At 43.5% G+C, this 57,671-nt stretch carries 43 protein-coding genes, 1 tRNA gene and 1 riboswitch (1 of these 45 running past the window's edge); of the genes, 10 read left to right on the top strand and 34 right to left on the bottom strand.

Features of this window, described 5'->3' with window-relative positions; genetic code table 11:
- The 5 genes from KCX82_RS09095 to KCX82_RS09075 form a co-directional block, all read right to left on the bottom strand.
- Positions 1–825: the 5' portion of a TRAP transporter substrate-binding protein gene (locus tag KCX82_RS09095; protein ID WP_227018150.1), read on the bottom strand. The gene continues 204 nt to the left of window position 1, outside the view; 825 of the gene's 1,029 nt are visible here — the first part of the coding sequence; it begins with the start codon at positions 823–825; its stop codon lies off the left edge, out of view.
- A gap of 65 nt (positions 826–890) precedes the next feature.
- Complete coding sequence (locus tag KCX82_RS09090; protein ID WP_227018149.1) at positions 891–1,370, bottom strand: GNAT family N-acetyltransferase; 480 nt, start codon at positions 1,368–1,370, stop codon at positions 891–893.
- A gap of 11 nt (positions 1,371–1,381) precedes the next feature.
- The gene (locus KCX82_RS09085) at positions 1,382–2,563 is read right to left on the bottom strand and encodes a thiolase family protein (RefSeq protein ID WP_227018148.1); all 1,182 of its coding nucleotides are present in this window, start codon (positions 2,561–2,563) and stop codon (positions 1,382–1,384) included.
- A 68-nt stretch (positions 2,564–2,631) separates the two neighbouring features.
- Positions 2,632–3,288 carry a 3-oxoacid CoA-transferase subunit B gene (locus KCX82_RS09080; protein ID WP_264373238.1) on the bottom strand — a complete coding sequence of 219 codons (657 nt, stop codon included), beginning with the start codon at positions 3,286–3,288 and terminating at the stop codon, positions 2,632–2,634.
- A gap of 1 nt (position 3,289) precedes the next feature.
- Positions 3,290–3,952, bottom strand: coding sequence for a CoA transferase subunit A (locus KCX82_RS09075; protein ID WP_227018146.1), 663 nt, complete (start codon positions 3,950–3,952; stop codon positions 3,290–3,292).
- Positions 3,953–4,310: 358 nt separating this feature from the next.
- Here KCX82_RS09075 and KCX82_RS09070 point away from each other — a divergent pair, with 358 nt between their 5' ends.
- Complete coding sequence (locus KCX82_RS09070; RefSeq protein WP_227018145.1) at positions 4,311–5,921, top strand: amidohydrolase; 1,611 nt, start codon at positions 4,311–4,313, stop codon at positions 5,919–5,921.
- Positions 5,922–6,138: 217 nt separating this feature from the next.
- Here the strand turns inward: KCX82_RS09070 and KCX82_RS09065 are convergent, their stop codons facing one another.
- The 6 genes from KCX82_RS09065 to KCX82_RS09040 form a co-directional block, all read right to left on the bottom strand.
- A complete protein-coding gene (locus KCX82_RS09065) occupies positions 6,139–7,350 on the bottom strand; it encodes an FprA family A-type flavoprotein (protein ID WP_227018144.1) in 1,212 nt (403 codons plus the stop codon).
- 21 nt (positions 7,351–7,371) lie between these two features.
- Positions 7,372–9,282: an acyl-CoA dehydrogenase family protein gene (locus KCX82_RS09060; protein WP_227018143.1), complete on the bottom strand. Its 1,911-nt coding sequence runs from the start codon at positions 9,280–9,282 to the stop codon at positions 7,372–7,374.
- A gap of 72 nt (positions 9,283–9,354) precedes the next feature.
- Complete coding sequence (locus tag KCX82_RS09055) at positions 9,355–9,765, bottom strand: RrF2 family transcriptional regulator (protein WP_227018142.1); 411 nt, start codon at positions 9,763–9,765, stop codon at positions 9,355–9,357.
- Between the two features lie 136 nt (positions 9,766–9,901).
- A tRNA-Thr gene (locus KCX82_RS09050) sits at positions 9,902–9,977 on the bottom strand.
- 178 nt (positions 9,978–10,155) lie between these two features.
- A complete protein-coding gene (locus KCX82_RS09045) occupies positions 10,156–11,400 on the bottom strand; it encodes an S-layer homology domain-containing protein (protein ID WP_227018141.1) in 1,245 nt (414 codons plus the stop codon).
- Positions 11,401–11,485: 85 nt separating this feature from the next.
- On the bottom strand, positions 11,486–14,941 hold the full coding sequence (locus tag KCX82_RS09040; RefSeq protein WP_227018140.1) for a PD-(D/E)XK nuclease family protein: 3,456 nt from the start codon (positions 14,939–14,941) through the stop codon (positions 11,486–11,488).
- 325 nt (positions 14,942–15,266) lie between these two features.
- On the opposite strand from KCX82_RS09040, the gene KCX82_RS09035 reads away from it, so the two are divergent.
- Together KCX82_RS09035 and KCX82_RS09030 are read left to right on the top strand one after the other, a co-directional pair.
- Positions 15,267–15,818 (top strand): RNA polymerase sigma factor, encoded by a 552-nt coding sequence (locus KCX82_RS09035; protein ID WP_227018139.1) that lies wholly within the window; start codon positions 15,267–15,269, stop codon positions 15,816–15,818.
- A complete protein-coding gene (locus KCX82_RS09030) occupies positions 15,815–16,954 on the top strand; it encodes a DUF4179 domain-containing protein (protein ID WP_227018138.1) in 1,140 nt (379 codons plus the stop codon). Before KCX82_RS09035 ends, KCX82_RS09030 begins: the two co-directional genes overlap by 4 nt.
- Positions 16,955–17,150: 196 nt before the next feature.
- Here KCX82_RS09030 and KCX82_RS09025 read toward each other — a convergent pair whose 3' ends face one another.
- Entirely contained in the window at positions 17,151–18,416 is a 1,266-nt protein-coding gene (locus tag KCX82_RS09025; protein ID WP_227018137.1) for a saccharopine dehydrogenase family protein, read from the bottom strand.
- A 192-nt stretch (positions 18,417–18,608) separates the two neighbouring features.
- Entirely contained in the window at positions 18,609–19,880 is a 1,272-nt protein-coding gene (locus tag KCX82_RS09020; RefSeq protein WP_227018136.1) for a saccharopine dehydrogenase family protein, read from the bottom strand.
- Between the two features lie 334 nt (positions 19,881–20,214).
- Between KCX82_RS09020 and KCX82_RS09015 the strand changes: the two genes are divergently transcribed.
- Complete coding sequence (locus KCX82_RS09015; RefSeq protein ID WP_227018135.1) at positions 20,215–20,949, top strand: acyl-ACP thioesterase domain-containing protein; 735 nt, start codon at positions 20,215–20,217, stop codon at positions 20,947–20,949.
- Between the two features lie 3 nt (positions 20,950–20,952).
- Here KCX82_RS09015 and KCX82_RS09010 read toward each other — a convergent pair whose 3' ends face one another.
- From KCX82_RS09010 to secA, 12 genes are all read right to left on the bottom strand, one after another.
- Positions 20,953–21,603 carry an HAD-IA family hydrolase gene (locus KCX82_RS09010; protein ID WP_227018134.1) on the bottom strand — a complete coding sequence of 217 codons (651 nt, stop codon included), beginning with the start codon at positions 21,601–21,603 and terminating at the stop codon, positions 20,953–20,955.
- A gap of 37 nt (positions 21,604–21,640) precedes the next feature.
- Complete coding sequence (locus tag KCX82_RS09005) at positions 21,641–23,227, bottom strand: diguanylate cyclase domain-containing protein (RefSeq protein ID WP_227018133.1); 1,587 nt, start codon at positions 23,225–23,227, stop codon at positions 21,641–21,643.
- Positions 23,228–23,469: 242 nt separating this feature from the next.
- Complete coding sequence (gene ald / locus KCX82_RS09000; protein WP_227018132.1) at positions 23,470–24,588, bottom strand: alanine dehydrogenase; 1,119 nt, start codon at positions 24,586–24,588, stop codon at positions 23,470–23,472.
- A 368-nt stretch (positions 24,589–24,956) separates the two neighbouring features.
- Positions 24,957–26,132 (bottom strand): sodium ion-translocating decarboxylase subunit beta, encoded by a 1,176-nt coding sequence (locus tag KCX82_RS08995; protein ID WP_227018131.1) that lies wholly within the window; start codon positions 26,130–26,132, stop codon positions 24,957–24,959.
- A gap of 108 nt (positions 26,133–26,240) precedes the next feature.
- On the bottom strand, positions 26,241–27,134 hold the full coding sequence (locus KCX82_RS08990; RefSeq protein ID WP_227018130.1) for a glycine betaine ABC transporter substrate-binding protein: 894 nt from the start codon (positions 27,132–27,134) through the stop codon (positions 26,241–26,243).
- A 41-nt stretch (positions 27,135–27,175) separates the two neighbouring features.
- On the bottom strand, positions 27,176–27,781 hold the full coding sequence (locus KCX82_RS08985) for an ABC transporter permease (protein WP_227018129.1): 606 nt from the start codon (positions 27,779–27,781) through the stop codon (positions 27,176–27,178).
- Positions 27,778–28,422: an ABC transporter permease gene (locus KCX82_RS08980; RefSeq protein WP_227018128.1), complete on the bottom strand. Its 645-nt coding sequence runs from the start codon at positions 28,420–28,422 to the stop codon at positions 27,778–27,780. The genes KCX82_RS08985 and KCX82_RS08980 overlap by 4 nt, the downstream gene beginning before the upstream one ends.
- On the bottom strand, positions 28,419–29,603 hold the full coding sequence (locus tag KCX82_RS08975) for an ABC transporter ATP-binding protein (protein ID WP_319633340.1): 1,185 nt from the start codon (positions 29,601–29,603) through the stop codon (positions 28,419–28,421). Before KCX82_RS08975 ends, KCX82_RS08980 begins: the two co-directional genes overlap by 4 nt.
- A gap of 148 nt (positions 29,604–29,751) precedes the next feature.
- Positions 29,752–30,384 (bottom strand): GntR family transcriptional regulator, encoded by a 633-nt coding sequence (locus KCX82_RS08970; RefSeq protein WP_227018127.1) that lies wholly within the window; start codon positions 30,382–30,384, stop codon positions 29,752–29,754.
- Between the two features lie 85 nt (positions 30,385–30,469).
- The gene (locus tag KCX82_RS08965; protein ID WP_227018126.1) at positions 30,470–32,728 is read right to left on the bottom strand and encodes a Tex family protein; all 2,259 of its coding nucleotides are present in this window, start codon (positions 32,726–32,728) and stop codon (positions 30,470–30,472) included.
- A 36-nt stretch (positions 32,729–32,764) separates the two neighbouring features.
- A protein-coding gene (gene prfB / locus KCX82_RS08960) for a peptide chain release factor 2 (protein WP_227018125.1) occupies positions 32,765–33,866 on the bottom strand; the annotation gives its coding sequence in 2 pieces (ribosomal slippage) (positions 32,765–33,790 and positions 33,792–33,866; 1,101 coding nt in all).
- A 122-nt stretch (positions 33,867–33,988) separates the two neighbouring features.
- Complete coding sequence (secA, locus tag KCX82_RS08955) at positions 33,989–36,754, bottom strand: preprotein translocase subunit SecA (protein WP_227018124.1); 2,766 nt, start codon at positions 36,752–36,754, stop codon at positions 33,989–33,991.
- 235 nt (positions 36,755–36,989) lie between these two features.
- Here secA and KCX82_RS08950 point away from each other — a divergent pair, with 235 nt between their 5' ends.
- From KCX82_RS08950 to KCX82_RS08940, 3 genes are read left to right on the top strand one after another with little or no spacing between them, the layout of a single operon-like run.
- Entirely contained in the window at positions 36,990–37,763 is a 774-nt protein-coding gene (locus tag KCX82_RS08950) for an ABC transporter ATP-binding protein (RefSeq protein WP_465250643.1), read from the top strand.
- The gene (locus tag KCX82_RS08945; RefSeq protein WP_227018123.1) at positions 37,756–38,562 is read left to right on the top strand and encodes an ABC transporter permease; all 807 of its coding nucleotides are present in this window, start codon (positions 37,756–37,758) and stop codon (positions 38,560–38,562) included. Before KCX82_RS08950 ends, KCX82_RS08945 begins: the two co-directional genes overlap by 8 nt.
- 52 nt (positions 38,563–38,614) lie before the next feature.
- Entirely contained in the window at positions 38,615–39,613 is a 999-nt protein-coding gene (locus tag KCX82_RS08940) for an ABC transporter substrate-binding protein (RefSeq protein WP_227018122.1), read from the top strand.
- Between the two features lie 95 nt (positions 39,614–39,708).
- Here KCX82_RS08940 and KCX82_RS08935 read toward each other — a convergent pair whose 3' ends face one another.
- Positions 39,709–41,025 (bottom strand): aspartate kinase, encoded by a 1,317-nt coding sequence (locus KCX82_RS08935; protein WP_227018121.1) that lies wholly within the window; start codon positions 41,023–41,025, stop codon positions 39,709–39,711.
- A gap of 143 nt (positions 41,026–41,168) precedes the next feature.
- Positions 41,169–42,359, bottom strand: coding sequence for a methionine adenosyltransferase (gene metK, locus KCX82_RS08930; protein WP_227018120.1), 1,191 nt, complete (start codon positions 42,357–42,359; stop codon positions 41,169–41,171).
- A 160-nt stretch (positions 42,360–42,519) separates the two neighbouring features.
- A riboswitch (SAM riboswitch) is annotated at positions 42,520–42,637 on the bottom strand.
- A 105-nt stretch (positions 42,638–42,742) separates the two neighbouring features.
- Here metK and KCX82_RS08925 point away from each other — a divergent pair.
- Positions 42,743–43,930, top strand: coding sequence for a hypothetical protein (locus tag KCX82_RS08925; RefSeq protein WP_227018119.1), 1,188 nt, complete (start codon positions 42,743–42,745; stop codon positions 43,928–43,930).
- A gap of 77 nt (positions 43,931–44,007) precedes the next feature.
- Here KCX82_RS08925 and KCX82_RS08920 read toward each other — a convergent pair whose 3' ends face one another.
- Positions 44,008–45,096, bottom strand: coding sequence for a serine hydrolase domain-containing protein (locus tag KCX82_RS08920; RefSeq protein ID WP_227018118.1), 1,089 nt, complete (start codon positions 45,094–45,096; stop codon positions 44,008–44,010).
- Entirely contained in the window at positions 45,089–45,553 is a 465-nt protein-coding gene (locus KCX82_RS08915; RefSeq protein ID WP_227018117.1) for a pyridoxamine 5'-phosphate oxidase family protein, read from the bottom strand. Before KCX82_RS08915 ends, KCX82_RS08920 begins: the two co-directional genes overlap by 8 nt.
- A 172-nt stretch (positions 45,554–45,725) precedes the next feature.
- Between KCX82_RS08915 and KCX82_RS08910 the strand changes: the two genes are divergently transcribed.
- Complete coding sequence (locus KCX82_RS08910; protein WP_227018116.1) at positions 45,726–46,859, top strand: aldo/keto reductase; 1,134 nt, start codon at positions 45,726–45,728, stop codon at positions 46,857–46,859.
- Positions 46,860–46,978: 119 nt separating this feature from the next.
- Here KCX82_RS08910 and KCX82_RS08905 read toward each other — a convergent pair whose 3' ends face one another.
- The 3 genes from KCX82_RS08905 to KCX82_RS08895 all read right to left on the bottom strand — a co-directional run bounded on the left by KCX82_RS08905 (position 46,979) and on the right by KCX82_RS08895 (position 53,883).
- Positions 46,979–48,232: a type I glyceraldehyde-3-phosphate dehydrogenase gene (locus tag KCX82_RS08905; protein WP_227018115.1), complete on the bottom strand. Its 1,254-nt coding sequence runs from the start codon at positions 48,230–48,232 to the stop codon at positions 46,979–46,981.
- A gap of 78 nt (positions 48,233–48,310) precedes the next feature.
- Complete coding sequence (locus KCX82_RS08900; protein ID WP_227018114.1) at positions 48,311–52,390, bottom strand: PEP/pyruvate-binding domain-containing protein; 4,080 nt, start codon at positions 52,388–52,390, stop codon at positions 48,311–48,313.
- 203 nt (positions 52,391–52,593) lie between these two features.
- Positions 52,594–53,883: a saccharopine dehydrogenase family protein gene (locus KCX82_RS08895; protein WP_227018113.1), complete on the bottom strand. Its 1,290-nt coding sequence runs from the start codon at positions 53,881–53,883 to the stop codon at positions 52,594–52,596.
- Positions 53,884–54,230: 347 nt separating this feature from the next.
- Here KCX82_RS08895 and KCX82_RS08890 point away from each other — a divergent pair, with 347 nt between their 5' ends.
- A complete protein-coding gene (locus tag KCX82_RS08890) occupies positions 54,231–54,698 on the top strand; it encodes a pyridoxamine 5'-phosphate oxidase family protein (protein ID WP_227018112.1) in 468 nt (155 codons plus the stop codon).
- Between the two features lie 174 nt (positions 54,699–54,872).
- Here KCX82_RS08890 and KCX82_RS08885 read toward each other — a convergent pair whose 3' ends face one another.
- Both KCX82_RS08885 and KCX82_RS08880 read right to left on the bottom strand, forming a co-directional pair.
- Positions 54,873–56,411 carry an AraC family transcriptional regulator gene (locus KCX82_RS08885; protein ID WP_227018111.1) on the bottom strand — a complete coding sequence of 513 codons (1,539 nt, stop codon included), beginning with the start codon at positions 56,409–56,411 and terminating at the stop codon, positions 54,873–54,875.
- A gap of 314 nt (positions 56,412–56,725) precedes the next feature.
- Entirely contained in the window at positions 56,726–57,499 is a 774-nt protein-coding gene (locus KCX82_RS08880) for an N-acetylmuramoyl-L-alanine amidase (RefSeq protein WP_227018110.1), read from the bottom strand.
- Between the last annotated feature and the right edge of the window lie 172 nt (positions 57,500–57,671).

Below are 57,671 nucleotides of genomic sequence, written 5' to 3'. Positions count from 1 at the left end.
TTCCTTGCACTCATCAAAAAGAGCCTTGTCCTCATCAGACAAACCGTTATAGAAGTCAAGATTGAACGTAAGTGCAGACGGGAATGTATAGAAATTAATCAATGACACATATTTCAAAACTTCATAATGTCTTTCAAGATTGATTGAGATAAGATTGATTTCCTCTCCATCTATGATATTCTGCTGAAGTCCGGTATAAATTTCACTATAGCTCATAGGTGTTACTGTCATGCCTACCAATTCCGCTGCCCTTGCAACTAAAGTACTTGGAACGATTCTCATTTTGATTCCTTTTAGATCGGACAGTTTCTCAATCGGTTTGGTATTATTTGCAAAATTTCTCATGCCGATCTCAGTAACTGCTAGAATTTTAAGATTCAACTCTTCCAGATCTTTGTATAAGGCTTGCGCTTCGCTGCTTTCAAGAGCTTTTTTTTCTGTTTCATAATCCTTAAACAGGAACGGAAGCTGCAATACGTCCAATTCTTCCGAGTAATCGCTGAACGTTGAAGTTGAAATCAGTGCAGCATTGATGGAACCATTCATAACCTGCTGAAGCAATTCATCATCTCCCCCAAGCTGACCATTTCCATACCAACTTACAGTAATTCTTCCATTACTTTTTTCTTCAATCAATTCCTTGAATTTTAGGCCCATAATTGCATCCGGAAGGTCGTCTCCGCCCTCAATTCCCATTGTGATACTGATTTTGTCATCAGAAGCATTTCCGGAATCAGTTTTCCCGCTGCCGGAGCCACCACATGCAACTAGCGATAAGGTCAAGCAAATAATAACAAATACAGCTAATATTCTCTTCAGTTTCATGATCTTTCCTCCTAATAAATACATAAATATGAATAACTAACTTTTATTTCAAAACTCAGCATTGATTAGATATCCTTTGCGAAAGTTCTGATATAACATTTATATCCGAGTCTTTCATAAAATTTTTCTGCCTTTTCATTGAAAATTGCAAGTTCAAGCTGCATTCTGTGTACTCCTTTACTTAGCGCAAGTTTTTCAGCCTCTTCAATGAGTTTTTCTCCAATTCCGGCTCCTCGCATACCGTCCTTTACAATAATTCTGTCAATTTCCATATACTGGTCATAATCAAAATTTGCTAATTCGCCATAGCTCTCAATATAAAAGCCCAAGACTCCAAGGACCTCATTATTCTCTTCAGCAATTAGGATTCCAGCCTGATCACCATTGTTTAAAAATGTATCCAGTTTCTTGGCGGTTCGTTCTTCACTGTAAGGCCTTAACTTCATGACTCCTTTAAATCCTTCAAGATGAAATAAAGTAAGGTTCTTAAAAAAGTCAAATACCAGTTTCAAATCGTCTCTTACTGCCAGTCTCATTTTTACCATTGAAACACCTCCTATTTAACATTAATATTTTCAAACAATACGGCTGCCCCTTGTCCGCCGCCGCAGCAAAATGCTGCAATACCATATCTTTTATTTTCTCTTCTCAACTGATTGATTAATTTAAGAGCTAGAACTCCTCCTGTGGCTCCCAACGGGTGTCCCAGCGCTATTGCTCCTCCATCAATGTTAAGTTTATTTTTATCAAGTCCTAATTCTATTACACATGCTAGGGTCTGTGACGCAAAAGCTTCATTGATTTCAAAGAGATCGATATCGTCCAGAGTTAAATCTACCTGTTTCAGGAGTTTCCTTATGGCAAAAGCGGGTCCGATTCCCATGTAATTCGGGTCAACACCTACCGCTGCCCAATCTACATACTTTGCCAATGGCGTGAGTCCCAGTTCAGTTGCTTTTTCCATGGACATAATGACTGCCGCCGAAGCCCCGTCACTCATGGGACAGCTGTTGCCTGCAGTCACCTTTCCATCCTCCTTCTTGAAAAGTGCAGGGAGCTTGGAAAGGCTCTCAACCGTTGTTTCCGGCCTGACTGTTTCATCTTTGTCAAAAATATAAAAGCCTTTTTTGGTACTCACTTTAACAGGTACCACATTTTTTGCGAGATAGCCCTTCTGCCAAGCTTTTTCAGCCTTTTGATGACTCTCCGCCGAATATTCGTCCATCTCCTGTCTCGTGATACCGTACTGTTCCGCTAAGTTTTCTGCCGTTACTCCCATGAATGGATCTCCAATTGCTTTGGTGGATGCCTTGTACTGCGTCAAAAAAACCGGGGGTTTTACGGAATATTCAACCTCATTCTTAAACATGACATATGGTCTTCTGGAGTCGCTTTCCGCGCCTCCGCCGATGACAATATCCCCATGTCCGGTTTGAACAAACATTGCAGCAAGTGCAATAGAGTCCAAAGCGCTTGAGCATTGACGGTCTATTCTCAGCGATGGAATTGTAACCGGTAATCCTGCCTCTAATAACGCCACTCTTCCCATTCCCGCGATATCATGCGCCCAGAGATTTCCCATAATTACTTCATCTATTTGAGTTGTGTCAAGATCAATGTCTTCACAAACTCTTTTTAATACAACTGCTCCTAATTGTTCCGGCGGAACCGGAGCAAGCTTTCCACGGCATTTCCCCACTGGGGTTCTTGCCATAGATACAATTACTGCCTCTCTCATATGATTACCTCCTTGGCACTCTGTTTTATTAAAACCCACATATGCACAGAATTAATGTTGACAGGGTACTAGTCTAACATAACTTTAATATTGGATGGAAATATTAATTCTGCTTCGGTTTTTGACTGAAGTTCCTCTTTTGTTATGCCGTCTGCCATAGCCTTCACAACAAATTTTTTATCAATAATTTCAATCATTGCTAGGTCAGTTATGATATGAGTTACCGCATTCACCGCTGTTAACGGCCAGATGCACTTTTTTAACAATTTCGGCTTTCCATCCTTAGAATTATGCAGCATGGCTATAATTACCTTTTTTGCACCTGCCACAAGGTCCATTGCGCCGCCCATCCCATTGACCGCTTTCCCTGGTATAATCCAGCTAGCTAAATTTCCTTCCTGATCCACCTGCAGCGCACCCAGCACAGTATAGTCAACATGACCGCCTCTGACAATTCCGAAGGATGTTGCACTATCCGTACAGGACCCTTGAGGAATCAATGTGATTGGCACATTTGCGGCATCCACCAAATCCATGGTAGCTACTTCCTTTGCTGCAACAGGACCGCAGCCGATCGCACCATTTTCCGCATGGATAATTACATTCACACCTTCCGGCAGATGCCCTACTGCTAAAGTCGGAATTCCTACACCCAGGTTCACCACATCACCGTCTTTAAAGAGAGAAGCAACATTTTTTGCTATAAAGTTCTTTATATCCTTCATGCTATTCATCCCCCCTGTTATCAACGATATAATCAACAAAGATTCCGGAAAGCATAATGGTATTCTGATCAAGTTCACCGATTTCCACGATCTTGTCCACTTCTGCTATGACCAAATCAGCCGCCATAGCCATCAGTGGATTATAATTTCTTGCTACCATATGAAACATCAGATTCCCAAACTTATCTGCAACTGCACCCTTTATGATTGCAACATCTGCACGAAGGGGTTCTTCCAGAAGGTACTTTCTCCCTTGAACCTCCAGAATCTTTTTCCCTTCCTCCACCGGAGTACCCACACCGGTGGGTGTCAGAAATCCTCCCAGTCCGTGTCCTCCGCAGCGAGCCCTTTCTACAAAAGTACCCTGCGGTACAAATTCTATCTCCAGCTTTCCTTCGGTATATTGTCTGCTTACATCAGGATTCAATCCACAATATGTAATAATGAGTTTATCTACCTTACCGCTTGTATAAAATAAGCCTTTTGGATCACCCTGGCATCCTCCATCATTGCCCATGATTGTCAAGTGGGACAGATCGCTCTGATGTAGTGCTTTAATCATTTCAAAAGGATATCCCGCATCTCCGAAACCGCCCACCATAATTGACTGCCCGTTTTGAATGAGTCCGGCTGCTTCTTTGTGACTTATTAATTTATTTACCATGCTGCCGCCTTTCCACTCTATTCATTAAAAAATATTACTAAGAGTTTATAATTGTAATGATTCAGTTCAGACGTTAAATTGTCTGAAAGTTCTCCAAGCATTGAATTAATTGTATTATATGATGGACCATTTTTAGAGTCAAAATATTAATTAGATATATCACAGATATACCAGTATAATATGTACTGTTTTACTATCTTTGTATTCCTTGAATGCGTTGAAATCACGAGATTACAGAGAACGCATGTGTAAAAACCACCTGGTTTAGAGAGCACTTTACAAACAATATTTTTAATGTTATAAAAAAATACATAACGAAAACGAAAGATTGGTTTCTTTCTTGTCAGGAGGAGAAAATATGAAATGTAATGCAGATATTATCTTTATCAACGGTCCGGTTTTAACTGTTGACAAAGACAATTCCATTAAAGAAGCACTAGCGGTAAAAGGGAACTCCATTCTCTTTGTCGGCACAAAGGAAGATGTAATGACATATTTGGGAAAGCAGACTAAATTGATTGATTTAAAAGGCAGAAGTCTCATACCAGGTTTTATCGATTCTCACTTGCATTCAGCGGTTTTAGGCGCTAATGCTTTGGCCATAGACTGTCGCTCGCCTGGTGTCAATTCTATTGAAGACATTAAAAAACTTGTAGCCGAGGCAGCGAGGATAATTCCCAAAGGCCAATGGATTCGCGGTTGGGGATATGACCATTCTAAGCTAAAAGAAGGTCGCCATCCAAACAGATGGGATCTGGATGAAGTTGCTCCTGATCATCCCGTTATTCTTACTAGGGTATGCGCTCATACATCTGTTCACAATTCAAAAAGCCTTCAACTATGCGGAATAACGAATGATTCTGAACCAATATCTGGTGGGGTTCTTGTGAAAGAAAACGGGAAAGTAACAGGAGTTTTAAAGGAAAACTCACATATGGCCGCCATGAAAGTTTCTCAGCTTTCCATAGAGGAACTAATTAGCGCTATGGAAGCAGCAAATGACATCCTAATTAAGGAAGGCATTACCTCGGTACATGATTCCGGTGGTTATGGTCATGCTCAAATGAGTGCTATTCAGGAAGCAGTCAAGCAAGGAAAGCTGAAAATCAGGTTATACTCCATGATATTTTCGTTTGTGGAAAACCTGCAGTTTGTGGAGGATTATATTCACATTGGTCTGCACACCGGATTTGGTAATGATCATTTTAAAATTGGTCCTGTAAAGTTGATGATAGACGGAAGCAGCAGCGGACCAACTGCTGCAACCTTGGAGCCATATACCAGCAATCCCAATGATTTCGGCGTGCTTAGCATGGAGCAGGAAAAGGTAAACGAAATTATCCTGAAAGCACATTTGGCTGGATATCAGGTCACTACCCATGCAGTCGGCGATAAAGCAGTAACCGTTATCGTGAATGCCATTGAAAACGCTCTTAAAATTGCTCCTAGAGAAGACCATAGACATCGAATTGAACATTGTGCAATGATTAATAATGAATTGCTTGATCGAATCCAAAACCTGGGAATTATACCTGTTGCCCAACCAATTTTTCTCTATGAATTCGGGGATGGATATCTGGTGAATTATGGGAAGGAAAGGGCTTATCGCATGTTCACCTGTAAAAGCTTTCTTACCCGTGGTATTCCGGTAGCAGGAAGCAGTGATTGCCCAATTACATTTTCAAGTCCAATATTGAACATGCATCTTGCAGTAAACCGCGCTACCGAATCAGGGCAGATTATTAATCTAGATGAAAGAATCAGTGTCTCCGAAGCTTTGCGGATGTTTACATATAACGGTGCATACGCAAGCTTTGAGGAGGATATTAAAGGAAGCTTGGAGCCTGGTAAATTAGCCGATTTGACCATCCTATCAGGATCTCTTCTTGATACTCCAGAAAAGGAAATAAAATCTTTAAAAGTTGATATGACATTTATTGATGGTGAATTGGTTTATTCAGCAATTTAAAGTAATCTTGGATTTAGAAGATTATTTATAAGGCTGCCGATATACCGCCCTTCATGATGTTGCATGAATGAGAAGACGGAAAGCACTAACTTTCTTTTTACTAATATAGTGTCGGGATTGCTTATGTAATGTCAAAATCCCATAGACTCACAGCGGTTCTATGGGATTTACTTCTTTGGAGCTGAAGAGGGGACTTATACAGTCTATATCAGAAGGTTTATTGCATGGAATCCAAAATGGCGTCGGCCAGTGACTCCAGTTCCGATTCCTTATCCGCGTGGAGAGAGGAAGCGATGCTGATCCGCTCGTTAAGCACAGTCATGTTCTTCATCTCTTCGCTTAGGAACTTCTGGATCAGATCGCCTGACTTGATCGCCCAGGAACCGTTCTCCACAAGTGCGATTGTCCGATTCTGGACATTCAGTGCTTTCATGTCAATCAGGAAGTTATGCATAGCCGGATAGATGCCCAGATTATATGTCACTGAAGCCAGCACCATATGGCTGTATTTAAACACCTCGGAAATAAGCTGGGAAACATCCGTTGAGGAAACGTCGTACATGGCTATGTTTGTCATGCCCTTGTCACACAATTTGGACGCCAGCGCCTGCATCGCAGACTCGGTGTTACCATACATGGAGGCGTATACCATCAAAATACCTTTTTGTTCCGGCTCGTAGCGACCCCAGAGATCGTATTTCTGAATGAAATATAACAAATCCTTACGCCAAACCGGCCCGTGCAGGGGGCAGATGAACTTGATCTGATCCAGAATACCGCCGGCTTTCTTTAGAATCAGCCGGATATGCGGACCATATTTTCCCACGATGTTGGTTAGATAGCGACGGGCATCATCCAGCCAGTCGCGGTCAAAGTTTACCTCATCGGCAAAAAGCTTGCCGTCCAGTGCGCCAAAGGAACCAAAGGCGTCAGCAGAAAACAGCACACCGTTTGTGGTGTCAAAGGTCACCATCACCTCCGGCCAATGCACCATAGGGGCGAACACAAAGGTAACCACATGCTTTCCGAAGCTGAAGGTATCACCCTCTTTCACCTCAACGATCTGATGACTATCAACATCGAAGCCAAACTGGCGCATCAGCATAAAAGCCTTCTCATTGCTGATGATGGTCACTTTGGGCCATCGGAGCAGAATTTCCTCGATTGATCCCGCATGGTCAGGCTCCAAATGATTGATAACAAGATAGTCCAGTGGCCTTCCGTCAAGCACATGTGCCATATTTTCCAGCAGCTGCCGGCAGCCTGACCAGTCCACCGTATCAAACAACACCGTCTTTTCATCCGTCAGAAGATAGGAATTATAGGAAACCCCTCTTGGAATCGGATATGCGTTTTCAAACAATGCCAGACGATGGTCGTTGGCGCCCACCCAGTACAGGTCTTCGGTTACATTTCTTACGCAATACATAATGTACTCCCCCTTCCGGCTTTACGCCTCAATAAATTGGTCTTTGGCCTCGGCACATTCCGGGCAGACCCAGTCTTCCGACAAATCCTTGAACAGGGTACCTGGTGCCACTTCGTTCTCCTCGTCACCCAGTTCCGGTACATACTCATATCCGCAGCCGCTGCAAATGTAGCTAGGGCCAATGGGCTCCGGCTTGGGCATTTGCGGACGCTTCATCTTCACCATAGGCGGTGCTGGCTGCTTTTCGCCGGTATCCAAAGCAGCCGTCAGCAGAGGCAGAATCTCGGAAACATCACCTACAATACCATAGTCACAGTTTTTGAAAATCGGCGCGTTGCCGTTTTTGTTAATCGCTACAATAATAGAGGCATCTTTAATGCCCTTTAAGTGCTGGGTTGCACCCGAAATGCCGCAGGCGATGTACAGATTGCCGGTAAACTTCTGACCGGACATTCCCACATAACGGTTCAGCGGCAGATATTTCAGCGTCTCCGCTACAGGACGCGAGGAACCGATGGCGGCACCTGCGGCTTTGGCCAGATTTTCGATCAGTTTCATGTCCTTCTTCTCCCCGATTCCCTTGCCGGCTGAAACGACACGTTCCGCCTGTACAATGGGAGTATCCATGGGAATGCCGACCGTAAAGTCGAAGCCATCCTTCTTGAGTGCCTCTACCAGAGCAGACACCTGTGTTTTTGCATCGCCGTCCCTGAAAACAATTTTTCTCCGGATACCGGTGATGGGAGCAGGCTTCTTGGGACGACTTGCCGAAGAACCGGTTTCCTTGGGCGGTTTGCCCAGAATATGAGAGGCGATAACAATACGCTGTATTTCGTTAGTCCCTTCGTAGATGGTGGTTATCTTGGCATCACGGTACATCCGTTCCACCTCCATACCCTTCAAATATCCGGTGCCCCCAAAAATCTGCAGAGCATCGTTTGTCACTTCCAGCGCGATGTCCGCGGCATACTGTTTGGCCATCGCAGACTCCATACCAAAAGGCATGTGATTTTCCTTCAGCTCAGCAGCGGAGTAAACCAGAAAACGTGCAGTGCGCAGCTTGGTGGCCATATCGGCAATTTTGAAGGAAATGGCCTGCTGGAACCCAATGGGCTTACCGAACTGTACACGCTCCTTGGCATAGGTCACCGCTTGTTCAAATGCCCCCTGAGCAATGCCCAGAGCCTGAGCGGCAATTCCGATTCGGCCGCCGTCAAGTGTGGCCATTGCAATTTTAAAGCCCTGGCCCTCTTTCCCAAGCAGGTTTTCTTTCGGAACCTTCACATCATTGAAAATCAACTCTGCGGTGGAAGAAGAGCGGATGCCCATTTTATCATAGTGATCACCGAACTCAAAACCCTTCCAGCCCTTTTCCACAATGAATGCGGAGATGCCACGTACGCCGATGTCGGGTGTGGTAACCGCAAAGACCACATACGTATCCGCTTTCGGCGCGTTGGTGATGAAAATTTTGCCGCCATTGAGAAGATAGTGGTCACCCTTATCCACGGCAGTGGTCTCCGTTCCGCCGGCATCTGAACCCGCATTAGGTTCTGTCAAACCAAAGGCGCCGATTTTTTCACCCTTGCATAGGGGAATCAGGTATTTTTTCTTCTGGGCCTCATTGCCAAACGCAAAGATTGGCCAGGTGCCCAGTGACGTATGAGCAGACAGAATGACACCTGTGCCGCCGTCAACCCTCGCCAGTTCTTCAACGGCAATGGCATAGCTGATCATATCCAGCCCCATGCCGCCGCTGTCCGCAGGGAAAGGAATTCCCATCAGCCCCATCTTCCCTAGTTTGGCAACTGCATCATCGGGGAACTGGTTTTCTTTGTCCATCAGGAAGGTCAAAGGTTTGATCTCCTCTTCCGCAAACGCTCGGACTCTGGTGCGGAGTTCCTCATGTTGCTGTGTGGTCGAAAATAACATGTCTTTTCCTCCTTTTTATAACGCCTTTATTCTGGACAAGATTAGTCCAGTTTAAAGGTAAAAAAATTATTATCATTTACCGAATAAAATTTTCGAAAGGCTATATGACTTTAGTTCCTCATCCAGCTTTTTCTGAATAGCCATCAGATGGACATTGGCCTGGCAGACAGTATCGCCGTGTGCCTTACACCACGCGCACTGATATCCCGGTTTCATACAGGAGCTAACCGAAGAATCCTCCTCCATGATCTGCATCAACTGAAAAAGAGAAAACTGTTCCAATTGGGCTGCCAAAGTACAGCCCCCATCCGCTCCGCGTGAAATGCGGATTAGTCCGCCTTTTTGGAGCTTTTTCAGAATTTTATAAGCAAACTGCAGAGGAATCTGTTCGCCCCGCGCAAGCTGCGGCGCAGCAATACGTTCTTCGCCTGCCAATGCACGAAGAATTCTTAACGCATAATCGGTTTCCTTTGTTATCAGCAATCAGACTCCCTCCTTTTTCCTTATTCATTCTATGATTCTGGATAAAAGATGTCAAGTATATTTTGATAATTTTGTAAAACTTATGTAATATTTTACTGTGACCAAAAAAGCATCCCCAATTGGGGATGCTTTTTGTTGGAGCTACCGGCCGGAATCGAACCGGCGACCTGCGCGTTACGAATGCGCTGCTCTGCCGACTGAGCCACGGTAGCATACCTGACACCATAAAATATTAACACTTATCAAAACCCTTGTCAATGGAGATGTAAAAGAGAAGTAATGATATCAGAGATATCTGAGATAAAAGAGGCGGTGATATCTTTTTCAATATCACTGCCTCTCGTTATTACTTTATATCCCTTTTATGAATTTCAAACGATTCTTTTTTAATTAGTCGTTAAAATAAGTTTTTTTCAGGCTGACACTTACGTTTCCGGCTTCGTCATAGGCCTTTACTTTAAAGGTGTATTCAGTATCTAACTTTAAGTTGGAGACAACCGCATCGTTTTCATCTGCATCTACCGTTTTAATCAGCGTACCATCCTGATAAATCTTGTAGCCTTTTACCGCTACGTTATCATCTGCATCAGGCCAGATCAGCATAACAACAGTGTCTGAAGACGGACTTACTGTTAGTGCGGCACTGGTGGGCCACGTTGGAGCGACAGTGTCCTCATCTGCTTCCAGAGTGGTAACTTTTACGGACGGACCGTCATCACTCCAGTTGCCTGCGGCATCCTTTGCTTCTACTCTGAAGGAATATTCTACATCGGCTTCCAAACCTGTAATTTTAGCAGTTCTTGTTGTGGAAACGAGTTTTTCTTTCGTAACGCCATCAAGCTTGTAGATAACCTTGTATCCGGTCACAGCGACATCATCTGTGGCGGCAGACCATTTTAAAGTAACACTGGTTGCCGAGATGGCAGTTGCCGTTACCGTGCTGCTGGAAGCCCAGGAAGGAGCTGTATCATCGTCAGAATCCACATCCTCTTCTCCTAAAAGCTTTTCAATGATACTTGCGATCTGTGCTCTGCTTAGAAAAGCATTCGGATTGAAATTACCATCGGGGAAACCTTTAATATATCCGGCTTCATACAAAGCAAGCAAATATCCGTAATCTTCTTCAGCAATCAGGCCCTTATCTTTAAACGGATTGGATGTGTAGTCTTTCACAGGTTCAAGATCCAATGCCTTAGCGATTGCAACCGCCGCTGTCAAACGATCGCACTGCTTTTCTGAGTGGAATCGTTTTAGATTGAGATAGTTATTTTTGACTCCTGACATTACGGCTTTCTTTGCCCAGCCAGGTATTCCCTCCAACTCATCCTCATCAATGTCGCTGTCATCATCGTCATCATCAACGTCTGACTTCAGCTGAACCAGTCTGTCAATGATTACGGCAAGCTCTGCTTGCGTCAGCGTATTATCTGGTTTGAAAGTACCGTCTTCATAACCATTTAATAGGCCGTAAGTTTGCAGCTTTTCAATAGATTTTGCACCCCAGTGCTCTTTTTCCGTTTTCCATTCTTTGGACTTGTCTTTTCCGGATCCATTCCCTTGACTTGCAAAGGCAGTGCTGCAAAAGAGCGCCATAACCAGGATCACACTTAATAAAATTGTTGCTGTTCTTTTCATCTGAAAACCTCCCTACAATACTCCCGATTGGGTTATACCAATAGTTTCTTTCAGTCGGATCATATTTTTAGGGTAGATTTTTGTTTTATTTTATAGTTTCATAGGAGCAGCCTTCAAAACTCAAGTCAAAGCAGCAGATGCTTTTATACCGGCAAAATTTGCAAGCGGTCTCATCCTTCACCTTTTTCGGCCTGATATCAATGGAGCCATTTAGTAATTCGCCGCATAAATTTTCAATGGTAGAATCTACTGATTGACACAGTTCCAGAAACTCTTCTTCCTTGAGAATTTTTTTATCTGTAGTACCGGAATAGGTTCCGTCTTTGGTCTTTCTTACCGGAAGAATCTCCGAATAACCGGAAAATTCGCCGGTAATGCTTTCAATAATATCCGGATGATCCAAAACGATACCATCCAGCCGATAGCTCTTCTTCCTTTCATCCATTACCTTTTCAGAATAGTCCTCAGGATTCATATTAGACGCATCGATCTGGGGCTCGGCGATTTCAAAATAGAATACGCCGGCCGGTTTCGGAAGGCTATCCTCTTGTACTGCATCCGCAGCATTCCGGCAGAACATCTCTCCCAGCACTGCCCGCAGATACAGCATGAGCTGCAGTCTCCAGCCCTTTCTCGCTTCCTCGGTGTCAAAGCGTTCTTTACCGGATTTGTAATCAATAATTTTAATATAATTCCCCGGCAAGATGTCCACTCTGTCAATTTTTCCTTCTATTAAAACCTGATTATTCGGCGCCTCAATTGTAATCGGAGGAAATTTCTTTCCATAACCTTTTCCGAATTCACTTTCAAAGTATACTTCCCGAATCCTTCCTTTTTGAACATGTTCAACCAACGCCCAGGCGGCTTCCGCACAAACGGTTTTCATTCTGCTGCTGCGGTATTTTTCCTCTTTTCCTTGAATCAAGACCCCTTCTTTATATTCCAAAGAGGCTTCCTCAATAAGAGAATGAATCCGGCTTTTGCATTCTTCCCTGGTAAGCTGCATCCAGGGAGAAGCAGGATCGGAAATGGGTACTCCGGGAAGGGTAAGCCCCTGGGATAATTTCATAAAACAATAATGATAAATATCGCCGATTTCGCGCCCTGCAATTTCGAATACCCTGAGTTCCTCCGGTTTTATCCCGTAACCGATAAGATGTGAAAAAGGACATCTTGAAAATTTCTCCAACCGGGACGGGCTAATAACAATATCCGAAAGGCCCTCTTTTCGATAAAGTTTGCCTATGAGCTCTTTTTCAATCTTTTTTTGTTTATTGGTAAAAAAGATACCCTCTTCAATACGGGCCAGAAGATTTTCTTCGGCATTTCGAAACCAACCGTAAGCCGCTCTCCACTCATCAGCCAGAGCTTCTCCTTCCAAGGAATTCCGAAGTGCCTCTGTCAAATGGCGCAGGGTGCTCCTTGGCGCTGTAATTCTTGCCATGGGTTCTTCTTGATTGATAATATCTTTTATAATTTCCGGATTATTATATATTTTTCTAATTTTATCAAAAATAATGGACTGTTTGCTTTCTTTCCCTTCTGAATCAGAGGCGGAATAGCTCATCCAGAGATATTTTAACGGTTTTGAAAGAGTCTTATAAATAGCCAGTGTCTCTTCCTTCAGCCGCAGGTCGTCTACTTTGCATATTTCTATGCCTTTTTGAAATAGTACCGCCTTTTCGTCCTCACTGAGGAGCCCTTCCGTATTTGAGGATGCAGGCAACAGTCCGTCGTTGGCTCCAATGACCAGAAGTGCCTTCAGCTTTCCGGTTCTTGTACGCTGCATGGTACCTACGATAATCTGATCCATCGTAGGGGGCAGCAGTCCGATTTCTACCGCTTCAAAGCCGGCTTTCAGGATATTACCGTAATCTGAGGAAGACAGCGATTCCTCACCGATGAGTTCTATGATCTGATCAAAAATTCCCAGAATTACACCCCAGATCTGAGCCGTTTCTTCCGCATATTCAAATTGATTGTCATCCTGCAGGGTCTGAATCATGGTTTCCGTCAGATCCGGGATCCCCGCATCATCACGAAGAAAATAGTAAAGAGCTGCCGTTTTTTCCTTTACCGTTTTCCCTTGATGAAAAGTTTTTTCGAATACGGAAATGTATTCATAGATCCGCCTGCGTATCTGGTTCAGCCTTGCTAAAGCCTCTTCCCCTTCTTCTCTGCTTCCGTATTGAAACTCTTTTTGAAAACGATTCCCTTTTATCTTATATTTTAAAACATAGTTCTCAAGATCCTCATACTCTTCGGAAGTAACCGGCATCAAATCCGTTTTCAGCAGACGAAAGAGATCTTCGTAAAGATACCCGTTGGCAGCCACATCAATGAGGGACGTAATAAAAGTAACAACGGGATTATGGAGGATATCCCTCTTCTTATCCAGAAACACCGATATTCCGTAATCGGCAAATACTCTTTTGATGACAGAGGCCCTTTCTTCCATATCGTTGCATATCACTGCAATGTCTCGGTAACGAAACCCTTCTTCCCGTACCAGACGGCAAATCATAGCAGCGGCAGTTTCCGCTTCTGCATAAAAGTTGGCTGCCCGGCAAAGAGTGACGGAAGGAGATGCTTCCATTTTTTTGAACGGATAAGCGTAAAGTTCATGTTCCAGATGTGCCAGTGCCTCCGATTTTTCATCTGCCGCTTGTCCTACAGGGATCCTGTACTCAGCTCCGACAGGGCTCTCCGATACGGAGATGCCTTGTCTCATGGCAATAATCTTCAGTTTATCCATCAGCGTCTTTGTCAGCTGAAACAGTTCCGAATCCCCGCTCTCAGGATTCTTGGAATCTCTCGTTGGAAAGGAGACGGTATCAGAGGTCAGCAGTATATTTACTTCCTTTGCCGTAACCATAAGCTGTTCGATGATGTCCAATGTCTTAGGCGTAAAATAATCAAATCCGTTGATCCAGATGACAGAATTCCTTACCATCTCCGACTCCCGGATCTTCATTACAAAAAGATTCAAATAATCTTCCGTATCAATATATTTTCCTTCGATCAGATTCTCGTAGCTTTCGTATATTCTGTGAATATCCTCCAGCTTTCTGTAAAGAAGGGAGGTCTCCTCCGCAGCCTTCATGACCTCCAGCATGTCCTTCGGACTTGTATTGAACTGCTTCATTTCTGAAATCAGATTATTTGCCATTTCTATAAAGGAATTCCGAAGATGCATCCCGCGAAATGCTGTAAAAGAGTCCTTGTTATCAGATAAAATCTTGGCCAGCAGCATATGTCTGCCATATTTGTCAATGTGAACACGATTCCCGCCCCCGGTCTCCTCCAGGACTTTAAACCCTAGCCTTGACTGGCTGAGAACCTCCAAATCCATGAGTCCAGGGACACCAAGACAGGCAAAAGCATTCCGCTCTGCCTGAAGAGTAAATTGATCCGGAACCAGAAGCAGAATCTTTCTGTGATTGCCGCTATCCGCCCCATCCTGATTCAATTCGGCTGCAATCCTTTCAAATAGGAACTTGTCCTTATCCAGGTCTTCTCTTCCATAAAAAATATGTAACATAAATTCCCTTCTCATCTGCATGGTTTTTTGTTCATTAAATCCTGCCTTTTTTCAGTTGACATAATGATTCAATGAACGCTTCCTCTCAGCAACGCTGGCTCTCAATAGTGTGTGTTCATTATACCATACCTGCCCTTTATTATCATCTTTGTTTTGGCAGACATCGATATCTATGCTACTCTGTAAGAAAGAAAAAACAGAAAATAATTGAGTGATTTCCGTATCCACATACGAAAGTATATATGTAGACGTCTTACAAAAAAGCAGCAGAAATCCGTCGTCAATTTACATCGTAAATTGATCGGACTAAGAAAGGGAGTATAGAATGGATGATCAGCAATTAATAGATCTGTTGAAGAGCTCTCCGTCCAAGGGGTTGGCAGAGGCCATCGAGAAGTACGGAGGTGCTGTGAAGTGGATCACGATAAAAATTATCGGAAACAGGCCGGAAGAAATCGAGGAATGTATTTCGGACATCTTCTGCAAGCTATGGAAGAACATTGAGCAGTTTGATCCCAATCGCGGGATTCCGCTGAAAAGTTACCTGTATGGTATTGCCAGGCATACTGCTTTAGACTACCGGAGAAAAATGCAGAAGTCGGAGGATCTTTTGCCGATAGAAGAAATCGAGCTGGATATTGAAGTAAACTACGAGGAAGAAACGGCAAAAACAATCAATAAAGAAATCATTCGGCAAACCATCGATGAAATGCCTTCCCCGGATAAGGAAATATTTATTTATCGTTATTATTTTTTCAAAAAAATTTCGGAAATCGCTTTCAAGCTTTCCTTGGATAATAAAACGGTGGAAAATAAGCTTTATCGAGGGAGACAGAGGCTTAAGGATCATCTAATCGAAAGGGGTATCATTATATGAAAAGAATCGATGACATGCTTCGAATTTACGATATTCATGAGGCTGTGGAAATAGAAAGCCTTCCTTTGTCGGAAGACGAGAAAGCCCGCATCCTCGAAAAAACACTGGTAAAAGCGGGGATCAGGGAAAAGATGACGGAATACGCCGAATCGGAGTCCGATGGGATCAGGGAAAAGATGGCGCAATACGCCGGATCGGAGCCAGAAAGGTCAAGAGCCCTTCTGCCAAGGCGCAGATTCCGTTCCCTGCTCCTGGCAGGCATCCTGGTAATGGCTATGTTCACCATATCTTTTGCCGCTTACTACTACCAGCTGGATGAAAAATTCCTCAGCTATCTGGGCACGAGAGGAGACGAACAGACAAAGGTTTTAAATTCTTCCGGCGTACCGATCCATAAACAAGTGACAAATAACGGCCTTACCATTGATGTGAAAGAGATCATCGGTGACCAATATTCCTTTTATGTTCTTTTTGATGTCATCGCTCCTGAGGGGATGATTCTAAATAGAGAACAATACCGCTTTGATTTGGAACGGCTGTTTGTTGAGGGGGCAAATTCCATGGGATGGAGCTTTGATCAGCTTCCCGACGGCAATACGAAAGACAATAAAATCAGCCTGGTGCTGTCAGCCAATGTAAACGAGGACCTTATCGGAAAGCCGGCAAGCCTGACCTTTGAGAATTTCACCACTTATCATTGGGATGAAGAGACGCAGGACGGGACATGGCTGCCTCTGGTGGATGGACAATGGAAGGTTGACTTTACTCTGGACTATAAGGATTTATCACAAACCATTACGGTGGGAAAGGATGTGGATATTTTTAAGGGGAAATCCACTTTCGAAAGCATCAGCATCTCACCCTTGTCAGCCACGGTTTCGGTAAAAGGGAAAAGCGTCCGCGAGTTTGATCGGACTCCGCCTCCCCTATCCAGCGAGGGCGATCTTTCGGATGATCTGAGCCAGGATGACCTGACCATTGGAATGAAAGACGGAAGGACGATAAGCAAGACAAGAAGTACGGGATGCTCCGTTGAAAATGATGCCATGACGAAAACCTACAACTTCCAGGAAATACTGGATATCTCCCAGATTGACTGGATTGAATTCAGGGGTGTCAAGGTTCAATTTGAATGAGCGTGGGTCAGCCATGGAATATAAGGCTGCCAACAGTACAGATAGACCTGAACAAGTACAAAGAAGGGGTTTTTTATAAATAGATCTATTTAAAAATGGGGCTGCCGCACTAAATGCTGGTGCGACAGCCCCATTCAAACTTTTTATCATATATTTTGAAAACTACCGTTCTCTTATTTGTTAAAAATTTACTCCATCAAACATTCAGCAGCGCTTTCTTGTCCAGCATTTTCTTGTATTCCGATTCCATCTCCATCATTCCCATGTAGAAATTATATTCATCGGCAAGCCTGATAAACGGATCCGGATCGAAGCATTCAGGTCCCAAAACACCGCATCCCTGCCAAACTCCTGTTGCAAGCAGTTCCATGGCTATCACAGGATTATAGGCCGTCTGGCCCACAACGCAGCCACAGCCGATGCGTTTCATGATTTCTTCGTTGTCCGTAGTCTGATAGATAAAAATCTTTCTCTCAAGTCCGTCTTTTTTACCGGTTACCTGAGTACCTACACAGCATTTTCCTTTTAGACTGGCGGCAACCTCCACAGGACTCGGAGCTACCATTCCTACCACGTCTCTCGGTGAGAGCCGGGTACCTTTTATTTTTGAATGTTTATCGTCTAAGCGCAGGGCTTTGATATTTTTCAGCATGGTTATAAAATCAGCGCCCAGGCCATACTTAAAGCTCATTTTCTTTGCCGCATCTCCCATGAATCTTGGCAGCATGACCATTTCTTCATGCTCAACATTCACAAGTTCCTGCTCGCCGATACCATCCGGAAAGGTAAACAGTTCGGGCTCGGAAAAAGGTTCTACCGTATAAATCCCTTTTTCTTTTTCCCACTTAAAGGGTGGATTCAAACATTCGTCGATGGTGGTCCAAATGGAAAACCCAAAGGTGATATCATATCCCTCTGCAGTAAGATTTCCGCCGTCTTTAATGCTGATTTCGTCAATTTCATCAAAATAATGCTTCTGCGCATACCGCGCAAAGACATTCACCGCTCCCGGGTCCATCCCTATCCCAACAAGAGCAAGCTTTCCGCTGTTTACCCAGTCTTCATGCTTTGCAAACTGGTAATCTCCCATCTTAATGTTCGTCTTATGATAGGGGTCCGTCGGGTGTGGAACCGACAGAGTCAGCGCCATATCCATATAATGAATGCCGTATTCATAAGCCGTATCAAAGAGAGTTTCGTTAAAGCTTGGGTCGCAGGCGTTAAACAAAAGATCAATCTGATATTTCTCAATTAAGGATTTTACCTCATCCGGATTTCTCGCATCAACCTTTTCTGCCGGAAATCTGACGTCGCCGATTTTTTCGGATACTTCCCCTGCTCGATCCGGATTGTAATCGGAAAGCACCATCTTCTCAAGCCAGCGACCCTCCAGATCTCTCTGACTTGCAATCACCGCCGCTGCTTCTCCTACGCCGCCTGTTCCTACCAATAAAATTTTCAAAATTTCGCCTCCAAACGATTTTAAATTTTCGAGCATAGCTCTGACAATTTACCAGGAGACGTTTCTTTGCTAAGCGAGATGAAGTTCAGCAAAGCACCCCCGGTACTCTGCTGCTTTCAATGTAGCTTACTTGATACGGCATTGCAAGTACTCACTTGCTCTTCCTGTCTCATTAATAAGCGAATTTATCGATTACGCCATAGAGGAAAGCAAAGCTTTCTTGTCCAGCATTTTCTTGTATTCCGATTCCATCTCCATTACGCCCATGTAATAGTCGTACTCATCGGACAGTTTGATGTAAGGGTCGGGATCAAAGCATTCAGGCCCCAAAACCCCTTTTCCGCTCCAGACTCCCTTGGCCAGTAATTCAAGAGCCATTATGGGGTTAAAGGCCGTTTGGCCCACAACACAGCCAGAACCGATTCTAGCCATAATTTCTTCATTATCCGTGGTCTGGTAGATAAATACTTTTCGTTCCAGTCCGTCTTTTTTCCCGGTTACCTGGGTACCCACACAGCATTTGCCTTTGATTTTATCAGCAACATCTACCGGGTTTGGAGCTACCATACTGACCACGTCCCTTGGAGAAAGATTTGTGCCCTTAACCGTTCCATGCTTATCGTCAAGGCCTAAGGCACGAAGATTTTTCAGCATGGTAATAAAATCAGATCCCAGTCCGTATTTAAAGCTCATCTTCTTAGCCGCATCTCCCATATATCTGGGCAGCATTACCATTTCTTCATGCTCTACGTTTACCAGCTCCTGCTCCCCGATACCGTCAGGGAAGGTAAACAGCTCCGGTTCTGAAAAAGGTTCCACCGTATAGATTCCTTTGTCTTTTTCCCACTTATAAGGCGGGTTCAGGCATTCATCAATGGTAGTCCAAATGGAAAATCCAAAAGTAATATCATAACCTTCCGCCGTTAAATTGCCGCCGTCTTTTATACTGATTTCATCAATTTCATCAAAGAAATGCTTTTGCGCATACCTGGCAAAGACATTCACCGCTCCCGGATCGATTCCGATGCCTACAAGGGCCAGCAAGCCTTTCTTTTCCCAGTCTTCATGCTTTGCAAACTGGTAGTCACCCATCTTGATGTTCGTTTTGTTGTACGGATCCGTCGGATGGGGCACCGCCAGACTCAGCGCCATGTCCATATAGTGAATATTGCATTCGTATGCAACATCAAAAAGACTCTCATTCAGGCTTGGATCACAGGCATTAAACAAAAGGTCTACCTGATATTTATCAATCAGCGCCTTTACTTCCTCCCGGTTTCTGCCATCAACCTGTTCCGCCGGGAATCTTGGGTCTCCGATCCTGGCAGACACCTTCTGCGCTCTTTCCAAAGTTCTGTTGGCAAGTACCATCAGTTCAAGCCAGGACCCCTTAGGATCCCTCTTGCTTGCGATCACTGCCGCCGCCTCTCCGACGCCGCCTGTTCCAATCATTAAAATTTTCAATGTTATCCCTCCAAACAAAGTTAATTGAATCTTTAGAACCAGTATATGTATCCTTTGATTCCTGCATCCATAGATCGACTTATATTCTACCCATTCCGGGTCTTTTTAAAAGCATATCCTGTTCGCTTTTCATTCAGCTTAAAAGCATACCCTGCATCGCTTTTTATTCAGTTTAAAAGCATATCTTTCACCGGCTTCTCATTTAGCTTAAAAGCATATCTTTCACCGACTTTTCATTTCAGTCAAATAGTGGTAATATGGTACTGAACGGTACGATTTGTCAAATCGGTTACCATGAAGCAGAATCCCAATTTAGCAGAAACAGAGGACAAAAATGAAAGCGGAAAAAGATTGTACTTATGAATTGGAGGCTACGGTCTCTTTGTTTAACCAATATCTCCAGTTAAAGCCCTATGCCTACCAGACTCTATTCGAGCAAATGATAGAGCGCCACCTGACGGATTTCAGTGCAAATGTGGAAACCACCATGAAATACGGCATGGCCTGGGCTTTGATTTCTATGTCGGTGGAAATAGAAGCTCCCATTACCAGCGGCATGATGCTTTATGGCAGCACCTGGTATTCCCAGCATCGCGGCCCCTATTTCCGGCGTGAGCTGGTATTTAAAAACCGGGAAGGCAAAGTGATATTCAAGGGTTCCAGCCATTCCGTACTATTGGATATAGAAAAGCGCACCGTGTACCGGAAGAAAGAAGCGCCTTTCAGGATGCCCGAACCCCATGAATTCTTTATGACAGAGGCCAGTCCCAGCTTGAAGGACGAACGTGACTATACCCCTACGGAAAAGCGAAGAGTCCATCCCAGCCATATTGACTGCCTGGGTCACGTAAACAATTGCCGTTATGTGGAATTTGCCTACGATTCCTTTACTTCCAAGGAACAGGAAGATTTAATAAATTTAAAAAGAATGGACATCTACTTCTCATCCGAGCTTCGGGACGGTGATGCGTTTACCGTAGAAAAAGCCTATGACGGAAACAGAATATTCTTCCGTGGTTGTAATAATACAAAAGACGATGTGTCCTTCCACATCGTCATGGATTTCTAACGTCTATTGCTCCAGGAAGTTCAGAAGTTCTTCCGCTGTTTCTATGATCAGATCCGGTGCGTCAGCCCCTGCCTTATCCTCTTCGCTTACTGCGAGAGCCCATCCCACAAGAGCAGCCTTTACCCCGGCACTTCTGGCACAGAGAATATCAAACATGCTGTCTCCCAGCATGACGGTCTCTTCCGGCTTTGAACCCAATCTCTCCAGGGCGATGAGCACGGGTTCCGGGTCCGGCTTATGTTTTTCACAATCTTCACAGGTGACAATGGTATCAAAATATTGTTCCATATCATATTTCTTCAAACCGATTTCGGTCGTCTGCTTCAGTCTTGAAGTAACCAGGCCAACTTTGAAATTTCTCGTTTTCAGTTCCTGCAGTAACTCCAGCATACCGGGAAAAATACTGATCAATTCACTGAAATGATCATAGTGGTAACCTCTATAGATGGATACCCCTTCTTCTACCGGAATCTGAGGAAGTACTCTTTCCATGGTGATAAAGAGGGGCTCCCCAAAGGTTTTTACAATCTCTTCCTGTGTTCGCTCCTTTCCCTCCACCGTTTGGAAGGTATGCTGCCAGGATTGGATGATTACATTGTTTGTGTCCATTACAGTACCATCAAAGTCAAAAAGTACTGTGTTCAATTTCGCCATATCTACAATTCTCCTTCTTATGCTTTCTTCTATTCTATCACCGAATGGATCTGAAAGCAAATTTCCGGTCCGGACTTTCCGCCGTCATGTTCTTCTTCTGTTTTTTCGCAATATACATCTGGTGATCCGCTTTTTTCACCAGAAGGTCCGCATTTTCTCCATCCTCAGGATAGATACTGATTCCGATGCTGGCACTGACTGAAACGGTATTTCCATAAATGGTGATAGGCTGATTGATTCTTTCAAGGAGCTTGTCTGCTGCCAGGGTTGCCTCTTCTTTGTTCTGTATATCTGCCAGCAAAAGAGTAAATTCATCACCGCCAATTCTGGCTGCCAAATCTTTTTCCGTAATGGACGCCTTCATTCGGTTGCCCACTTTGCGGAGCAGGATATCTCCTGCTTCATGGCCGTAGGTATCGTTGATTTCTTTTAGGTTGTCCAAGTCTAAAAAGAGGACGGCAAATTGAGTCTTTGTTTCGGCCCCCTTCTCCAAAAACCGGCGTAAAGCCTGATAATAGTGCTTCCTGTTCGGCAGCCCTGTCAAGCTGTCATGATCTGCCATGAATAATATGTATTCTTCAGCCATCTTATGTTCCTTTATTTCCTGCTCAAGTTTTTTCAGCAGAGAAATATCCTGCCCAAGAATGATAATGCCAAGAGTATCCTTTATCACAGGATCGATGAGAAAAGAGCAGGATAAATTCACTGGCACCTGCCCCTCCGTCTTCTTCCTGCAGCTTTTTTCATAGAAGCGATGAATTCCGGATTTTTGATGGTACTTTAGAATCTCTTCCGTTGTTTCCGTATCCAGGAGGCAGGAAAGGGGCTGATCTTTCAGCTCGCTTTTCGAGTAGCCAAGTAATCTCTCGGCACTGTCATTCACCTGTACAATTCTTCCTTCGGGCGAAACCAGAATAACCAGATCCATCATTTCCTGCAGGAGCTCTTCTACAAGAACCTTCGGATTGATGGCAAACAGCCGATATTTTATCATGGCGTAATAGACGGCAAAAATTAAAATCAGCGTGTAGATTTGTCCCATGCGCGGGAAAAAATTGATGCCGATGGCAGGCAATAAAGTTTGTGTGATCAGGTTTAAGGTGAACGGAGTCAGACTTGCTGCCACTATGATTTTAGCCTGCTTCCTCTTTCTGATCTGGTTGGATCTAAGCCCCCATATCAGCATCAACACAATGCTCGTCAGGAGAAAGGCAGAATGGTAAACAAAGTCGCCGACATAAAAAAATTTCTCAACGGCCCTGGACGGCATGGTTCCCCCTTGATAAAGAACCACGCTGATATAGAAAAAAACAGCACTGGGAACGTAGAGTGCGATCTGCGGCAATAAGTTTTTCGACAGCTTATTTTCCGTAAATACCAGGACCAGATGCAAAACAAAGGAGCTGAAGGTACACCAACCCAGAGCCGAGATCTTCATCCATATGTACTTCTGTTCATCGTCAAGATAAACAAAGGCATAGGCGAAGGACCATACGGCCATACCCAGGCAAAACAACAAAAACAAAATATGTATTCTATTTCTCTTTTCCAGCTGAAAGCCATAAAAACCTATATATAAGTAAACAACACTCGCAATAATTGAAATCGCCGAAAATAAATTCATAGAGGACCTCTTTCTAACAGAGTTATGAAATCAGTTTATAATAGGATGAAAAAGGTGTCAATGAATATATTGGCAGGAATTGGGGCTTTACAGGACCGAATCAAACCGGTTGGAACAGGATCCGCGAAGCACCCGCAAAAGAATCGCTCTGTCAAGCGGATCGGAAGGTGGACAAAAAAACAAAGCACTTCTTCTCCAGGGGAAAATGCGGAGAAAAAATGCTTTGTGATTGTTACAAGCTATTATTTAATTAAAGTATATGGATCAACATAAGGTAACTCTAAGCTGTCTGCCACACCTTTATAAGTTACGAAGCCTTCATAAACATTCAAGCCCTTCATCAGTGCCGGATTATCCAGAACTGCCTGCTCCAATCCCTTGTCAGCTAGCTGCAAACCGTAAGGAAGTGTGGAGCCTTCCAGTGCAATGGTTGAGGTTCTTGGAACCGCTCCGGGCATGTTGGCCACAGAATAATGAACCACTCCATGGCTCTCATAGGAAGGATTATCGTGAGTTGTCACTCTGTCGATGGTAGCGATGGATCCCCCCTGGTCAATGGCTACGTCTACGATAACGGAACCCTTCTTCATTTGCTTTACCATATCCTCGCTGACAACCTTCGGAGCTGCACTTCCCGGTACCAACACACAGCCTACCAGTAAATCAGCCTTCTTTGCGGAATCTTCAAGATTGTATTCGTTTGATACCAGTGTTGTGACTCTTCCGTTGAAAATATCATCCAGGTAAGCCAGTCTGCTAAGGCTCATATCCAGAATCGTGACTCTTGCACCCATGCCGACTGCCATCTTTGCAGCATTGGTTCCTACTTTTCCTCCGCCAATAATCACAACTTCCGCAGGTGCAACACCCGGTACGCCTCCTAGCAATACGCCGAGACCGCCATTGTATTTCTGAAGCAGAGTTGCTCCAACCTGAATGGACATTCTTCCGGCCACTTCACTCATCGGTGTCAGCAGCGGAAGCTCTCCGCTTGGAAGCTGAACGGTTTCAAAAGCAACGCCCTTTACCTTAGCTTTTAAAAGGGCTTCTGTCAATTCGGGAGCCGGTGCAAGATGAAGATAGGTGTATAGGATTTGACCTTCTTTAAAAAGCCCATATTCAGATGCCAATGGTTCTTTTACTTTCACGATCATTTCCGCATCTGCAAAGAGTTTTGTTACATCGGTATAAATCTCACAGCCGACGCTTTTATATTCTTCATCTGTAAATCCGCTGCCTTCGCCGGCGTGTGTCTCGACTAAAACCTTATGCCCTTTTCTGATATAGGCCTTTGCTCCGCCGGGTGTCATTCCTACTCTGTTTTCATTATTTTTGATTTCTTTTGGTACTCCGATAATCATTTCAATCCTCCTTAAAAATAAGCTCACAATATGGTTAGTATTGGTTGCTGTCCCCATCTTATGCCGATATGCCGAAATTATTAAACTTCAAGGCATTGCAGACGAGATTGCAATGTAATTTTTCCGGACTATTTTAAATATAGTAATAAAAATTCCGCAATAGATATGTATAGTCCTTAATTATTAGTCCGTTTTCTCTTCTCAATTCCATATTTTACGCTTTGGATTTTCTCTTGTCAATATATGATTTATACTGCAAGAAAATTTGCATACAGCAAAAAGGAAGCAGGCTTCCTTGCCAGCACAACAAAGAAACCTGCTTCCTTCATAAAAATGATTTTAGAGACCTAAATAATTAAAGTAATCATTTAGTATCCACTAAACATGGATAACATAACACCTGCTGCTACTGCAGAGCCAATGACCCCTGCAACATTGGGGCCCATGGCATGCATAAGCAAAAAGTTCGTAGAATTATATTGTTGCCCTACCTTTTGAGAAACTCTTGCCGCCATAGGAACGGCAGATACCCCGGCAGAGCCGATAAGAGGATTGATTTTTCCGCCGGTTAACACATTCATAAGTTTGGCAAGAAGTACGCCACCTGCAGTGCCGACGCAAAATGCCAGAATACCAAGTACGATAATCTGTATCGTTGCGGGGACCAGGAAGGTTGGGCCCTGTGCGGATGCTCCTACCGATATTCCAAGTAAAATCGTGACGATATTAATTAATGCATTGGAAGCAGTGTCCGACAATCTGGCCGTCACTCCGCTTTCCTTGAACAAATTACCCAGCATCAGCATTCCCACCAACGGTGCTGCAGCAGGCAGAATCAAAACCACTACCACAGTAACCAGAATCGGGAATAGAATTTTTTCTCTCTGGCTTACGGTTCTGAGTTGCTCCATTTTAATAACACGTTCTTTTTTTGTAGTCAGTGCCTTCATAATAGGAGGCTGAATCACCGGAACCAGGGCCATGTAGGAATAGGCAGCAACCGCGATGGCTCCCAATAGGTGCGGCGCTAATTTGGTGGTAAGAAATATGGCCGTGGGGCCGTCGGCTCCTCCTATAATACCAATCGCTGCTGCTTCCTGGGCATTAAAGTTGAAAAACAGGATAGAGCCCAGAAACGTGAAAAAGATTCCAAATTGTGCCGCCGCACCAAGGAGCAGGGATTTCGGATTGGCAATAAGAGGTGCAAAATCCGTCATTGCGCCGATTCCCAGAAAAATAAGAGGAGGAAATATCCCAAGCTTATTAAAGGAATAAAACAGATAGAACAGGCCGCCTGTGGTTTCCGGATGGCTTGGATCAATATAAGCGTCGAAGGCTGTCACCGTATGTTCAAAAATTCCCGTCATGGGAAGATTGGACAGCAGCATCCCAAAGGCAATGGGAACCAGCAATAATGGTTCGAAGCCTTTCTTTATGGCCAGAAATAGGAATATAAGGGCTACCACAATCATGATGGCATTTTTATATTCCATATTCATAATGCCCGTGGTACCGATGAAATCAGTAATGGTTTCTAATAGCATTGATCGTTTCTCTCCTTCTCTTACGTCTTTATGCAGGATATTTTACTTTAATTTTAAATAAGTCTTATAAATTTATTAGGGCTTCATGCTGGGTATTTTATCCTGTCTTTAGATAAGTCCCTTGGCATTTAAGAATTCTTTTGCGACAGCTTCAATGGATTTACCTTCAACATCAATTTTATAGTTTAAATCCGTCATGGTTGAATCATCGATCAACCCGGCCAGCTGATTCAAGACATCCTCCAGTTCAGGATGTTTTTCCAGGGTTTCATTTCTTACAATCGGTGCTGCATAATAAGGCGGGAAAAAGTTTTTGTCATCTTCCAGAACCTTGAGGTTGTACTGCTTGATTGGCCCGTCCGTAGAAAATGCGTCCGTAACATCCATATCCCCTTTTCCGATAGCCTGATATTTCAGCGACACATTCATTTTTTTCGGATCACTTTTAAATTTTATGCCATAAAGGGCCACAAGGCCGTCATAACCGTCCTGCCTGTCAAAAAATTCATGTTCGGCGCCGAAGATCAGATTTTCCGATACTTTCGCCAGGTCGCTGTAAGTTTCCACACCATATTGTTCATACACTTCATTGGTTACTGCCAAGGTATAGGTATTATTGAACCCCAGCGGCTTTAACCATTTGATATCAAATTGTTTCCCGAATTCTTCAGAAACCACCCGATAGGCTTCATCGGAATCCGTGATGACATCCATCTTTAATTGGGCTGTTAACCCGGTTCCGGTATATTCCGGATAAATATCAATATCACCGTTCTTAATGGCTTCAAAGCATACAAAGGTACCGCCCATGTTCAGCTTTCTGTTTACTTTCAAATCGGTATTGGTTTCTATCAATTGAGCAAACATCTCTCCTAATACCACGTTCTCTCCGAAATCCTTGGATCCTATTACAATTTCATTGTCCTTACCGCATCCGGTAAGGGTCACCGCCCCTACGATCAGTAAAACAACCGCAGCAGTTAAAGTCCTTTTCAATTTCATAATAATATCCTCCTTTTCATTTAAAACAGTTCACTGCACAATTATGCAGATGCAGCTCTTTTTACCATCCGCCTCTCTATTTTGGTCATGAAGTAATCAAATACAAGTGCCATCAGTACAACCGGAACGGCTCCCATAAGGATGCGCTCCATACTATGGGTCTGGATTCCGCGATAAATCGGATATCCCAGTCCGCCTGCCCCAATCAGAACGCCCATAACTGCAATTGATAATGAATTCACCACAGCAATTCTAATTCCTGAGAAAATCAGGGGAAATGAAAGAGGCAGCTCTACCTTTACCAGTCTTTGAAGCTTATTCATACCCATTCCCCTGGCCGCATCCTTGATCGGAGGCGATACCGTTTCCAAGCCGGTATAGGTATTTCTGATAATAGGCATCAATGCATATAGCACAAGTCCTGCAATGATCGTTACGTTGCCAAGTCCGAACAGGATCATCAGCAATGCCAGCAATGCCAGAGAGGGGATCGTTTGTATCACCTCGGCAAGCCAAAGAATCAGTTTATCGACGTAGCGAACCCAATAAGCAACAATGCCGAGGCCTACCCCAATTACAACAGAGATTGCAGTAGCTGCAAGAACGATAAGTAAATGCTCAATAATCAGGGGAAAGATACTGCTCATATTCTCACCCCCTTTAAACCACGGGGTGTTAATCCCCTCTGAACCACGCTGATCAGCCCGCTAAACAGGACCGCAATAATAGCGGATGGTACGGCACCGGCCAGTATAAAATTGGTATTGTAAGTGGAAAGACCGGTCCAAATCAAATCTCCCAGCCCTCCTGCGCCTATCAGGCCGGCCAGAGTGGCCCAACTTACAGTGTACACCGTTGAGATTCTAATACCTCCGATCACGGAAGGCATCGCCAGAGGAAGCTCTACTTTATATAGAATCTGTGCTTTCGTCATACCGATTCCTTTTGCTGCCTCAATATAGCTGGGCTCCACTTCCGTAATCCCGGTAAATGTGTTGCGTAAAATCGGGAGAATTGCATAAATGCCCAGTACCACAAGTGCAGGAAGGATACCGATCCCCAGGAAAATCAATGCAAATCCCAGCATTACAAGTCCGGGAATGGTTTGTATCATTCCGACAAATGCCAATACTGCATTTGCTGCTTTTTTATGTCGGGTCAGAAAAATTCCCAATGGGATAGCAACCACCATACCGATTGCAACAGCAACCCCAACCAATTGAATATGGCGAATCAGACTGCTCACGATATCCTTTTGGTTCTGAATCAAAAACTCTGTAAAACTCATGACGTCATCTCCCCCCACAACGCCTGCCCCATGGCTTTTGCCATACTGGTCTTCGTAATAAGTCCGGCAACGGTTTGATCATCATTTAAAACGATTACATAGCCTGTCGGAGAAGTGTACAGTTTTTCAAAAGTCTCCTGAGCATCCTCATTACGGTTGACAACAGGGGCTTCCGCAGTCATGATCTCGCCTATCTCTTTTCCCGCTTTCCCATAGGCCTTAATGGCTTCCAAGGATACTGTCCCTGCATAGGTATCGTCATCATTCACAACCACTAATGAGTTCACATCTCTGTTTCGCATCAGCTCTACGGACTGTAATGTCTGATTGCTGCGCGGCGCTTTTAGAACTCTGGTACGCATAAAATCTCCTGCTGTGAGTTTTACGTTTAATGCTCCGCCATGTTTTCCCATAAACCCGGAGATTAACGGATCCGCAGGATTTTGCAGCATCTCTTCCGGCGAAGCCATTTGCAAAATTTTTCCGCCGTTCATAAAGACGATGGTATCCGCCATTTTAAGGGCCTCATCCATGTCATGGGTAACAAAAACAATGGTTTTCTTTAACTTTTTTTGAATTCTTTTTACTTCTTCCTGCAGGGTTTCTCTCGTAATTGGGTCTAACGCACCAAAAGGTTCATCCATCAGCACGATAGGCGGCGAAGCCGCCAATGCCCTCAAAACGCCAATTCGCTGCTGCTGCCCGCCGGAAAGCTCAGATGGGTATTTATGTGCATTTTCTTCGTATGGCATATTGACGAGATTCAGCAATTCCCGGGTGATCTCCCTGCATTGTTCCTTTGGATACTTCAGCAGTTTCGGAACAATGGAGATGTTTTGCTCCACCGTCATATTTGGAAACAGTCCGATCTGTTGGATCACGTACCCGATGGTCCTCCGCAGTTCTACGGGATTCACCTTTGTAATATCCTTGCCGTTGATCGAAACCTTTCCCCCATCAGGCTCTATCAAGCGATTGATCGTTCTCAGCGTTGTCGTTTTCCCGCAGCCGCTGGGTCCTATCAGTACTGCAAATTCACCTTCTTTAATTTCAAAACTAATATTGTCTAAAACCACACTTTGGCCGTATTTTTTTGTCACATTATCGAATTTTATCATACCAATCACCCCTTTTTTCAAAGTAACAATTCTATTGTAACATCGAGTTGTTACTTTTGTCAAACCGAAGTCTCCTTCTTCTTTCCATAAATCTGGAAGAAAACCATATAAAAACAACCCCCGAGCCAGTGTTTTACACTGCTGCGGGAGTTGTGATTCCGAGCGTATTTTCTTTTCTATCAGAGGGTATTTTCTCTTAATTTTATATGATTTAGAACTTAGGGTACATGAAATGCTGAACACGTTCATAGGAACATTCATCACCGATAAAATAAATCATATCATCTTCACAGAAGGTGGCATAGGGTCCCGGTGACATAAGCATCTCATCCCCGCGCTTAATGGCAATGATGGTAGCCGATGTATTATGCCAAAAATTCACATCGGATGACGTACGGTTCAGATAGGGTGTGTCCTTTGTTATCATAAGTTCAAAAGGAACAAAAGGATTGCTGCTTTTAAAGCGGTCAATTCTCTCCACCAGCTTGACTACATCTTCTTTTAATGCCAAATTTTCTTCAATTTGACTTTCAACTTTTTGCAAAATATTAAGTTTCAAGTCATTTAATGTTTGAATGTCGTTGTATTGTTTAATAAACTTAACGGCATTTTCATAGGATTTTATGACAACCCCGCTGCCCTTGGTCACATCCACAATGTTCATATCCGAGAGCACGCTGATGGCTCTGCGGGCCGTTTCCGAAGAAACTCCGTATTGCGATGCCAGAGCTGACCTTGCATAAACCTTGCCGCCTACTTCATAGTGTTTATCTACGATTCTCCCTGCGATATCCACAGCAATTTGCTGATACCGGGGTGTTACGATCTTCACTTTCCCGTCCATGCTCTGTTTTTCCTCTAACGATATCCTTTCCTAAGGTATTCTATTCTTATCCGGCTGTTCCAGAAATGGTTTGCTACCCTTCTTATCAGCCGCGCAGCTTCATGGTTAACGCTACCTTTTGCTTATCATAATCGATATTCAGGATTTTAACCTTAACCGTATCTCCCACACTTACCACATCCATAGGGTGTTTGATATATTTATCACTAAGCTGGGAGATATGAACCAAGCCGTCATTTTTTACGCCGATATCAACAAACGCTCCAAAATCCACCACGTTCCTTACCGTGCCGGTCAGTTCCATATCTACTTTCAGGTCTTCAAAACTAAGTACGTCATTTCTGAATACTACGGCAGGTGCATCTTCACGAGGGTCTCTTGCCGGCTTTTTAATTTCGCCTACAATATCCGCCAGGGTCATAGCCCCGATTCCAAGGTCTGCCGCCATCTTCTCGATACTCTTTTTCAGTGTCGCCGTATGATCCTTCTCATCCTCAAGAAGCACCGCCAGAGCGGACAGTCCGGAACCGTTTCCTTTCGGCTGTTTCTTTTCTACTGGATACATCTTGCTGATTTTATCCTCTATCTGCTTGGATCCTCCCTTTGTGATCTCCGATCGGTCTATCTCAAGCTTTTTTAGCATGAGTTCTGCCGCAGGATAGGATTCCGGATGCACCGAAGTGCTGTCCAGCGGATTTTTCCCGTCAGCGATACGCATAAAGCCCGCACATTGGTTAAAGGTCTTTTCACCGAGCTTGGCTACTTTCATCAATTCTTTTCGATCCTGAAATCTTCCGTTTTCTTCACGATAGGCAACGATGTTCTTCGCAATAGTTGCATTAATACCTGCAATATAGGAAAGCAGGGAAGGAGATGCGGTATTAAGATCCACACCAACTCTGTTTACGCAATCCTCTACAACATTTGTCAAGGCATTATCCAGGAGGCCTTGATTGATATCGTGCTGATATTGTCCTACTCCGATATGCTTCGGAGATATTTTAACCAATTCTGCAAGGGGATCCTGAAGTCTTCTGCCGATGGACATGGCACCTCTGGTGGTAACGTCCAGATCCGGATATTCCTCTGTGGCAACCTTTGATGCAGAATAAACCGATGCCCCTGCTTCATTTACGATGGTATAACTGACATTTAAATGATGTTTCTTTATAAAATCAGATACGATGGCTTCCGTCTCCCTGGACGCAGTGCCGTTTCCGATAACAATAACATTGGAATCGTATTTTTCGATGAGCTTCAGCAGGGTTCTCTCCGTTCCGGCCACATCATTTTTCGGCTCCGTAGGATAGATGGTGGTATATGCCAAAAGTTTGCCGGTTTCATTTAACACCGCTACTTTGCACCCGGTACGGTATCCCGGATCTATGCTTATGATTCTGGCTCCCTTTACAGGCGGAACCATCAGCAGTTTCTCCGTATTTTTTGCAAAGACCTTTACCGCTTCCCTTTCCGCTCTTTCTGTCAGTAAATTCCTCATTTCTCTTTCAATGGAAGGCGCCATCAATCTCTTATAGGCATCCTCTATCACATTGTTAAGGGCAGAAACAAAGATGGATTTTTCGTTGGAAATGACCGCATTTTTTACATCCTGATGGATGTCTTCCACCGGCGCGATGACTTTCACCTTCAGTTTCTTTTCCTTTTCCCCTCTGTTGATGGCAAGAACTCTGTGATCCGGGATCTTTGCAATTCCTTCGGAAAACTCGTAATAAATATCATAGACAGTACTTTCGCCAGGGTCTGCGGCCTCTGAAGAAATCAGACCCGCTCTTTGGGTTCTCTCTCTCACAGATGCTGTAATTTCAGGATCATCTGCAATCATCTCGGCGATAATATCCATAGCCCCCTGCAAAGCATCCTCAGCCGTAAGCACGCCCTTTTCTTCGCTCAAATAAGGCTGTGCCAGCTCTTCAAGGCTTCCGCTTTCCAGCTCCTGAGCCCAGATTAGCAATGCCAAAGGCTCCAATCCCTTTTCCTTTGCCTTGGAGGCTCTGGTTGCCTTCTTTTGTTTATATGGCTTGTATAAATCTTCTACTCGCTGTAGTACTTCAGCCTTTAAAATCTCCGTTCGCAGCTCTTCGGTGAGCTTTCCCTGTTCTTCGATCAGTCGGATGACCTCTTCCTTTCGCTGCTCCAGATTTCTCAGATAGATCAATCGCTCATGCAAGTCACGAAGCGTAACGTCTGAAAGTGCTCCGGTGACTTCTTTTCGATATCTTGCAATAAAAGGAATGGTATTTCCGTCATCGATTAATTGTACTGTATTTTCAACCTGAGAAAGCTTCAGGTGAAACTCTTGGGCTAATTTTTCTAAGATATTCATAAAATCTCCTTGTATTGTTTTTTCGATATATTTCCATCAACCTTTAAATTTCAGTTTTTCATTGATGAAATAATCCAGATCCCCGTCCATCACCGCATAGACGTTTCCCACCTCCGCGTTGGTTCTGTGGTCTTTTACCAAAGAGTAGGGATGAAAAACATAGGATCTGATCTGGCTTCCCCAGGTGATTTGGCTGTAATCACCCTTCAATTCATCCAGGTTGGCTTTGTGCTCTTCTTGAGCCAGCTCCATAAGTTTTGCCATCAGCACTTTCATAGCGGTTTCCTTATTTTGATGCTGAGATCTTTCATTCTGACAGGAAACCACGATGTTGGTAGGGATATGGGTAATTCTGATGGCAGAATCCGTTTTATTGACGTGCTGACCGCCCGCGCCGCTGGAACGGAAGGTGTCGATCCGCAAGTCATCCGGGTTGATATCAACAGTAATATTGTCATCCATCTCCGGGATCACATCCAGGGATGCGAAGGAGGTATGTCTTCTTCCCGAAGAATCAAAAGGAGAAATCCTGACAATTCGGTGAACGCCTTTTTCATTTTTTAAATATCCATAGGCATTTTCACCCTCGATAAGCAAGGTCGCGCTTTTGATGCCACCCTCAGTCGCCGGCTGGCAATCCAGCATTCTAACCTTATACCCCTTGGTCTCAGACCATCTGGTATACATCCTGAGCAGCATTTCGGCCCAATCCTGGGCATCAAGACCGCCGGAACCTGCATGAACGGAAATGATAGCGTTATTATTATCATACTCCCCGTTCAGCAATGTTTTGATCCTGAGGGACTCGGCTTTTTTCTTATATTCTTCGTAAGCCTGTTGGATTTCGGGGATCATAGAATCATCCTCTGCCTCAAGAGCAAGGTCTATGAGGATACCGATATCCTCAAATTCGGTTTTAAGTTGCTGATATTCGTTCAGCTTTGTTTCGATACTCTTTTTTTCCTTTAACAGCTTCTGAGCCGCTTCATGATCCTCCCAAAAGCCGTCTTCTTCCGTGGTTTTATTGATTTGATTCAGTTTTTCCGAAAGGTCGGCAACGTCAAAGGGACTCACCCAATTCTGTTAAATTTGCTGCCATATCGGTCAGTTCATACTTGATCTGATCCAGTTCAACCATTTTCTCAACTCCTTTATAAAAAAATTGCTGTTTTTTACATTTCACTTATATACATTATTTATGAATTTATGAGCTGCTGCAAAAAAGGTTCGTATTTTTCACTCAGCCCCATGAATATGGTTTTATTCAGGTGAATTCGCGCCGCAGCACTTTTTATATTTCTTTCCGCTGCCGCATGGGCAAGGATCGTTTCTTCCAATGACTTCACCCTTACGTACGGTTTCCTGCTTCTTTTCTCTTTCCGGAACTTTTACCGCGCTGGGAGCTCCTCCGTCATCATAGCCAGCCGCACTTTCCGCACCGTCATCGTTAATGTCGGCTTTTATGCCTTCCCCTTTCCCGATAACCTGCTTTCTCGCCGTGTCGGTCTGTATGGTAACATTGAAACAGAATTTTACGGTATCCTCCTTGATGTTCTTGATCATGAGATCGAACATCTCAAAACCTTCATTTGCATAGGCTCTGGCCGGATCCTGCTGGCCCAGGGCACGAAGTCCGATACCATGACGTAATTGATCCATGGCATCTATGTGATCCATCCATTTATTATCAACAACTCTGATGAGAATCATTCTTTCCAGCTCACGCATTCTTTCTATGCCGATTTCTTCTTCTTTGGCCTGGTAAGCTTCTTCGAAGCGCTCCATCACATCTTCTTTCAAAGTTTCTTTATCAAGATTTTGGATATGCTGCTCCGTATACTGGAAACCTTGGAACGTGCTGCATATTTTTTTCAGGGAATTTTCCAGCGCTGCCAGATCCCACTCCTCCGCATATTTTGATGCTGCGGTACAGAAATCGATATTCTCATCTATCAATTCCTCTACCATAGACATGATGTGATCTCTCAAATCCTCTCCAAAGAGCACTCTTCTGCGTTCATTGTAAATGATTTCCCTTTGCTTGTTCATGACATCATCGTATTGCAGCACATATTTTCGGATGGAGAAGTTTCTGCCCTCCACCTTTTTCTGGGCATTCTCAATGGATTTTGTCAGCATCCCCGCTTCGATGGGTTCATCTTCATTCATTCCCAGCTTGCCTACAAGTCCCTGAATTCTTTCACCACCGAAGAGACGCATCAGCTCGTCTTCCAAGGAAATAAAGAACTGGGTGGAACCTGGGTCCCCCTGACGTCCTGCACGTCCCCGAAGCTGATTATCGATTCTTCGGGATTCATGCCGCTCCGTACCGATAATATGGAGGCCGCCTATTTCCTTAACCTTTTGCTGTTCTTCCGCTCGTTCGGCCTTAAATTGTTCATGCAGTTCATGATATTCATTTCTGGCGGTAATCAATTCCGGATCTTCCAGAGGCACAAAGCTTGAGGCATAAGAAATGACTGCTTCATCGTAACCGCGTCTTCGCATCTCCCTCTTGGCTTCAAACTCGGGATTGCCTCCTAAAATGATGTCGGTACCACGTCCGGCCATATTGGTTGCTATGGTAACGGCACCAAATCGTCCTGCTTCTGCAACGATTTCTGCTTCTTTTTCATGCTGTTTGGCATTCAGTACGTTATGTTTGATCCCTCTCCTTTTTAAAATGGAGCTGATCACTTCAGAACGTTCAATGGAAATTGTACCTACAAGGACTGGCTGCCCTGTTTTATGGCTCTCTTCGATCTGATCTGCAATGGCTGTGAATTTCCCGCGTTCCGTTGCATAGATGGAATCTTCCAGGTCCTTTCTTGCAATGGGTTTGTTGGTTGGGATTTCCACCACATCCATGTTATAGATATCTCTAAATTCCTGTTCTTCCGTTCTTGCAGTACCGGTCATACCTGCAAGCTTCTGATACATTCTGAAATAATTCTGGAGGGTTATGGTTGCAAGCGTTTTGGATTCCTGCCTGATTTTCATGCCTTCTTTGGCTTCAATGGCCTGATGCAATCCGTCGCTGTACCGCCTTCCGAACATGAGCCGGCCGGTAAATTCGTCTACGATGACAATTTCGCCGTCTTTAACAATATAATCCACATCCCGTTTCATAAGATTGTGAGCCTTCAATGCCTGCATTACGTGATGATTAATTTCCATATTTTCCGGATCTGAGAAATTTTCAATCTTAAAGAAGGCTTCGCACTTTGATACCCCCTCTTCAGTCAAAGATACGGTGCGATCCTTTTCATCCATGGTGAAGTCCTCTTCCAGCCGGAAGGAGCTTACAAATTTATCGGCAATATTATAAAGATCTGTAGATTTCTCGCCTGCACCCGAAATGATAAGCGGAGTTCTGGCTTCGTCAATCAGGATACTGTCCACCTCGTCCACAACGGCAAAGTTCAGGATTCTCTGCGTCATATCCTCTTTATAGATCACCATGTTATCTCTTAGATAGTCAAAACCGAATTCGTTATTGGTTCCGTAGGTGATATCCGCCATATAAGCGGCTTTTCTGACCTCATTGGTAATGCCGTGAACGACACAGCCTACGGTGAGTCCCAGGAAGGTATAAAGCTTGCCCATCCATTCCATATCACGCTTTGCCAGATAGTCATTTACCGTAACAACGTGCACGCCTTTTCCTTCCAAAGCATTCAGGTATGCCGCCAGGGTTGCAACCAGTGTTTTTCCTTCACCGGTTTTCATTTCAGCAATTCTGCCCTGATGGAGAACCACGCCGCCGATAAGCTGTACCCTGAAATGCTTCATGCCAAGGCTTCGATAAGATGCCTCCCTGCATACTGCAAATGCTTCAGGCAGGATCTGGTCAAGGGTTTCCCCTCCTGCAATTCTTTCCTTAAATTCGGCTGTCTTTGCTTTCAATTCACTGTCGGTGAGCTTTTGCATCTGCTCATCCAGTGCTTCAACCTGATCCACAATTTTTTCAATCTTCTTCACTTCTTTTACATTCAGATCCCCGAAGATTTTTTCCATTAATCCCATTTGTTTTGTCCCTTCTTTCGTTATAAGGCTTAAAAGCATCAAGCTTTGTTTTCTTCTTTTATAATTTCCCAAGTGATTTTGCACCTAGCAAACATATATTATATCACAGCCGTTTCAAAAAATCAAAAATCGCTTTTCGTCCTTTTTCGCATCGTACGGAAGCAATCTATTTCGCAAGCACCAATTGCACGGCAATATCATAAGATACACTAGGTTTTGAATCCTGGAGAACGAGGTGATTTATTTGGATGTACTGAAAGTACTTAATATCGAGCAAAAATATCAGGCCGATAACGGCGAAACCACAGCCATCAAGGATATCAGCTTTTCAGTGGAGAAAGGCGAATTTATCAGCATCGTCGGTCCCAGCGGCTGCGGGAAATCTACGCTGCTCTCTATCATCTCAGGGCTCCTGAAGCCTACCGGCGGAGAAGTTTATGTCAATGGTATGCTTGTCAACGGAGTCTCCTCTCATATCGGTTATATGCTTCAAAAAGACAATCTGTTGGATTGGAGAACGATCTACAAAAATGTTCTGTTCGGACTGGAAATCAGGAAAATAAAAACTCCGGAAAACGTAGCACGTGCTGAAGAATTGCTGAAAACTTATGGTCTTTACGAGTTTCGTAACAACTATCCTTCCCAGCTCTCGGGCGGTATGCGGCAGCGTACAGCATTGATCAGAACCCTTGCTATCAATCCCGATATTTTATTACTGGATGAAGCATTTTCAGCTCTTGATTATCAGACACGTTTAAATGTTACGGACGATGTCTACAGAATCCTAAAGCAGGAAAAGGTCACTACGGTTATGGTTACCCACGATATTCCGGAAAGTATCAGCATGAGTGACAAAATTATCATACTCACGCAGCGCCCTGCCGAGATCAAGGAGATCGTGGAGATCGATTTTGAGCTTCCCCATCGTACCCCCCTTACCTGCAGGAACAGTCCGAAATTCAGCAAATATTTCGATCATCTTTGGAAAGAGTTGAGTGTCCATGAATAACACAAAGATTTCAATTGAACGAGAAGCTTTTTTAAAAGGCCGTAAGCGAACCAAGCAGCTGGTTCTGATCTGCCAGATTGGTATTTTACTGCTGTTTCTTGCCATATGGGAGCTAACGGCGCAACTGGGGTGGATTGACAGCTTTATCTTAAGCCAGCCCTCGCGTATTGGTTCTACTTTCGTAAATATGGCCCAGTATGATTTGATGACCCACGTTTGGGTCACCGTATACGAAACCCTTGTTGGTTTTGTTCTTGGCGTCCTGACAGGTACTGCCCTGGCAGTGCTTCTCTGGTGGAGCAGTTTTATCTCAAAGGTCAGCGAACCTTATTTGGTTGTACTGAACAGTCTGCCTAAAATTGCTTTGGGACCTGTCATCATTATTATCGTTGGTGCCGGTACGGAAGCAATCATTTTTATGGCCCTGGCCATTTCTCTCATCGTCACTGTTTTAGAAATGTTAAATGGCTTTCGTCATACGGATAAGGAATACATCCGAATGGCTTCGGCCTTCGGAGCTACCAAGCAGCAGATCTTTCTGAAAATAGTATTTCCTTACAATATCGCCACCCTGTTTAACTCTCTCAAGATCAATATCGGACTTTCACTGGTTGGCGTTATCGCAGGGGAGTTCCTGGTATCAAAGGCAGGTCTGGGCTATCTGATCGTCTACGGTGGTCAGGTATTTAAGATGGATCTTGTCATGTCCAGTGTCATCATTTTAGCCATTGTCGCAGCATTGATGTATGAAGGTGTGGTGCTGCTGCAGAAGTTGGCAATGCGTTGGTATAGTCATTAGGTTTCTAGGTTGCCTTACTCAACCTAAATATTTTATATAAGGAGTTGCAAGGATGAAGATTTCCAAGAAGATAATTTGTGTCGGATTATGCATCTTACTTAGTATCCCCCTCTTTTTCGGCTGCGCAAAAGAGGAAGAAAAAGTCAAGGTTACATTATGCGAGGTTACCCATTCCATCTTCTATGCTCCCCAATATGCTGCCATAAATCTTGGCTTCTTTGAGGAGGAAGGCATTGAAATTGAGCTTACAAATGGTCAGGGAGCGGATAAGGTAATGTCCGCGGTTCTCTCAAACAACATTGACATCGGATTTGCCGGTCCTGAAGCGTCCATCTATGTCTATAACGAAGGCAAGGATGATCACACTCAGGTTTTTGCGCTGCTGACACAGCGTGACGGTTCCTTCCTTGTAGGCAGGGAGCCGGATTCCAATTTTACCTGGGATAAACTGAAAGGCAAAAATGTTTTGCCTGGCCGAAAAGGCGGAGTTCCTTACATGACATTGGAATATGTAATCCGCAATCATGGCCTGGATCCCTATCAGGATCTTACCCTTGACAACAGCATCCAGTTTGCTTTGATGGCAGGCGCCTTTACGAGCGGTACAGGGGATTACGTAACACTGTTTGAGCCCACAGCTTCCATGCTGGAGGCGGAAGGCAAGGGATACATTGTAGCTTCCGTAGGAGAAGAAGCCGGTAAAATCGCCTATACCGGATACTTTGCCAAGAAGAGCTTTATAGAAAAAAATCCTGATCTCATCGAAAGGTTCACCCGTGCCATCTACCGCGGTCAGGAGTGGGTTGCAAACCATAACGCAGCGGAGATTGCCGAAGCGGTGGCCCCCTCTTTCCCTGATACCGATGTAAAGCTGCTGACAACGGTAGCCGAACGTTACCAGGAAATCGGAGCATGGAGGGATACTCCCATTGTTGAAGAAGAAGCCTACAACAAACTCCAGGAGGTTATGACCCAGGCAGGAGAGCTGGAAAAAATAGCCCCCTATGATAAAGTGGTGAATAACACCTTTGCGGAAAAGGTAATTCAATAGGACTTATGTAAAACTGACTTTGCTGAACTGCAATTATAAAAAAAGCAGGTATCTGGTATTCCCCAGGTTACCTGCTTCTGTTTTTTGTTGCAAAATTACTCTCCGACGAATGCATGGTAAATCGCCTTGATTGCATTTTCAAAGTCTTTATTTTCAACTCCTACGATAATATTCATCTCACTGGAGCCCTGGTCAATCATACGAATATTGACTCCTGCTTCATATAGCGCTGTAAATAACTTAGCTGATACGCCGGGCCTTTTGGCCATGCCGCTTCCTACCGTTGCAATCAGCGACATGTTCTCAAATACATCCATGGTGTCAGGCTGCAGCTTTCTTTGGAACTCTTCCAAGATTTCATCCAGCTTTCCGTCCAGTTTTTTATTGGAAACGACGACGGAAATAGTATCGATTCCACTGGGCATATGCTCAAGCGGGACCTCGTAATCTTCAAGAATGCCCAGCACTCTCTTGATAAAGCCTCGTTCCGAACTCATCATATTTTTGTAAATGGCGATAACGGTAAAGTCCTTGTTCCCTGCAATCCCTGTGATGATCGTATCCTCTTTCTGGGTCGCTTCCGCAGTAATGATCGTACCCGGATCTTCGGGTTCATTGGTGTTTCTGATGTTAATCGGAATGTCTGCCGCTCTGGCTGGGTAAATAGCATCCTCATGCAATACGGACGCACCCATATAAGAAAGCTCTCTTAATTCTTTATAGGAAATGGTACTGATTGGCTTAGCGTGGCTCACGATTCTTGGATCAGCCATTAAAAATCCGGAAACATCGGTCCAGTTTTCATAGATTTCGGAGTCTACTGCCCGCGCTACCAGAGCGCCGGTAATATCAGAGCCGCCTCGCGAGAAGGTCTTGATGGTACCGTCGGGATAGGAACCATAAAAGCCTGGCAGTACCGCTTTTTCATGTTTTGCAAGCTCTTCTCTCAGAGCATCATCTGTTTTTCCGTTTAAAAATCTTCCCTTTTCATCAAACTGCACAAGGCCTGCGGTATCCACAAAATCATATCCCAAATATGCAGCGGTAATGATGGCATTTAAATATTCCCCTCTGCTTGCTATGTAATCGGCAGAAGCCCCGGCTCTGATGTTTTGGTTGATTTCATCGAAATGCTTCTGCAGGTTGATATTCAAGCCAAGGTTTACTTCGATTGCCGTATATCTGTCGCAGATCACCTGAAATACCTGATCATAGGGAACGTTATGATCCATATGTGCTTTGCAGAGATAAAGCAAATCCGTAATTTTATTGTCTTCATTAAACCGTTTCCCCGGCGCAGATACTACTACATATCTTCTGTCGGAGTCAGACTCTACTATCTTCTTCACTTTCGCCAGCTGAATGGCGTCGGAAACGGAAGATCCGCCAAATTTCGCCACCTTTAGTCCCATTCTATCATTCCTTTCTATTTATGCCCCATTGTTCAGGCAGTATTATCATAATATAAAAGGATAGCATAAATGTGAATGCATTTATGCTATACCAACCCTATACTTTTATCCCGTTTAACCTGGAGGTCAATAATTTTGAACTATTATATCATGTTCTTTGCTTCTTGTCTTAAAATTTCTGCTTTGTCAGTTTTTTCCCATGGCAGGTCGATATCGGTTCTTCCGAAGTGGCCGTAAGCGGCTACCTGTCTGTAGATCGGTCTTCTCAAGTCTAGATTCTTAATGATCTCCGATGGTCTCAAATCAAAGTGCTTATTTACGAGCTCAACGATTTTTTCCTCTGAAATCTTATTAGTGCCAAAGGTTTCTACTAAAACAGATACCGGCTTTGCAATGCCAATGGCGTAGGCAAGCTCGATCTCACACTTGTCGGCCAGTCCTGCGGCAACAATATTTTTTGCGGCATATCTTGCGGCGTAAGCAGCAGAACGGTCAACCTTTGTTGGGTCTTTTCCGGAGAAAGCACCGCCGCCATGTCTTGCGTATCCGCCATAGGTATCAACGATGATTTTTCGTCCTGTAAGTCCTGAGTCACCGTTTGGTCCTCCAACTACAAATCTTCCGGTTGGATTTACATAGTATTTGGTTTCTGCATCCAACAAGTCAGCCGGAATGATCGGTTTGATAACAAACTCTATAATATCCTTTTTGATCTGTTCCTGCGTTACATCAGGATCATGCTGCGTGGAAACCAATACCGTATCCACTCTTACTGCCTTATCATTATCATACTCAACCGTGACCTGGGTTTTTCCGTCAGGTCTCAGATATGCCAGTTTCCCTGATTTTCTTACATCACTCAGCTGTTTTGCAAGTTTGTGAGCCAAAGAAATAGGCATAGGCATCAGTTCCGGTGTTTCATTGCAGGCAAAACCAAACATGATCCCCTGATCGCCCGCTCCAATGGTTTCAGATTCATCCAGCAGAGTACCTTCCTTATATTCCAGAGCTTTATCAACTCCCATGGCAATATCGCCGGACTGTTCATGGATGGCCGTCATTACCGCGCAGGTATTTCCGTCATAGCCGTACTCTCCTTTGGTATAGCCGATATCACAGATAACCTTCCTGATCAGATTCGGAATATCTACATAACAGTTGGTAGTAATTTCCCCAACCACCATTGCCAATCCGGTCGTAACGGTCGTTTCCGCTGCTACTCTTCCCTTTGGATCATGCTCAAATATCGCATCGAGGATTGCATCTGAAATCTGATCGCATATTTTATCAGGATGCCCTTCAGTTACTGATTCCGAAGTAAATAATCTTTTCATTCTCTTTTCCTCCTACATAAAACAATTACAACATAACATTTCCTGAATTGCTGTCCCATTGTTTTCATTTTTCATTACATTTATTATTACATCTTCATACCCTAAATAACCATATTAAAAACCCCTTCTCAAGCAAGAAGAGGTTTATTATTTCATTCTCTCCTCATCTCTCAGAATAAAATTCCGTAGGACTTAGCACCTTTTTTATTCACATGAATATGAATACGTAGGTTGCTGGGCTTCATCGGGCCTATTCCCTCTGCCTCTCTTGATAAGGTTCTATTTAGTTTTCAATGCGAGTATTATTATATTCCTTGATTTTTTAAATGTCAATGGGTATACTTAACATGCAAGGGAATTATGGGATTTTAGGAGGTATTGGATTGACAGAAAGAAAATTTACCGTAATTAAAGGGGGAGCATCCGTTGCAATCAGCAACACAAAACGCAGCTTTATTTCAGCCTTCATTACTGATACCAGGCTGATGGGTGTCGTTGGACTGCATATCCACTGGGAATTATCCAGTTTGGATTTTATTTCGGATTTTCATCAATTCTTTTACTTTGATGCAGAAGAATACGGATTTGAAACATATAAAAGCCTGATCGGAAGCGACAGCCAGGAGTTAATGGTAGTAGAACAAGCGCTTATCGGAGGGCTTGGCGGAAAAAAAGTTGATGTTACGGAGCGGGAAGCCATTTATCTGGTCCAAAAGTATGCTGAGATGAATCAGCGGCTATCACTCCCCATGCCGGAAACAAAAAGTGAATACAGCTTTCTGCTTGAAGAGGAAGTGACTCTTTCAAAAGAAGAATTGGAAGAGCTGAAAGATAAAATATGCACGCCGATCCTGACAGACTATCAACTTATCAATTATTATTTGATGAGAATTTTTGGCAGAGATTTCGAAGCTGGCGCCTATTTGGCAGCCGAAGGTCTTCCGTTAGAAGATCTTTGTGAGGATACGGGAGCTACTTTATGTAAAAACAGTATTGAAGAATACTTGGATGAGGAAGGTTTTTCCTACCTCTGCGAGTCTCTCATCGAATTTGACGGTAAATATAAGCTCGTTGTTTCAGAAATCACCGTAGAAGGTCGGAAGGTCACCAGTACGAAAAAAAGATCTTCTTTTTTTGTCACCTCGGCAGAAGCCGCCATGATGCTGAATCATCCCGAATTTATAACGGTTTACGAGATTTTAACGGATATGGATGATTTTTTCCAGAACTTTGCCTACATCTCCGCCAACAGCATGCAAACCATCCACGAAAACGGCAGACTCTATCTGGAGTTCAATAAAAACAATGACCATGTGAACCGTAAAGTCTTTCGCCTTAACGAGGACATTCACGGCTTGTACTACGCGACGGATTACGGCCAGCTTATTATCGCCGCCTACAGTCTGATCGAAATCCATGAAATCGAGAGAGAGCTGAACAAAAGCAGCGTGGCAAGCAGTATTATCCCGACGGCAAAATACGAATTTAAAGAGCCGATTCTATATGAGTTTATTCAGAGTGATTTTGAGGATTTTACTGATTTTCTTGATTTTTTAAACTCTTTGAATTGATCAGAAATATGAAACCTGTGAGTTTTCTTTATTGGAGAATCCCACAGGTTTTCTTCTTTTTCTTTATTCCAAGTTCTTTACTCCGAGCAAATCAAATCAAAAACTTGTTTGCTGATTTTCTTTACCGGGGCATTGGAAATATTGGAGCAAACGATCAGATAGAGACTGCGTTCCGGACAGATCCAGAAACTCGCACGAAAACCGTCATCGGTTCCTTCATGGCCAAAAAGAGTAAACCCGTTTTGTTCACGGCAGAACCAGCCGAGGCAGATCTGCTCGCCGTTATTCGGAACCAGTGCCTGAGGCGTCCATGCCAAATCATAGGTTTCTTTTTTCAGTACCTTTTTCCCAAGATGGGCCAGTCCCCACTTTTCAAGATCCGTCACATTCGACGTAAGTGTGGAGCTTGGGCCGTGAGCCCGGTTATATGGAAAGTGTTTTGACCTTACAATATTTTTCTGCTCGTCCTTTTCATGAGGAGTGCAAAGATTAGATGGCCAGGCCTGTTCTCCTTCATAAATCCCCCGTTCATAGGTAAGCAGAGTCGAATCATGCATTTCCAGCGGCCGGAAGATATTCTCTCTAACGTATTCCTCAAAAGGCATCCCGGATACCGTTGCAATGACGACACCTAGTATTTCATAGCCTATATTGCTATAGGAAAATTTTCCGTCCGACGGTGACCATAAGAGGGAGCTTTCAAGAACCTCCCGGGAACGTACATATCTTTCCAGCGCTCCTTCGTCGGTTTCCGGCTTGTCCCAATGATAGTCTTGTACATCCGTCAGACCTGCCGTATGGCTGAGAAGGTGACGGATGGTAATCAGGCGATATCGGTCGTCTTTCAGTTGAAACCAGGGTAAATAGTCGGTTAGGGCACCATCTAAATCAATCAGCCCTTTTTCCCGGAGCAGAAGTATGGAAGTGCCGACGAAAAGCTTGGTAACCGAGGCCATATGAAAGATATGCTCGGGCAGTAAAGGTGCCTTCGTTACCAAATCCTTATATCCCAACGCTTTTCTGTAAGTGAATCCTGCGGTTTCGCCGAAGCTGCAGGAAGGGCTGCCAGTAGAACCGGAAATCGTCCCTGCGCTTACCGCCAATCCCGGCAAATCATAATTTATGAGAGCTTTTTCAAGAAAATCATCCAGCTTGTCCTTAATCATTTGCTACCTTTCCTGTCATTTCCAGTATTTCAATATCGATGACGGCTGTCACATTCAGCATCTTTTCCGGAAAGGAGAAAGTTCTTTCATCTTCTTTTCCGACTATGATTCCAAGTCCTCTTTCCTTTTCTTCTGAGGTTTCCAGAAATCTGGCAATGCCCGTTCCGATTACACTTCGAAAGGAGGTTCCCCAATCACAGGGCTTATCGTTTCCCTTAACGATTTCAGGATTGAAAAGCTCCATTTGAAAACAGACTTTATTGTTTTTTCTAATGAGATCGATTTTTCTTCCTTCTTTTGCACCATGCAGGTAGATATGGCCGTCTTCATAGGCATAATTCATCGGAACCACATACGCCTGGTCTCCGTCTACCAACCCCAAATGGCATACGAAAGCTCTTTTTAAGACATCTTCAATGTCTGCCTTGTTGGTTAGTTCTCTGTCTTTTCTCCTCATTTTTCTCTCCTTTCAGTTTGTGGGCTTTGCAATGAACGCTTCCTTGCGGCAATCTTTTGCGTTCATTATATCTTATTTTATTGAAATATGGTAACATATTATAGTAAAATTTAAAAATATTATACCAAACTTTAAAACCAATCAAACTAAAGAAACGAGGCAGGTGTTATATATGAAGTATAGAACCTTTCAGAAAACCGGAGAAAGAATCTCCTTGCTCGGCTTTGGAACCATGAGGTTGCCCATATTGGACGGCAATCCCGGTGAAATCAACGAAAAGGAAGCCATCGCCATGATCCGAAACGCCATAGACAAAGGTATCAATTATATTGATACGGCGTACATGTACCATGACGGAAACAGTGAGGTTGTGGTCGGAAAGGCTTTGAAAGACGGTTACCGGGAAAAGGTGCTGCTGGCAAATAAAATGCCGGCATGGTTCGCCAAATCGGAAGAAGACATCGAGAAAATTTTTGAAGAGCAGTTCAGAAGACTGGATGTAGACTGTATCGATATGTATTTGGTCCATAACATTACCGTTCCTATTTGGAAACGTGTATTAAAATATAATGTTCTGGAATTTTTGGAAAAGAAAAGAGAAGAAGGAAAAATCAAGCACATCGGTTTTTCCTTCCATGATGACTTTACCCTCTTTCAGGAGGTCATTGACTACTATCCCTGGGACTTCTGCCAGATTCAGCTGAATTATATGGATGCGGAATTTCAGGCAGGGGTTAAGGGCCTAAAATATGCAGGTTCCAAGGGGATTCCGGTTATCGTCATGGAGCCCTTAAAAGGCGGGAAACTAACGGATATCCTTCCAAAGACCATACAGGAATTCTGGCAGCAGGCACCCATCAAAAGAACTCCAGCCGAGTGGGCTCTGCGCTGGGTTGCAGATTTCCCTGAAGTGCTTACCATCCTAAGCGGTATGAACAGCATGGAACAGGTAGATGAGAATATCCGGGTGATAGAGGCTGCCGACCCCAGCAGCTTAACGGCGAAAGAGCAGGCCATTATAAAGTCCGTGGCAGATGAGTACAACAAACTGATTCAGTATTCCTGCACTGAATGCAAATACTGCATGCCATGTCCGCTAAAAATTCAGATTCCTGCTGTGATCAGTCTTTACAATGACTGGTACCTGTATGAGGGTAATCATAAAGTCAAGGCAGATTTTGACATGTGGATGTCGCCGGACAGAAGACCATCGGCCTGTATCGCGTGCAAGGCCTGTGAAGGACATTGTCCGCAGCACCTGCCCATATCCGATATTATGGTGAAGGCAAAAGAGATATTTGAGTAGCTTTTTATTCTAGTAAATAAACCCCTTTCGGCAGGTGAAACCGTCGTTTCAGTGTCTGCCGGAAGGGGTTTTGTAATTGCTTGCCTCTTTTCGGGAAAGCGTATTTTGGAGAACGGTTATCAAATCATATTTTTATCCATATATTTGGTAAGTTTTCCGAGACAATTCACATAGCAGCCGAATTCATTGTCGTACCAGCCGAAAATTTTGGCATGGGTGACGGGGAAATTGATATCCTGCGTTGTGTTGATCCCATAATGCTGCAGAAGCTCGGCATCAAGGGCCATGAATCCCGTTCTGGTATGGTTTTCATGTCCTTCTATGATGACAGCCGCCTGGCACCCCATCAGATCGGAAGAAACATTCTGCAGTTCACTGAAAAAGAGGAAATCTTTCTGTGCTCCCTCTGACGCCTTCCGGTAAATATCATTCAGAAAGTCTTTGTTGATGATTGCTACTCCGTTTTCCGAAACGATAGAGCGGAAGGTAATGTTAAGGGAAATTAAAGAAACCGTACTGGTTGGTACCCGGATGGAATCTGCCATAAATCCGATCTCCTTGATCTCCGGAAGAATCTCCTCCAGAGCAATGGCGGCACCGGTTGAAGTAGGAATGATATTATTGAAGACAGATCGATTCCGTCTCAAATCCTTCGTGCCGGATTTTGGAGGGCCATCCAATATGCTCTGATTGTTCGTTGCCGCATGAACCGTAGACATGGAAGCAGTGATGATTTTCGAAGTTTCCTCCGTTTCCAGCAAGGGCTTCATCATATGCGCCAAAGCGGTAGTTGTACAGCTTGCGGCGGAAATGATATGATGCTTGACAGGATCGTAGCTGGAATGATTGACCCCATATACGAGCATAGCACTGTCAGCGGGAATTTTCTGGGAGGAATCTTTCATTTTAAAGGGTGCGCTTAAAATAACCTTTTCCGCTCCGGCTTCCAGGTGTCCTCTCAGGCTGCCTTTCGGATGATCTGCCGGAAGGGTAGGATCCAAAAACACACCGGTACAGTCAATTACCAGTCTAACCCCTTCTCTTGCCCATGAGATATTTCTGGGGTTTCTTTCGCTTGTCAGAACCTTTACAGTACAGCCGTTCATTTGAAATAAATTTTCAGATTTGTCCAGAATCCTTACTTCACATTGCTTCCCCGAATGACCATATAAAAACTGATCAATAGAGCCATAGGTGGAATCTGTTTTCAGGTATTGCAGGATATCTTCCGGGTTCCTGCCCACTTCCCTTCCGGCATTGATTACGATGCCGTCAAAGTGCCTGAGGTTTAAATGATTCCATAAAGTAAGCTTGCCGATTCTTCCTATGCCGTTAATGCCCAGCATCCTTTTGTTCTTTAATTGCGTTTCCATTCAGTCTCTCCTTTTATGTATTTACTTCTATCTTGTGCCTATCGGCATTTTAAACATCTTATGAGATTTCGGTATGACCTAATCCTCCTGTATCGGGTACAGCCCTTCATAGATATATCCCAAATTTCCATCAATGGAAATTTTATCGCCCAGACCATATTGGAATTCGTTGATAATGCAGTTTTTCGCTGTTTCGTTTACGGAAAGGCCTTTACAGCTTACGACGCAAACTTTTCCTAAACTGGCAGCTGTTACGGCAGCATGTGAGGTGGCGCCTCCCTTGGCCGTAATCAGGCCATCGCAATGAAAGATCAATGGGATGTCGTCAGGAACCGTATCCGGCCTTACAAGAATTATTTTTTCTTCCGGATTCTGTTTCTTTATTTTTGTAATATCCTCCATATCAAAAGCCAGCAGTCCTGACAGGGCTTCTCCGCCGATGCCGATACCGCTTCCGATACGTTTCATCCGGTTTCCGGGACATGAAAATCGTTTTGTGGATTTTTGTTTTTTCATATTCTGATTTCTCGTTTGCAAAATATATAAGCTGTCCGGATGATCGGATTCAAAGGTAAACTCTATTTCCTGATGTACATAGCCATGCTGCTCGATCAATTTCTTTGCCGTATTCAGCAGGGATTCATAAATAGCGGGGAAGGCCGACTCCAATGAAATTTTACAGTCACTATGACTCTGTTTCCTCTGTTTTTCAGTAATTGGCAAAATATTCACCAACCCGGAAACCACATCCTCGCCCTGACTGCACAAGGCAAAATCGCCATACAAATTAATTCCGGGCTTTTCATTAAAGGGGCTGTTTGTAAATAACACTCCCGTTCCGGATTTGGGAGACAGATTGCCCAGTATCATCTTTTGTACGATTACTGCAGTTCCCCATTCATCGGCAATTTGCATATGATTTCTGTAGTAAACAGCACTTTTTGTAGACCATGAGTCCATCACGCTTAAAATGGCCTGTTTCAACTGCAAAAAAGGATCTTTTTCTATCTGAATGCCGTGTCCCTTCAGGATTTCTTCATAGGCATAACAAGTTTCTTTCATTTGCTCAGGCGTAAATTCAATTTTTAATTTCAAACCATACTTCATCTTTTTTTCCTGCATGACCTGGTCAAACGCATCCCTCTCGATGCCGTAAACCATCCCCCAGCTCTGAAAAAATCGACGATAGCAGTCCCAGGCCGTCCATCCGAAGCCTGGTCTTCTCCCGAAAGCTTCTGCAATTTCATCATTCATTCCAACGTTAAGAAAGGTCTTCATCGCACCGGGCAAAGAAAAAGAAGATCCCGATCGTACAGAAAACAGCAGCGGATTCTCCGGGCTGCCGTATTTTTGGGCGGTCATATATTCTACTTCCTTTATGGCGTTTAGAATATACTGATCCAATTCCTGTCTCATCCGGGGATGAATGGTTACCGTATCCTTGTGGCGGAAGACTTCCGTAGTAAGTACAAATCCTGGCGGCACCCGATATCCGTAGGAAATCAGCTTCTTCAGAAAATATGCCTTTGCACCCAGAAACACCGGATTATCCATTTCCAGAGTGACTCTGTTCAAAGGGCTTATTACCAGATCAGGGTCGTAAGTCATAACGTTCTTGATAAATTCATCAGAGTAAGTTTCAATCATGCTTCTCAATGTGCCGATACTATTTGTGATAAAATTATCAAGATCCTGAACCAGGAATGCCGAAGATAGATTTTCCCGAAGGAATTTCTCCGTTTCGATTTGAGAATGCTGTTTGCTCTCTGCGTCAGACAAACCTCTGGCTTCCGGAAATGCCTGAGGAATAATCGCTTTCAGCGGGCCTGCATACACATCAATAAAGTACTCATCAATGATATGCTTCATATCCTGAGCCATGAACTGAAAGATATTGATATACTGATCCAGTGAAAAGCTGGGTGACGAAAGGCTGTATTTCAGCATGTCAAGATTGGAATTAAATCCCTGGTTGGAGATCCCGTCCAGTTCCAGCCCTTCCCGAAACAACGCCAGCATATCGTAAATACGCCGAAAGGTCTTTGCAGTGATATACTCAAGATTAACAGTCTGGAGCAGAGCCACCATCAGTTTTGATGCCGTCTTTTCGAGGCGGAACATCAGGCCCAATGCTTCGAATTTGGTCTCGATGTATCTGCCGTACATCGAGGGGATTCCCACTGCGATGTGGCGCTTATAATAAATATCTTCCTGTGCGATACTTTCTTTCGGATCAAGAATCAACTCTTTCAGCCTCTTCATCAGAAGATAAATGCGGCGCAAACATAATTCCGTATTATTTTCTTTCAGCACCGTATCCAGTTCTTCAAGCTCTTTTTTGGAGAAAAAAGGATAATTTTTCAGCATTGATACAATATCCTCTGAATCCAGAGAATATTTTTCCAATAATAACGTGTAGATCTGAAAAAGCAAAAGTACCCGTTTTTTGTCCCTGTTGTTTTCCTTCGTTTGTTTACATAGCTCCTTTAATCGATCCATATCTCCAAAGAGCCGGTCAAGAGTTGTTTTCTCTTCTCTACATAGGTCTGTCAGGGCCTTATGAGCTTTTATATACCAATCGCTTTTTAGATCCAGCCATTGGAACACATCCGTCGGCACCATATCCTTCAGATGATCTATTTTGCCGTCATACCAGTACAACAGGATGCGCCTGGTCAACTCTATATGGGTGTTATTACTCTCTGTGTGAATTTGCTTTCTGAGAAAATGAATCAGCCTATCTTGCCTTCTTGACAGTTCATCTACCGTTGTAGTAACCTCTCGAAGTTTGCCCTCCGCTCCGATCTCACGGAAATACACCGGAAAGATCCTGGCCAGTTGTTTCATCTCCCGGTAAACCGATCCGATATTGGAGTTCAGCAGTTTTGTAACTTCTCTTTGGAAGAGATCCGTATCAGAAATAAAGATTCCGCCTAATTTTAAATTCACAATCAACGCGTCCAGCAGTTCTCTCATTTCATAAGGAGCACACTCTATCAATTCAAGCCAGACCTTGATATTTTTTACATGATTGGCGTTAATCTGTATCTGCCAGTCAGCGTTTACAGACATTTGGCCGGGATAATTGAATCCCATATTGATCAGACATTTTACAAAATAGGAAATGATACTTTCATTTTCCGTGTTGATGACTTCTTTTCCAAGGGTAAGGATACAGTCCAGCACCGTTCCGGAATGCTCCGCCTTCAGTTCTTCAAAGAGAATCATGATCGTGTCCAGAAAAAGAGTAATATCATTTTCGTCCAATTCCCTGAGTACGCTTCGTAAGTAACGATTCATATCGTAAAGCAGATGGTCTTTTAAATAGTTCATACCCGGAAGCTGCAGCAGGTATTGCAAATAATAAATTTTTTCAAGGGAGGTGTTAAATTTATCTGTAAATCCGCGAAAATAGTTAGAAATGTCATTAAAGAACATAAGACTGCAAAGTTCATCCCAATCAGCCGCCTGTCTCAGGTCCTGCCTGAGTTTTGCAAAAAAGGGTTTTCCGATTTCCTGAAAGGCCTCCTGATCCACAGAGCAAAACAAGAGATTTTTCTTCTTAAGCCATGCTTCCAGATCACAACTTTCTTCCCAGAAATCAATGCACCTGTCTACAAGTCCGACGGTTATTTCAGTCAGAGCAGCACGAAACTCGGAAAACTGCGCAATTTTGTTTAAATATGTCTTAAAGTATCCCAGATTAAAAACATAGAGAAGCTCATGCTTCTGCAGATCTTCCCTTATCATAGTAAGGCCCTGCCAAATCACGGATGTAGGAAAATCGTCCAAATTTGCCAAACGCTCCATAAATTTAATCAGCGTTTTGATCAGCAGCTCCCTTTGATCATCATTCAGGTCCGAATCCATGAGTTTTTTGAATATCTGTAGCAAAACCTTAAGGGCCTTTTCCGATTCCGGCAGAGAATTATAGAACCACAGATCTGTTAAACTGATGGTATGCAATGCTTCTATAACATACTGATAGTTCACATACTTGTGGTTCAATTCTATGATAAATTCTTCAACACGTTTATGTATTCCCCATTTTGATTTGGACAGGTCGGCGAACCATAGCTGTTCCTCCGGTATGTCCATCTCCATATCCCGGGTCTGTGCTAAATTTACTTCTAATGCTTGTGATTTGAAATTCTCCATAATGAAAGCTCCATTGCCATAATATTCTATTTGTATTATAGCATATGCAGTTCAAAAGAAATGTTCCTATCTTATTTTTTCTGTAATTTTTTATAATTCTTTTGCCCATACAAAAAGTGCCTTGTCAGTGAGTGCAAAACCGATATCTTAAGGTTTTGAAAAATACTTTGGAGGATCCTCACCCGACAGGCACTTTTCTCTTATTATTTTGAAGTATTCTCTTTTAACGCGTCCAGAAGTCTCTTTTCATTTAATGCATCGGCATATGCGGAATCCATTTCTCTGATTCCTGCTGGGAACTCATACTTCGCAAGTCTTTCTACAAAGGGATCCGGATCGAAGGATTCCGGTCCGTGTACGCCCTTCAGATCCCAAATTCCTTTTGCTACTAATTCCAGCATGATAACAGGGCCAACCGCCGTCTGTGCCACTACGGAATTGGTAGTATACTTCTTCAGGCATTCCTGATTATCAGCTACCTGATATAAATAAACCGATCTTCTCTTTCCGTCCTTTGTCCCCGTTACCCAAGTTCCTGCACAGCCTCTTCCGATCATCTTCGGAGCTAATTCAATAGGACTTGGAACTACCTTTACAAGGTAGTCTCTTGGAGAGATCTCGGTATCTCCCACCTTAATCATCCGGGTTGCGCTGTCCATTCCGCAGGCTTCCAGATCCTTAAGAAGCGCTCTCATCTCCCTAGGAACGCCGTACTTAAAAGTAACTCTGTTGCAATCTATTACTCTTGGTACAAGCAAAACCTCTTCATGTTCCACATTGATTACTTCAACATCACCGATTCCGCCAGGGAAATTGAAGATTTCAGGCTCAGAGAAGGATTCGGTTGTAAACCAGCCCTTCTCCTTTTCCCAAATAACCGGGGGATTCAGGCACTCTTCAATCGTAGTCCAAACAGAGAAGCCAAAGGCAACCCCATCATACCCCGGAATCTGATAATTATCTCCGTCTCTCACATTTACCTCGTCTATGGTGTCAAAGAGATGCTTTGCGGCATACTTTGCAAATACGTCGGCCATGCCCGGTTCTACACCGGATCCAACGATAGCCATGTTACCGGCTTTTACCCATTCTTCATGTTTCTCAAACTGGTAATCCCCAAGCTTTATATAAGTAAGCTCGTAAGGCTTCTCTGGATGTCTTTTTGACAATGTCATTGCACAGTCAAGGTACCCTACACCGGTTTCCAGACAGGTATCAAATATATTTTCATTAAAGTCAGGTTCCACGGCGTTCATCACATATGTAATTCCATGCTTTTCGATAACATCCTTGATGCTGGACTTATCTTTCGCATTGATTTTTTCCGGAATGAAACGAGGATCATCACACAATTTTGCAACTTCTTCCGCTCTTGCAAGATTATAATCGGAAATGACTACTTTTTTAGCCCATTCCCCTTCTATACCGGCTCTGTTGATAATCATGGCTGCAGATGTACCAACTCCACCCGCTCCAATAATTAAAAGATTCATACTGTTACCTCCATATGTTATTGATTATGACATATCGTTAATCTGCGATTTGGTACAGCTAAATCTTATCAAACGAATTCAGAATATTCAATTATGTGTTTGCTCAAAAAATGTACTCATTTGCTCTTTCTCGCTTGTTTTACAGCAAATGAAACTGCTGTTCCGAATCAAGTACAATTCTGGTTTGCCACTTCTTCGGGGGCGGTATGGCTTGACTATTACGATGACAAATTTGTTGTTTTGTCAGAGTACTTATCGAAACAAGTCTTAATTCACATGTGACAAAAGTTTCATGGCAAGGTATAATTTAACAAAGGCTAAACGGTATTATAAAAAGGAGAAGAAAAATGTTCAGAGAAATGAAAAGAAAGCGGAATGCCCTTTCAAAAGAAGAAACCATTGAAATTTTAAAGAACAATACAAGTGGAGTTTTGGCAGTTAATGGTGATGACGGATACCCATACGCAGTTCCCTTAAGCTATGTCTACAGCGATAATAAAATTATATTTCACTGCGCAGCCAGAGGTTATAAACTTGATGCTATAGAAAGAAGTGAAAAGGTATCTTTTTGTGTAATCGATCAGGATCATATCATTCCCGAGGATTTCAATTCTTTATTTAGAAGTGCTATAGCCTTTGGAAAAGCAAGAGTTCTGACTGAGGATCAGGATAAAAAGGCCGGATTGGAATTGATCTTGCATAAATATTCACCTGATTTTATAGAATCCGGTAAACAGTACATAAAGGATCAATGGAACAATTGTGTTGTTGTTGAAATAACAATTGAGCATCTGACAGGAAAAGCAGGAGATTGAAAAGATAATCAAAGAATCGGATACCGGGCAGCCGACTGTAAAAAATCATGCAAGATTTGAATTGCACCCCAAATGCCAGATGCAGTTGGGGTGCACTTTTTATGTACACTATAGAATATCCTCTTGTCTGATTCCGGCATGTATTTAAAACACATTGATCACCATACGAATTTATCAGCCTTTTTTGTCGATTAGGATCAATTCTGCACTGAAGCCCTTTAAATTAGATTGTATGCTTAGGGTGTCCACCGTAGTTACCGTCGTAAAATCGACTGTTGGGGTAGTGGCCCATCTGCTGGTCAACCGCTCCCGTTTTGCTAACGCGTTGGAAATCCCAAGCTTCACCTTGTAACTCATCAGAATATTTTCTTTCGAAAATTTATATCTGCTGATTTGATATTGTCCGTTCATTCCGGAAATTTTAATGAGAATTTCCGAGCCGTCCTGAAATTCAACCAGTCTATTTTGGGTTTCCTCTAACGAAAGTCCCTTCCTTGCCAATTCCATTATTTTATCATTATTATTATAAAGAAGAATGCTGAAAGCATCTTTGTCCGAATGGCCGCGATGAAGCCTCGTAATGATATAATTTTCTCCTGCTGCTATCACATGTTCATTGAGTGCCGTCAGCATGTTAAAAGCGAAGGCCCCCGGAGCCATGCTGCTGAATGAGAATAAATCTCTGATCCCACATTCCACATCTTTCATATGCTTTAAGGGTTCATCCAAGTCCAGATTTACGATGGTCAATGCAGGTCCTTGCTCCCTCTCATAGGATGTGTAGATTTCTTTGGACTGATGTTTGATTGCAGCTAAAATATCATCGGGCTTGGATAGCGTATACTGAGCTGAGATTTCTCTGCTGCTGACTCTTCCCGTATATTTTTCCCTGTATTCGGCCGGATGCATTCCGAACCATTTTGTAAAGTACTTTATGTAATACCGAATAGCGGAAAACCCTGATTCTTCAGAGATTACGCCAATTTTCTTATTGGTTCCCAGAAGCAGTTTTTCCGATTCCTCCACCCGAATGAAGCTTAGCAGCTCCTGAAAGCTCAGCCCTGTTGCCTCCTTTATTACATGAGAAAGATAATAAATACTCAGATGTTCCCTATCTGCAATCTCATTCAAGGTCAATCTTCTGGTATAGTTTTCATACATATAGTCCGTGATTCTGTTTAATCGCCCGGCCAGTACTTTGTTGCCCATATTTTTGGCTTCATTGACAAATCTCCCGTCTTCCATGGCAAAATACTGGAAGTTAGCCAAAAGATTTGCAAGAAGATTGTGTGCACCTTCAATAATCTTATATTCGTAGCCATATCCTTTTTTCAGAACTTCCAACATGATGCGTGCCAGAATCCCCCGCAGTGCCTCCAGGCTTTCATCATCATCATCCTCCATATCCGTTACAAAGAAGCTGTTTTTCAAGTTTCCGTAATACTTGGAGAAATAAGAAAGATCAAGCTGCAGCATCATGACCATATTGGGCTCATCGGTATGATAAAAGCTGTGTATTTCACGATCATTTAAAATAAAGATGTCACCTTGTTTTAACGTATAGGTGTAGTATCCGTTTTTCAGCTTTACGGTTCCTTTCAGCACATAAACAACCTCAATGTCATCATGGAAATGGATAGGATACTCTTGGATGTCTGCTGTGATCACATTTACAGGCAAACCTTCTTTATAAAAATTCTTTTCCTTCAGCATATGTTTTGCCTTTCCCGGTACCAGGGCTGCTTAGCCCAGTATTTTTTCCTGTTCTTCGTGTCATATACATTGTATTATGTTAACCCATGTTTGTCCATTACGAACTTTTTTCAACAAGCTATAATAGGCATAATCGTAAGCTTTTATTGATTTTTCCACAAAGGCAGGCCAAATTGTATACAATTTTATCCAAGGGCCCTTGTGGATAAAGTTCAAAGAAGAAAACACTTCATTTCCAACGATTGGTTATGATATTCTCTTTTTTGTTTATCCACTTATCCACAGGGCGCTGACTTTATGTTGAAACCAGATTCTTATCCACGGCTGTCGATGGTGAGAATAGGATTGTGAGCTTCCTTTCCGCTATACTTCATAATACCGTCGTAGATGGATTGCGCTAATTTTCTTTGATAATCTTTATTTTCCAGAAGCTTGGATTCTTCCGGATTCGAGAGAAATCCACATTCTACAATGACAATAGGAGCTGCCGGGTTCTTAAATAATAATACATCCCGCTTTCCTAATGCCGTTCTTTCCGTTCCGTCATTGATGCCGATAATTAATTGCTCTTGAATTGCTTCCGCAAGTTTTTTACTTTCCTCTACGATTACGTCATCTCCACCGGTGGGATAAAAGGTCTGTGCACCTCTTACGGAACGATCCTGCTTAAAGCTGTTCAAGTGGATGCTTACAGCAGCAAGAGGCTGGGCCTCCTCAATCATTTTTTTCCTTGCTAAAAGATCTTCCGTTTTCTTGCTGCGTATGGTCCTTTTTTCATCCTCATTGTAGAGCCCTTTATCCTCCTCTCTGGTCATTACAACGTTCCACCCGTCGCGTTCTGCCAATTCTTTTATGTGCAGTGCAATAGCCAGATTAATATTCTTTTCCGTTACTCCCGCAGCGCTTTCCGCTCCGCCATCCATACCGCCATGGCCCGGATCGATCAACAATACATCGGCACTTGTCAACTTCTGTACTCTTGCCAGGATATTGTCATATGTAGGGAATATGGTAATGGCCATGGCCACAAACAGAATGACCACGGCTATCTGCCATTTGATTTTTTTCTTGTTTATTTTTATTTTCATGGCCGTCCCCCCCTCTTAATGTATATGAAGGGAGGCTTGTTGCTATTATTATCATTTATTATATAATGTGTGACAAAAAAGTGCTATAATTTTATTATTTATTAGTTAGTTAGATTTAATTTCTACTTAGCTGAAGCATCATAAGTTTCCAGATCAAACCAAATGAGTTCTG

The organism is Sinanaerobacter chloroacetimidivorans (genome assembly GCF_018128545.1).
Lineage (GTDB): Bacteria > Bacillota > Clostridia > Peptostreptococcales > Anaerovoracaceae > Sinanaerobacter > Sinanaerobacter chloroacetimidivorans.
Note: the sequence above shows the minus strand (reverse complement) of the source record. Positions and strands in the feature narration are given on the sequence as shown.

Bases quoted from the DNA above. Each gene is read 5' to 3' on its own strand.
- KCX82_RS08880 (WP_227018110.1), bottom strand. From the start codon at position 57,499: ATGAAAATAAAAATAAACAAGAAAAAAATCAAATGGCAGATAGCCGTG.
- KCX82_RS09065 (WP_227018144.1), bottom strand. From the start codon at position 7,350: ATGTATTGCGTAAGAAATGTAACCGAAGACCTGTACTGGGTGGGCGCC.
- KCX82_RS08895 (WP_227018113.1), bottom strand. From the start codon at position 53,883: ATGAATCTTTTAATTATTGGAGCGGGTGGAGTTGGTACATCTGCAGCC.
- KCX82_RS08985 (WP_227018129.1), bottom strand. From the start codon at position 27,781: ATGAGCAGTATCTTTCCCCTGATTATTGAGCATTTACTTATCGTTCTT.
- KCX82_RS09045 (WP_227018141.1), bottom strand. From the start codon at position 11,400: ATGAAAAGAACAGCAACAATTTTATTAAGTGTGATCCTGGTTATGGCG.
- KCX82_RS08910 (WP_227018116.1), top strand. From the start codon at position 45,726: ATGAAGTATAGAACCTTTCAGAAAACCGGAGAAAGAATCTCCTTGCTC.
- KCX82_RS09070 (WP_227018145.1), top strand. From the start codon at position 4,311: ATGAAATGTAATGCAGATATTATCTTTATCAACGGTCCGGTTTTAACT.
- KCX82_RS09090 (WP_227018149.1), bottom strand. From the start codon at position 1,370: ATGGTAAAAATGAGACTGGCAGTAAGAGACGATTTGAAACTGGTATTT.
- KCX82_RS08885 (WP_227018111.1), bottom strand. From the start codon at position 56,411: ATGCTGAAGGAAAAGAATTTTTATAAAGAAGGTTTGCCTGTAAATGTG.
- KCX82_RS09080 (WP_264373238.1), bottom strand. From the start codon at position 3,288: ATGAAGGATATAAAGAACTTTATAGCAAAAAATGTTGCTTCTCTCTTT.
- KCX82_RS08905 (WP_227018115.1), bottom strand. From the start codon at position 48,232: ATGGAAACGCAATTAAAGAACAAAAGGATGCTGGGCATTAACGGCATA.
- KCX82_RS09075 (WP_227018146.1), bottom strand. From the start codon at position 3,952: ATGGTAAATAAATTAATAAGTCACAAAGAAGCAGCCGGACTCATTCAA.
- ald (WP_227018132.1), bottom strand. From the start codon at position 24,588: ATGATTATCGGAGTACCAAAAGAAATCAAAAATAATGAAAACAGAGTA.
- secA (WP_227018124.1), bottom strand. From the start codon at position 36,754: ATGGGATTAATGGAAAAAATCTTCGGGGATCTGAATGTAAAAGAAGTG.
- KCX82_RS09030 (WP_227018138.1), top strand. From the start codon at position 15,815: ATGAAAAGAATCGATGACATGCTTCGAATTTACGATATTCATGAGGCT.
- KCX82_RS08970 (WP_227018127.1), bottom strand. From the start codon at position 30,384: ATGGACGGGAAAGTGAAGATCGTAACACCCCGGTATCAGCAAATTGCT.
- KCX82_RS09005 (WP_227018133.1), bottom strand. From the start codon at position 23,227: ATGAATTTATTTTCGGCGATTTCAATTATTGCGAGTGTTGTTTACTTA.
- KCX82_RS08890 (WP_227018112.1), top strand. From the start codon at position 54,231: ATGTTCAGAGAAATGAAAAGAAAGCGGAATGCCCTTTCAAAAGAAGAA.
- KCX82_RS09060 (WP_227018143.1), bottom strand. From the start codon at position 9,282: ATGTTATTTTCGACCACACAGCAACATGAGGAACTCCGCACCAGAGTC.
- KCX82_RS09035 (WP_227018139.1), top strand. From the start codon at position 15,267: ATGGATGATCAGCAATTAATAGATCTGTTGAAGAGCTCTCCGTCCAAG.
- KCX82_RS08935 (WP_227018121.1), bottom strand. From the start codon at position 41,025: ATGGGACTAAAGGTGGCGAAATTTGGCGGATCTTCCGTTTCCGACGCC.
- KCX82_RS08995 (WP_227018131.1), bottom strand. From the start codon at position 26,132: ATGCTATTAGAAACCATTACTGATTTCATCGGTACCACGGGCATTATG.
- KCX82_RS08920 (WP_227018118.1), bottom strand. From the start codon at position 45,096: ATGATTAAGGACAAGCTGGATGATTTTCTTGAAAAAGCTCTCATAAAT.
- KCX82_RS09010 (WP_227018134.1), bottom strand. From the start codon at position 21,603: ATGGCGAAATTGAACACAGTACTTTTTGACTTTGATGGTACTGTAATG.
- KCX82_RS08945 (WP_227018123.1), top strand. From the start codon at position 37,756: ATGAATAACACAAAGATTTCAATTGAACGAGAAGCTTTTTTAAAAGGC.
- KCX82_RS08915 (WP_227018117.1), bottom strand. From the start codon at position 45,553: ATGAGGAGAAAAGACAGAGAACTAACCAACAAGGCAGACATTGAAGAT.
- KCX82_RS09015 (WP_227018135.1), top strand. From the start codon at position 20,215: ATGAAAGCGGAAAAAGATTGTACTTATGAATTGGAGGCTACGGTCTCT.
- KCX82_RS09040 (WP_227018140.1), bottom strand. From the start codon at position 14,941: ATGTTACATATTTTTTATGGAAGAGAAGACCTGGATAAGGACAAGTTC.
- KCX82_RS08980 (WP_227018128.1), bottom strand. From the start codon at position 28,422: ATGAGTTTTACAGAGTTTTTGATTCAGAACCAAAAGGATATCGTGAGC.
- KCX82_RS09085 (WP_227018148.1), bottom strand. From the start codon at position 2,563: ATGAGAGAGGCAGTAATTGTATCTATGGCAAGAACCCCAGTGGGGAAA.
- KCX82_RS08940 (WP_227018122.1), top strand. From the start codon at position 38,615: ATGAAGATTTCCAAGAAGATAATTTGTGTCGGATTATGCATCTTACTT.
- KCX82_RS08990 (WP_227018130.1), bottom strand. From the start codon at position 27,134: ATGAAATTGAAAAGGACTTTAACTGCTGCGGTTGTTTTACTGATCGTA.
- KCX82_RS08965 (WP_227018126.1), bottom strand. From the start codon at position 32,728: ATGAATATCTTAGAAAAATTAGCCCAAGAGTTTCACCTGAAGCTTTCT.
- KCX82_RS08900 (WP_227018114.1), bottom strand. From the start codon at position 52,390: ATGGAGAATTTCAAATCACAAGCATTAGAAGTAAATTTAGCACAGACC.
- metK (WP_227018120.1), bottom strand. From the start codon at position 42,359: ATGAAAAGATTATTTACTTCGGAATCAGTAACTGAAGGGCATCCTGAT.